General features: G+C 59.8%; 56 protein-coding genes and 1 tRNA gene (2 of these 57 cut by a window edge). 21 read left to right on the top strand and 36 right to left on the bottom strand.

Annotation, left to right across the window (positions count from 1 at the left end; translation table 11 throughout):
* On the bottom strand, window positions 1-278 hold the beginning of the coding sequence (nadA, locus tag HBO11_RS12520) for a quinolinate synthase NadA (protein WP_029300280.1). 781 nt of this gene lie to the left of the window's left edge; 278 of the gene's 1059 nt are visible here — the first part of the coding sequence; it begins with the start codon at window positions 276-278; the stop codon falls past the left edge of the window.
* Between the two features lie 291 nt (window positions 279-569).
* Between nadA and HBO11_RS12515 the strand changes: the two genes are divergently transcribed.
* From HBO11_RS12515 to HBO11_RS12505, 3 genes are all read left to right on the top strand, one after another.
* Complete coding sequence (locus tag HBO11_RS12515; protein WP_169954678.1) at window positions 570-1094, top strand: sigma-70 family RNA polymerase sigma factor; 525 nt, start codon at window positions 570-572, stop codon at window positions 1092-1094.
* A 3-nt stretch (window positions 1095-1097) separates the two neighbouring features.
* Window positions 1098-2066, top strand: a complete 969-nt coding sequence (locus HBO11_RS12510; RefSeq protein ID WP_169954677.1) for a FecR domain-containing protein — start codon at window positions 1098-1100, stop codon at window positions 2064-2066.
* 89 nt (window positions 2067-2155) lie between these two features.
* Entirely contained in the window at window positions 2156-4525 is a 2370-nt protein-coding gene (locus HBO11_RS12505) for a TonB-dependent siderophore receptor (RefSeq protein WP_169954676.1), read from the top strand.
* 11 nt (window positions 4526-4536) lie between these two features.
* Here HBO11_RS12505 and HBO11_RS12500 read toward each other — a convergent pair whose 3' ends face one another.
* On the bottom strand, window positions 4537-5427 hold the full coding sequence (locus HBO11_RS12500) for a LysR family transcriptional regulator (protein WP_169954675.1): 891 nt from the start codon (window positions 5425-5427) through the stop codon (window positions 4537-4539).
* Between the two features lie 108 nt (window positions 5428-5535).
* Here HBO11_RS12500 and lldD point away from each other — a divergent pair, with 108 nt between their 5' ends.
* Window positions 5536-6678, top strand: coding sequence for an FMN-dependent L-lactate dehydrogenase LldD (gene lldD, locus HBO11_RS12495; protein ID WP_169954674.1), 1143 nt, complete (start codon window positions 5536-5538; stop codon window positions 6676-6678).
* A 10-nt stretch (window positions 6679-6688) separates the two neighbouring features.
* Here lldD and HBO11_RS12490 read toward each other — a convergent pair whose 3' ends face one another.
* Both HBO11_RS12490 and HBO11_RS12485 read right to left on the bottom strand, forming a co-directional pair.
* Complete coding sequence (locus HBO11_RS12490; protein ID WP_169954673.1) at window positions 6689-7381, bottom strand: RES family NAD+ phosphorylase; 693 nt, start codon at window positions 7379-7381, stop codon at window positions 6689-6691.
* Entirely contained in the window at window positions 7375-7779 is a 405-nt protein-coding gene (locus HBO11_RS12485; RefSeq protein WP_169954672.1) for an antitoxin Xre-like helix-turn-helix domain-containing protein, read from the bottom strand. Before HBO11_RS12485 ends, HBO11_RS12490 begins: the two co-directional genes overlap by 7 nt.
* Window positions 7780-7980: 201 nt before the next feature.
* Here HBO11_RS12485 and HBO11_RS12480 point away from each other — a divergent pair, with 201 nt between their 5' ends.
* The gene (locus HBO11_RS12480) at window positions 7981-8787 is read left to right on the top strand and encodes a hypothetical protein (RefSeq protein ID WP_169954671.1); all 807 of its coding nucleotides are present in this window, start codon (window positions 7981-7983) and stop codon (window positions 8785-8787) included.
* Between the two features lie 207 nt (window positions 8788-8994).
* Window positions 8995-9318 (top strand): hypothetical protein, encoded by a 324-nt coding sequence (locus HBO11_RS12475; RefSeq protein WP_169954670.1) that lies wholly within the window; start codon window positions 8995-8997, stop codon window positions 9316-9318.
* Window positions 9319-9636: 318 nt separating this feature from the next.
* Here HBO11_RS12475 and HBO11_RS12470 read toward each other — a convergent pair.
* The 18 genes from HBO11_RS12470 to HBO11_RS12385 all read right to left on the bottom strand — a co-directional run bounded on the left by HBO11_RS12470 (window position 9637) and on the right by HBO11_RS12385 (window position 23390).
* A tRNA-Lys gene (locus tag HBO11_RS12470) sits at window positions 9637-9712 on the bottom strand.
* 63 nt (window positions 9713-9775) lie between these two features.
* Window positions 9776-10465 (bottom strand): 7-cyano-7-deazaguanine synthase QueC, encoded by a 690-nt coding sequence (queC, locus tag HBO11_RS12465; RefSeq protein WP_169954669.1) that lies wholly within the window; start codon window positions 10463-10465, stop codon window positions 9776-9778.
* A gap of 1 nt (window position 10466) precedes the next feature.
* A complete protein-coding gene (gene queE, locus HBO11_RS12460; protein WP_169954668.1) occupies window positions 10467-11114 on the bottom strand; it encodes a 7-carboxy-7-deazaguanine synthase QueE in 648 nt (215 codons plus the stop codon).
* 165 nt (window positions 11115-11279) lie between these two features.
* Window positions 11280-12104 carry a tol-pal system protein YbgF gene (ybgF, locus tag HBO11_RS12455; RefSeq protein WP_169954667.1) on the bottom strand — a complete coding sequence of 275 codons (825 nt, stop codon included), beginning with the start codon at window positions 12102-12104 and terminating at the stop codon, window positions 11280-11282.
* A gap of 6 nt (window positions 12105-12110) precedes the next feature.
* Complete coding sequence (gene pal / locus HBO11_RS12450) at window positions 12111-12611, bottom strand: peptidoglycan-associated lipoprotein Pal (protein WP_029300299.1); 501 nt, start codon at window positions 12609-12611, stop codon at window positions 12111-12113.
* 55 nt (window positions 12612-12666) lie between these two features.
* On the bottom strand, window positions 12667-13947 hold the full coding sequence (gene tolB / locus HBO11_RS12445; RefSeq protein ID WP_169851059.1) for a Tol-Pal system beta propeller repeat protein TolB: 1281 nt from the start codon (window positions 13945-13947) through the stop codon (window positions 12667-12669).
* 17 nt (window positions 13948-13964) lie between these two features.
* Window positions 13965-15038, bottom strand: coding sequence for a cell envelope integrity protein TolA (tolA, locus tag HBO11_RS12440; protein WP_029300302.1), 1074 nt, complete (start codon window positions 15036-15038; stop codon window positions 13965-13967).
* Window positions 15038-15490 (bottom strand): protein TolR, encoded by a 453-nt coding sequence (gene tolR, locus HBO11_RS12435; protein WP_162473200.1) that lies wholly within the window; start codon window positions 15488-15490, stop codon window positions 15038-15040. The genes tolA and tolR overlap by 1 nt, the downstream gene beginning before the upstream one ends.
* A 23-nt stretch (window positions 15491-15513) precedes the next feature.
* A complete protein-coding gene (tolQ, locus tag HBO11_RS12430) occupies window positions 15514-16209 on the bottom strand; it encodes a protein TolQ (RefSeq protein ID WP_029300305.1) in 696 nt (231 codons plus the stop codon).
* 1 nt (window position 16210) lies between these two features.
* Window positions 16211-16666: a tol-pal system-associated acyl-CoA thioesterase gene (gene ybgC, locus HBO11_RS12425; RefSeq protein WP_169954666.1), complete on the bottom strand. Its 456-nt coding sequence runs from the start codon at window positions 16664-16666 to the stop codon at window positions 16211-16213.
* Between the two features lie 138 nt (window positions 16667-16804).
* Window positions 16805-17863, bottom strand: coding sequence for a Holliday junction branch migration DNA helicase RuvB (gene ruvB / locus HBO11_RS12420; RefSeq protein WP_169954665.1), 1059 nt, complete (start codon window positions 17861-17863; stop codon window positions 16805-16807).
* Complete coding sequence (ruvA, locus tag HBO11_RS12415; protein WP_003193868.1) at window positions 17864-18475, bottom strand: Holliday junction branch migration protein RuvA; 612 nt, start codon at window positions 18473-18475, stop codon at window positions 17864-17866. It lies immediately after the preceding gene.
* A gap of 63 nt (window positions 18476-18538) precedes the next feature.
* On the bottom strand, window positions 18539-19063 hold the full coding sequence (gene ruvC / locus HBO11_RS12410) for a crossover junction endodeoxyribonuclease RuvC (protein ID WP_005790910.1): 525 nt from the start codon (window positions 19061-19063) through the stop codon (window positions 18539-18541).
* A 158-nt stretch (window positions 19064-19221) separates the two neighbouring features.
* Entirely contained in the window at window positions 19222-19968 is a 747-nt protein-coding gene (locus HBO11_RS12405) for a YebC/PmpR family DNA-binding transcriptional regulator (RefSeq protein ID WP_038442836.1), read from the bottom strand.
* 135 nt (window positions 19969-20103) lie between these two features.
* Entirely contained in the window at window positions 20104-21879 is a 1776-nt protein-coding gene (gene aspS, locus HBO11_RS12400) for an aspartate--tRNA ligase (protein ID WP_029300316.1), read from the bottom strand.
* A gap of 110 nt (window positions 21880-21989) precedes the next feature.
* The gene (locus HBO11_RS12395) at window positions 21990-22211 is read right to left on the bottom strand and encodes a zinc ribbon domain-containing protein (protein WP_057441377.1); all 222 of its coding nucleotides are present in this window, start codon (window positions 22209-22211) and stop codon (window positions 21990-21992) included.
* Window positions 22212-22373: 162 nt separating this feature from the next.
* The gene (locus tag HBO11_RS12390; protein ID WP_169954664.1) at window positions 22374-22724 is read right to left on the bottom strand and encodes a ribbon-helix-helix domain-containing protein; all 351 of its coding nucleotides are present in this window, start codon (window positions 22722-22724) and stop codon (window positions 22374-22376) included.
* 192 nt (window positions 22725-22916) lie between these two features.
* On the bottom strand, window positions 22917-23390 hold the full coding sequence (locus HBO11_RS12385) for a Dps family protein (RefSeq protein ID WP_029300319.1): 474 nt from the start codon (window positions 23388-23390) through the stop codon (window positions 22917-22919).
* Between the two features lie 407 nt (window positions 23391-23797).
* Here HBO11_RS12385 and HBO11_RS28760 point away from each other — a divergent pair, with 407 nt between their 5' ends.
* Window positions 23798-24400 (top strand): cold-shock protein, encoded by a 603-nt coding sequence (locus HBO11_RS28760; protein ID WP_169954663.1) that lies wholly within the window; start codon window positions 23798-23800, stop codon window positions 24398-24400.
* A gap of 82 nt (window positions 24401-24482) precedes the next feature.
* Here HBO11_RS28760 and HBO11_RS12375 read toward each other — a convergent pair whose 3' ends face one another.
* Window positions 24483-24689: a SlyX family protein gene (locus tag HBO11_RS12375; protein ID WP_057441383.1), complete on the bottom strand. Its 207-nt coding sequence runs from the start codon at window positions 24687-24689 to the stop codon at window positions 24483-24485.
* 3 nt (window positions 24690-24692) lie between these two features.
* Window positions 24693-25118 (bottom strand): HIT domain-containing protein, encoded by a 426-nt coding sequence (locus HBO11_RS12370; protein ID WP_169954662.1) that lies wholly within the window; start codon window positions 25116-25118, stop codon window positions 24693-24695.
* 727 nt (window positions 25119-25845) lie between these two features.
* Here HBO11_RS12370 and HBO11_RS12365 point away from each other — a divergent pair.
* A complete protein-coding gene (locus tag HBO11_RS12365; protein WP_169954661.1) occupies window positions 25846-27141 on the top strand; it encodes an OprD family porin in 1296 nt (431 codons plus the stop codon).
* Window positions 27142-27317: 176 nt separating this feature from the next.
* On the opposite strand, the gene HBO11_RS12360 is transcribed toward HBO11_RS12365, so the two are convergent.
* A complete protein-coding gene (locus tag HBO11_RS12360) occupies window positions 27318-28160 on the bottom strand; it encodes a mechanosensitive ion channel domain-containing protein (RefSeq protein ID WP_169954660.1) in 843 nt (280 codons plus the stop codon).
* A 127-nt stretch (window positions 28161-28287) separates the two neighbouring features.
* The gene (locus tag HBO11_RS12355) at window positions 28288-28773 is read right to left on the bottom strand and encodes a YajQ family cyclic di-GMP-binding protein (protein ID WP_007933288.1); all 486 of its coding nucleotides are present in this window, start codon (window positions 28771-28773) and stop codon (window positions 28288-28290) included.
* A 137-nt stretch (window positions 28774-28910) separates the two neighbouring features.
* On the opposite strand from HBO11_RS12355, the gene HBO11_RS12350 reads away from it, so the two are divergent.
* Genes HBO11_RS12350 through HBO11_RS12340 form a run of 3 tightly spaced genes read left to right on the top strand, consistent with a single transcriptional unit; the run spans window position 28911 to window position 32492 of the window.
* Window positions 28911-29828: a putative 2-dehydropantoate 2-reductase gene (locus tag HBO11_RS12350; RefSeq protein WP_169954659.1), complete on the top strand. Its 918-nt coding sequence runs from the start codon at window positions 28911-28913 to the stop codon at window positions 29826-29828.
* 46 nt (window positions 29829-29874) lie between these two features.
* Window positions 29875-31911, top strand: a complete 2037-nt coding sequence (locus HBO11_RS12345) for an ATP-binding protein (protein WP_169954703.1) — start codon at window positions 29875-29877, stop codon at window positions 31909-31911.
* A 2-nt stretch (window positions 31912-31913) separates the two neighbouring features.
* Window positions 31914-32492, top strand: a complete 579-nt coding sequence (locus HBO11_RS12340) for a cob(I)yrinic acid a,c-diamide adenosyltransferase (RefSeq protein WP_169954658.1) — start codon at window positions 31914-31916, stop codon at window positions 32490-32492.
* 127 nt (window positions 32493-32619) lie between these two features.
* On the opposite strand, the gene HBO11_RS12335 is transcribed toward HBO11_RS12340, so the two are convergent.
* The 3 genes from HBO11_RS12335 to secA all read right to left on the bottom strand — a co-directional run bounded on the left by HBO11_RS12335 (window position 32620) and on the right by secA (window position 37696).
* Entirely contained in the window at window positions 32620-33564 is a 945-nt protein-coding gene (locus HBO11_RS12335) for a Nudix family hydrolase (RefSeq protein ID WP_169954657.1), read from the bottom strand.
* A gap of 58 nt (window positions 33565-33622) precedes the next feature.
* Window positions 33623-34840: a bifunctional glutamate N-acetyltransferase/amino-acid acetyltransferase ArgJ gene (gene argJ, locus HBO11_RS12330; RefSeq protein WP_169954656.1), complete on the bottom strand. Its 1218-nt coding sequence runs from the start codon at window positions 34838-34840 to the stop codon at window positions 33623-33625.
* 120 nt (window positions 34841-34960) lie between these two features.
* Window positions 34961-37696 carry a preprotein translocase subunit SecA gene (gene secA, locus HBO11_RS12325; protein ID WP_169954655.1) on the bottom strand — a complete coding sequence of 912 codons (2736 nt, stop codon included), beginning with the start codon at window positions 37694-37696 and terminating at the stop codon, window positions 34961-34963.
* Window positions 37697-38004: 308 nt separating this feature from the next.
* Between secA and HBO11_RS12320 the strand changes: the two genes are divergently transcribed.
* Window positions 38005-38460, top strand: a complete 456-nt coding sequence (locus tag HBO11_RS12320) for a DciA family protein (protein WP_169954654.1) — start codon at window positions 38005-38007, stop codon at window positions 38458-38460.
* Window positions 38461-38588: 128 nt separating this feature from the next.
* Here the strand turns inward: HBO11_RS12320 and HBO11_RS12315 are convergent, their stop codons facing one another.
* Window positions 38589-40067: a helicase HerA-like domain-containing protein gene (locus HBO11_RS12315; RefSeq protein WP_169954702.1), complete on the bottom strand. Its 1479-nt coding sequence runs from the start codon at window positions 40065-40067 to the stop codon at window positions 38589-38591.
* A gap of 197 nt (window positions 40068-40264) precedes the next feature.
* Between HBO11_RS12315 and HBO11_RS12310 the strand changes: the two genes are divergently transcribed.
* Window positions 40265-42154 (top strand): methyl-accepting chemotaxis protein, encoded by a 1890-nt coding sequence (locus tag HBO11_RS12310; protein ID WP_169954653.1) that lies wholly within the window; start codon window positions 40265-40267, stop codon window positions 42152-42154.
* Window positions 42155-42216: 62 nt separating this feature from the next.
* Here the strand turns inward: HBO11_RS12310 and HBO11_RS12305 are convergent, their stop codons facing one another.
* The gene (locus HBO11_RS12305) at window positions 42217-42414 is read right to left on the bottom strand and encodes a hypothetical protein (protein ID WP_169954652.1); all 198 of its coding nucleotides are present in this window, start codon (window positions 42412-42414) and stop codon (window positions 42217-42219) included.
* 71 nt (window positions 42415-42485) lie between these two features.
* Window positions 42486-43334 (bottom strand): formyltetrahydrofolate deformylase, encoded by an 849-nt coding sequence (gene purU, locus HBO11_RS12300; RefSeq protein WP_169954651.1) that lies wholly within the window; start codon window positions 43332-43334, stop codon window positions 42486-42488.
* 349 nt (window positions 43335-43683) lie between these two features.
* Between purU and mvaT the strand changes: the two genes are divergently transcribed.
* Window positions 43684-44058 (top strand): histone-like nucleoid-structuring protein MvaT, encoded by a 375-nt coding sequence (mvaT, locus tag HBO11_RS12295; RefSeq protein WP_029295469.1) that lies wholly within the window; start codon window positions 43684-43686, stop codon window positions 44056-44058.
* A gap of 89 nt (window positions 44059-44147) precedes the next feature.
* Here mvaT and sbcB read toward each other — a convergent pair whose 3' ends face one another.
* A complete protein-coding gene (gene sbcB, locus HBO11_RS12290; RefSeq protein WP_169954650.1) occupies window positions 44148-45575 on the bottom strand; it encodes an exodeoxyribonuclease I in 1428 nt (475 codons plus the stop codon).
* Between the two features lie 211 nt (window positions 45576-45786).
* Between sbcB and HBO11_RS12285 the strand changes: the two genes are divergently transcribed.
* The 6 genes from HBO11_RS12285 to HBO11_RS12260 are packed head-to-tail and all read left to right on the top strand — an operon-like array spanning window position 45787 to window position 52454.
* The gene (locus HBO11_RS12285; protein ID WP_169954649.1) at window positions 45787-46479 is read left to right on the top strand and encodes an RDD family protein; all 693 of its coding nucleotides are present in this window, start codon (window positions 45787-45789) and stop codon (window positions 46477-46479) included.
* Window positions 46476-47456 (top strand): stage II sporulation protein M, encoded by a 981-nt coding sequence (locus HBO11_RS12280; RefSeq protein ID WP_169954648.1) that lies wholly within the window; start codon window positions 46476-46478, stop codon window positions 47454-47456. Before HBO11_RS12285 ends, HBO11_RS12280 begins: the two co-directional genes overlap by 4 nt.
* Window positions 47443-48972, top strand: a complete 1530-nt coding sequence (locus HBO11_RS12275) for a DUF4129 domain-containing protein (protein WP_169954647.1) — start codon at window positions 47443-47445, stop codon at window positions 48970-48972. Before HBO11_RS12280 ends, HBO11_RS12275 begins: the two co-directional genes overlap by 14 nt.
* Window positions 48969-50126 carry a DUF4350 domain-containing protein gene (locus tag HBO11_RS12270; protein ID WP_169954646.1) on the top strand — a complete coding sequence of 386 codons (1158 nt, stop codon included), beginning with the start codon at window positions 48969-48971 and terminating at the stop codon, window positions 50124-50126. The genes HBO11_RS12275 and HBO11_RS12270 overlap by 4 nt, the downstream gene beginning before the upstream one ends.
* The gene (locus HBO11_RS12265) at window positions 50123-51115 is read left to right on the top strand and encodes a MoxR family ATPase (RefSeq protein ID WP_169954645.1); all 993 of its coding nucleotides are present in this window, start codon (window positions 50123-50125) and stop codon (window positions 51113-51115) included. The genes HBO11_RS12270 and HBO11_RS12265 overlap by 4 nt, the downstream gene beginning before the upstream one ends.
* A 7-nt stretch (window positions 51116-51122) precedes the next feature.
* Entirely contained in the window at window positions 51123-52454 is a 1332-nt protein-coding gene (locus tag HBO11_RS12260) for a DUF58 domain-containing protein (protein ID WP_169954644.1), read from the top strand.
* Window positions 52455-52467: 13 nt separating this feature from the next.
* On the opposite strand, the gene HBO11_RS12255 is transcribed toward HBO11_RS12260, so the two are convergent.
* Together HBO11_RS12255 and HBO11_RS12250 are read right to left on the bottom strand one after the other, a co-directional pair.
* Window positions 52468-52827 (bottom strand): PilZ domain-containing protein, encoded by a 360-nt coding sequence (locus HBO11_RS12255; protein ID WP_169954701.1) that lies wholly within the window; start codon window positions 52825-52827, stop codon window positions 52468-52470.
* A 230-nt stretch (window positions 52828-53057) separates the two neighbouring features.
* Window positions 53058-53432 carry a tetratricopeptide repeat protein gene (locus tag HBO11_RS12250; protein ID WP_169954643.1) on the bottom strand — a complete coding sequence of 125 codons (375 nt, stop codon included), beginning with the start codon at window positions 53430-53432 and terminating at the stop codon, window positions 53058-53060.
* 176 nt (window positions 53433-53608) lie between these two features.
* Here HBO11_RS12250 and pyk point away from each other — a divergent pair, with 176 nt between their 5' ends.
* Window positions 53609-55060 carry a pyruvate kinase gene (gene pyk / locus HBO11_RS12245; RefSeq protein WP_029295454.1) on the top strand — a complete coding sequence of 484 codons (1452 nt, stop codon included), beginning with the start codon at window positions 53609-53611 and terminating at the stop codon, window positions 55058-55060.
* A 154-nt stretch (window positions 55061-55214) separates the two neighbouring features.
* Here pyk and HBO11_RS12240 read toward each other — a convergent pair whose 3' ends face one another.
* On the bottom strand, window positions 55215-55584 hold the 3' end of the coding sequence (locus HBO11_RS12240) for an iron-sulfur-binding ferredoxin reductase (RefSeq protein WP_169954642.1). Its footprint extends 563 nt past the window's final position; the window shows 370 of its 933 coding nt (coding positions 564-933); its start codon lies beyond the right edge, outside the window — the gene reads right to left on this strand; the stop codon is at window positions 55215-55217.

Raw genomic sequence — 55584 nt, 5'->3', positions numbered from 1 at the left:
CCCATGAAGCGCACGCCGGCGACCAGCACGGTCTTGGCCGGGTGGGCGGCGCCGAAGCGGGCCATTTCCAGGGAGTCGGAAACACAACCGCCGGTTTCTTCGGCCAGGGCCTGAATCACCGGGTCACAGTAAAAGTGCGCCACCAGCACCGCGTCTTGAGCCTTTAGCTCGGCAGCAATGGCAGAACGTAAGCTTGCCTCTTGCTCGGCACTGAGCACCTTGGGTTGCTTGGCATCGAGGTGGGCTTGGACCAGAAGGCGTTCGGAAATTTGCGTCATGTTCGCAAGACCTGCAGGCGCAGTTGCGCGAAAGTCGAGTGTACCACCGGCTCTGGAGCCCTTCGGGCGCCGCCGGACGAAGTGATTGTGTTCATCAAGCACGGGTTAAAGTGAAGCTGCGCAAGGCTACAGAATATCGATTGGATTCAAAAGCCTAATCTGGGATTGGCGGTGCCATGGAAAAGACCCACTTGCGCCAGTTGTGAAGAAACCTCGACAAAGGGTAGCATTGAGAATAATTACCATTAGCTCATCCAGGCGCTGAACCTGATGACGGAGTGCGCTCGCGGCATGCCTCAATCTCCTGATCCTTCCGATGTCGGCTGGCTCTATCAAGAGCACCACGGCTGGGTGCGCGCCTGGCTGCACAAGAAACTGGGCAATACCAGCGACGCCGCCGAGTTGGCCCACGATGTGTTCGTGCGGCTGCTGGTCAAACCCAGAGCCTTCAATAGCGAGGGGCACGCACGGGCGTACCTGAGTGCGATTTCCCGACATGTGTGCGTAGACTTCTGGCGGCGCCAGCGGGTCGAACGGGCCTGGCTGGAGGTATTGGCCAGCCGCCCCGAACACTGCATGCCGTCGGAAGAACACCGGGCCATGGTGCTGGAGGCCCTGCAGCAGGTGCAGGCAATGCTCGAGCGCCTACCGCGCAACGTCGCCCAGGCCTTTATGCTCGCGCAACTGCAAGGCCTGAGTTACCAGGCCATCGCCGATCAATTGGGCGTCAGCGCCCGCACCGTCACCCATTACATGTCCCAGGCCATGTTCCAGTGCCTGTTGCTGGAAGCGGAACTGGACGGGGCGTTGAGCTGATCGATGCCGGCCCCCACACCTGACCATCAAACCCTGCAGGAAGCCGCCGACTGGTTCGCCCGTCTGAGCAGCGAGCCGCACAACCTGGCGCAGCAGCACGCCTGGCAGCAATGGCTCGACCGCAGTGACAGCCATCGCCAGGCCTGGCGCTATGTGGAACGGGTCAGCCAGCGCTTCGCCCCGTTGCAGGACGACAGGGAGACGGCCAGCCGCACATTGCAGGCCCTGCATCACACCCCCACTTCGCGACGCCAGGTGCTGCGCACCCTGTCGGTCATCAGCGGCGGGCTGTTGCTGGGTGGGCTTGCCTGGCGCCACGCGGCACTGACCGAACAGCTCCTGGCCTGGCAGGCAGGTTATCGCACAAGCACCGGGGAAATCCTCGAACGGACCCTGGCCGACGGCTCGCGTATCTGGCTCAACAGCGCCACCGCGCTGGATGTTGCGCTAAGCACCTCACAACGCAGCCTGCGCTTGTACGAAGGTGAAGTCCTGATCGCGACCGGAAGCGACCCGCGCCCATTTATCGTGCACACCGCCCAAGGCAGCCTGTCACCCCTGGGTACCAGGTTCAGCGTGCGCGAACGGGCTGCGCGCACCCAGCTCAATGTCTATGAGGGGGCGGTGCAGGTTCGTTGCGCCGCAAGCCATCACACCCGCGTGGCCAAGGCCGGCGAAGGGCTGTCATTCGACAGCCACGGCACCACGCCTCCCGAGCCTGTGCAACCCGGGCGCGAGTCATGGAGCAAAGGGATCCTGCTGGCGCAAGACATGCCATTGCCACAGTTTATCGAGGAGCTGGCCGACTACCGTCGCGGGCACCTGGGGCTCGACCCTGGCCTCGCACACCTGCGAGTCATGGGCACGTTCCCGTTGCACGATACCGATCAGGTCCTGGCCATGCTTGAAGGCGTATTGCCGATTCGCATGGAGCAGACGTTTCCTGGCTGGACCACCGTGAAGCCGCGCTAGATATTTTTATACCGGCACTTCCTGATTTTCATTCTCATTCGATTTAGCTAGTGACGATGGCTTGATGCCACCCCCAAAAGGATCCCAAGATGTCACTACGCCCCCATTCCCCGCTGCACGTATTGGCCTATTCGGTGGCTATCACCCTGAGCAGCCTCAGCCCTGCCGCCTGGGCCGAAGACCAGCATTACCAGATTGCCGCCGGGCCACTGGCCAGCCAACTGAACCTGCTCTCGGCCCAGGCCGGGATTTACCTTGCGGGAGATGCCACCCTTACCAACGGCAAAACCAGCCAGGCCATCAACGGTACATTTTCCGTCGACCAGGCATTGCAATTGCTGCTGGCCGACACCGGCCTGATCGCCGTGCCCGTAGGCGAAGGTCGTTATCAGTTACAGGCGGCCCCAACCTCCTCCTCCGCCCTGGAGTTGAGTAGCACCACCATTTCCGGCAAGGCGCCGGGGTCCACCAGTGAAGGTAATGGCTCCTACACCGCCTACTCCTCCAGCAGTTCTACGCGGCTCAACCTGACCCAGAAAGAAACCCCACAGTCGGTCACGGTGATCACCCGCCAACGCCTGGACGATCAGAAACTCAACAACCTCACCGATGTACTTGAAGCCAGCCCCGGGATCGCCGTGACCCGCGCCGGCCTGGGGACCGAGAATGACAGCTACTGGTCCCGTGGTTTCCAGATCCAGAACTTCGAGATCGACGGCGTCCCCACCTCGACCCGCATGGACAACTACACCCAGAGCACGGCCATGTACGACCGCGTGGAAATCGTGCGCGGCGCCACCGGTCTGATCAGCGGCATGGGCAACCCCTCGGCGACCATCAACCTGATTCGCAAACGCCCCACGGCCCAAGCCCAGGCAAGCATCACCGCCGAAGCCGGTAGCTGGGACCGCTATGGCACCGGTGTCGATGTCTCCGGGCCACTGACCGAGACCGGCAACATCCGCGGGCGCCTGGTGCTGGACTACAAGACCGAGCAGGCCTGGGTCGATCGCTTCAAGCAGGATTCACAACTGATCTACGGCATCACCGAGTTCGACCTCAGCGACGCCACCCTGCTGACTGCCGGCTTCAGCTACCAGAAGACCCAGGTGGATGCGCCCCTGCGCGGCGGCTACCAGACGCTGTTCAGCGATGGCCAGAAAACCCACATGAAGCGCTCCCTCAACAGTGCGCCGAACTGGTCGTATAACGACCATGACCAGACCAACTACTTCACTTCCATCGAACACCAGTTCGATAACGGCTGGAGCGGCAAGATCGAATACGGTCACACCGAGAATAAGTTCGACGAGTTCTTTTCGTTCACCATCGGCAGTCTCGACCAGGCCACCGGCTCCGGCGCCTCGTTGTTGCCGGTGCGCTGGTCAGGCACGCCGCGCCAGGACAGCCTCGACGCCTACTTCACCGGGCCGTTTTCCGCGTTCGGTCGCGAACATGAGCTGATCACCGGCATCACTGCCACCGACTACGAGGAACACACCCCCAACTACAACGACTGGCTGTGGGACTACGGCTTCAAGGTGCCGGACTACCGCACCTGGAACGGTGACTCGCCCAAGCCCGCTACGCCAGTGGTGGGTAAAGGCAGCATCCGCGAGAAACAATATGCCGCCTACCTCACGTCGCGCCTACACCTGAGCGACGACTTGAGCCTGATCCTCGGCGGGCGGCTGACCGACTGGAAGCGCGATACCAACACCCTGCTGTATGGCGCCGGAACCAGCTCGGTCAAGGAGCGGGAAACCGGCGTGTTCATTCCGTACACCGGGGTGGTCTACGACCTGGACCACAACTGGTCGCTGTATGCCAGCTACACCAAGATCTTCAACCCGCAAGCCTCCTACGTGCGCGACATCAACCGCGGCGCGCTGCCACCCCTGGAGGGCAAGGGTTATGAAGTCGGGATCAAGGGCAGTTTCTACGATGAGCAACTGAACGCCAGCCTGGCGCTATTTCGGCTTGAGCAAGACAACCTGGCGGTGTGGCAGTCCGACACCCAGGCCTATCGCATCGAACAAAGCGCCAAGACCCAAGGCGTCGAACTGGAAATGAACGGCGAGCTGGGCGAAGGCTGGCAGGCGTCGGCCGGCTATGCCTACAGCGTCACCACCGATGCCGATGACAAGCGCATCGTCACCGCGCTGCCGCGCCATATGCTCAAGACCTTCACCTCCTATCGCCTGCCAGGCATGCTCGACAAAGTCACTGTTGGCGGTGGCGTGAACTGGCAGACCAAGACCGGTGAGGACTTGCACTATTACCACCAGGGCAGCTATGCCATCGCCAACCTGATGGCCCGCTACGATATCTCGAAAAACCTCAGTGCCACGGTCAACCTCAACAACGTCTTTGACCGCGAGTACTACGCCCGGGTGTACTCAGAAGGGGTGTATGGCGCGCCGCGCAACTTCATGACCAGCCTCAAGTACAACTTCTGAAGCAGGCTGTGCTAGCGCGCGGGAACGTTACCCATCTCGGTCGCCAGGTCCAGCCAGGCCCGCGCTGCAGGCGGCAAGTGAGCATTACGCCGCCAGGTCAGGGCGATATGCCAGTCGGTCTGGGGCTCATCCAGGGATATCAGGGCAATGCCGGCATGCAGGTGCTTGTAGGCCAGCATGCGCGGCAGGAAGGCGACCCCCAGGCCCGCGCCGACCAGGTCGACGATAAAGTCGATCTGGGCGCTGCGCACCGAAACCTTCGGCGATACGCCCCGCCGCTCGCAGGCGGAAAGGATGATGCGGTTCAGGGCAAATCCGGCTTCGAACAGTATGAACGGCGAGTCGGACAAGTCGGAAAAATCCACACTGTCGCGCCCGGCCAATGGATGGCTGCTGGGCAGGACCACCATCAATGGCTCGACGCGCACGTCCTGATACTCAAACTCGCCCTCCACCGGCACCAGTAGCGCGGCTACATCCACCTCCCCCGCTTGCAGGCACTCAGCCAGCTTCTTGCTGCCATGCTCGATCAGCTCGATCTCGATCTGCGGATAACGCTGGCGGTACACCGCAAACATCGCCGCAAACAGTTCACCACTGCCCACCGGCGGCAAGCCAATACGCAGCACGCCGCGCTTGAGCCCCAGCAGGTCATTGATCTCGGCCACCAGGTCACTGCGCTCGGCAAGCAACACCAGAGCGCGACGGTAGGCAATTTCACCCGCGGCTGTCAGTTCGTTCTTGTGGCCGATGCGGCTGAACAACGGTGTGCCTAACTCCTCTTCCAGGGTCTTGACCGCTTTGCTGACACTCGATTGCGTGAGCGAAACCATCTCGGCCGCTTGTGAGAAACTGCCTTGGCGCACCACTTCGACAAAGGCTCGCAGCGTTCGCAGATTCATGACTATTCCATTTGCGACTTGAATGAAGTTGGAAAAGTTGTTTTTACCATGAAAAGCCTTTGACTATCCTCCACCCACCGTTTTCTTTATTCCGGGGCCTCACTGTTCATGATCATTTCGTCTGCATCGGATTACCGCGAAGCCGCACGTCGCAAACTGCCGCGTTTCCTGTTCGACTACATTGACGGTGGCGCGTACGCCGAGCACACCCTCAAGGCCAACAGTTCGGACCTGGCAGACATCAGCCTGCGCCAGCGCGTCCTGCGCAACGTCGAGAGCCTGAGCCTGGAAACCACCCTGTTCGACCAACCGCTGGCGATGCCGGTGGTCATGAGCCCGGTGGGCCTGACCGGCATGTTTGCCCGGCGCGGGGAAGTGCAGGTAGCCAATGCGGCGGCCAATAAAGGCATTCCTTTTTGCCTGTCGACCGTGTCGGTGTGCCCTATCGAGGAAGTAGCGTCGCAGACTGCGCAGTCGATCTGGTTTCAACTGTATGTGTTGAAAGACCGTGGCTTCATGAAAAACGCCCTGGAGCGTGCGCAAGCCGCCGGGGTGAAAACCCTGGTGTTCACCGTCGACATGCCCACCCCCGGCGCCCGCTACCGCGATGCCCACTCCGGCATGTCCGGCCCGTACGCCGCCCAGCGACGCATGTTGCAGGCAGTGACCAAACCGGCCTGGGCGTTTGATGTGGGGCTGATGGGGCGCCCGCACGACCTGGGCAACATCTCCAAATACCTCGGCAAGCCGACCCACCTTGAAGACTACATCGGCTGGCTGGCCACCAACTTCGACCCCTCCATCAGTTGGAAAGACCTGGAGTGGATCCGCGAATTCTGGAAAGGCCCGATGATCATCAAGGGCATCCTCGACCCACAGGACGCCAAGGATGCGGTGAGCTTCGGTGCCGACGGCATCGTCGTGTCCAACCACGGTGGCCGCCAGCTCGATGGCGTGCTGTCCACCGCCAAGGCCCTGCCCGAGATCGCCCAGGCGGTCGGCAGCGACCTTACGGTACTGGTGGACTCCGGGGTGCGTTCGGGGCTGGACGTGGTGCGCATGCTCGCCCTCGGCGCCCGTGGCGTATTGCTGGGACGAGCGCCTGCCTACGCTTTGGCCGCGGATGGCCAGCGTGGTGTAGAGAATTTGCTGGAGATCTTTGCCAAGGAAATGCGCGTGGCCATGACCCTGACCGGGGTTACGTCGATTGCGCAGATCGATGAGTCAATCCTGGTGCGCGGGCAGATTTGACCCGCCAGCGTCAGGCTTCGCTGATCTTGCTGACACTGGTGATCTGCCCATTCCAGACCATCTCGTAATGGGCGGCCTGGACAATCGACGACACCGGCCTGGGCGTCAGCAACGCCCAGCAGTGATCGCCTTCTGAGCGCACCGACAGGTAACGCAGGCCGGGACAACCGGCCTTCTTCAGCGCGCCGCCCAAGCGCTGGGCGTGGCTGTAGTCGTCAGGGTCGTAGATCGGATCGCTCATCGGCACCGACACCGCATCCTTCATCGAGTCACCAGCAAAGCTGCACGACAACCCGCGAAAGACAAAGCGCTCATAGTTAAGGCCGTGGACCCCGGACCAATACTGGTTCTGGTGATGACGCACCTCTGCCAGCGCCGTTTCGATGGTGGCCGCCAGGTACAGCACGCCAAAATCCCCAGCGCTGAAACGCGATCCGGCCGGATTGACGTGGGTGAACGGCGCAATCGCGTAGGAGCATCCCACAATCCCGAAGGGGATTTCCCTACGGGGTATCAGCTCGATACGACCCAGCTCATTGCCCAGCCGCGGGTTGGTCAGGGCCTGGATCTGATAAAGCGCCTCAAATTCGTCGGCATCCGCCACATCGTCAAACAACGCAATCGGCGGGAATTTGGAATTGACCAGGCGATAGGCCTGCAACGGCCCGCTGGGCAAATCGCCCAACTGGCTCACCGTCACCATTGCGCACCGCGCAGCACATCGATCCGGCGGAAGGTTTCGTACAGGGAAATCATGTCGCCCTGGGCCATGATCTCCAGGGGTGAGCGCCCGTTGAAGAAGCTGTTGTGGTTGGCCATTGCAGGGAAGCCGTACACATTCTCGGGGTTATCGAACACCATGCGCAGCGTGGCATGGATGTTCAGCACAAAGCTGATGCGCTGCATCTGGTCGGAATCCAGGCTCACGGACCACGCGGCCTCGCGCTGCCGGGCACGGGTGTAAGTGCTGCGCGAAATACGCAGGATGCGGCAGGCCTGGTCGCTGCTGGCCTGCCATTTTTCCAGGATGCTCACGGCCGCCCGGAGTCCGGCGACACATTGCTGGCGGGTAAACGGCTGTGCTTGCAGGGCTAGGCTCATGGTTGCCACCTCAGAATAAATCTACAGACTCAAATATAGACAAATAGAATCTGTAGAGCAAATCCGTGCGACATCAGCCGTTACAACCAAAGGGCACAGTGCCAGAGTCGAATTATTTCGAATCGCACTTTACCGTTTGATGGGTGAGAATAGTTCCCGTCTACCTCTTCCCGTGTCTATTTGTATATGAGCCCCCAAGAAATGGAATTCAACGCGCCTTCTCCCTCCCGCTGGCTACTGGCCTTGTTCGGTGCGAGCCTGCTGTCACTGGCAGGTTGCCAGAGCCAAACGCCAGAGCAGGCGGCGGCCTCGGCGGCGGCACAGGTGCAACAAAAGGACGAAAAATTCATCCATACCTTCACCACGATACTGCGCAGCTACGCCCTGGCCGCCAATGAAGACGAGCTGACGGGGGTGATGAACATGATCATGACCGTCGACGCGCAGAACCACGTCGTGGACTGTTCGGCCAAACGCGGGACCCTGCTGCCCAACGAGGGCCAGAACAACCTGCGCCAGGCCAAGCTGGCCAAACTGGTGACTGAACTGTGCTGGACCACCCTCTTTCCCGAGGTCTCGCCCAAGGTCTTCGCCAACGCCAAGGACACCCAGGTGATTGTCGCGCCCATGGTGTTCACCCCTCTGATGGGGCTTTCGGATGAACAGCAACAACTGCAAAAAACACGAATCGACCTGTATAGGCAGATACGTTTTTTCCGTGAACAGCTGTTTGTCGGGCATGACATCCAGAGTATTGGCGTCGCCAGCTTCCACCTCATCGCCGATGCGCAAGGCAAAGTGAATGAGTGCATGGTCAACCTGAATCAGAGCCCGTACCGCTCACAGGGCTTCAAGGTAGATAGCGCGTTGCAGCAACGCCTTGTCACGCAGTGCAAACTGCTGGACCTGCGAAAGATGCCGGGGTTTGCCAACTACCCCAAGGGTCTGCCCATGGGGTATGTGCAGGTGGACTACAGCCCGTGGATGAATGGGCATAAGCAGCCTTGAGCCTAACGCTGGTGCGGGGCTCTCGGGGTTTCACATCAGCAAGCCCAAACACCTCCCACGAACTTATAACGTCACCCGACATTATTCATAACAATTATAAAAAACATCAAACATCTCATGAAACCTGTCAACTATGACAGTAGACACATCCCAAAAACCCAGAGCATAGTTTCATGTGGGGAAACGCACATCTAGAGGAATCATAAAATGAAAAGTTCAATCATTGGATTTCTTCTAGCATTTGCAGTTCTGCTTCAAATGCAAGCAGCCAATGCTGAAGACAACAACACATGTAAAAATGCCTGGCAGAATAGTCCTGCCTATCAGTCCTGCAGCAAGGGAGACACTGTGCCGGCGGGAAACGCCGGCGTCATTCAAGTAGTGCGACTCAACGCCGAGGGCGCTTGCTGGATTACCGCAAGCTGTCGTATGGCCAACGGTGGAGATTTCATAACCTCCTTCAATGGCCCCGCAGCGGAGGTAAAAACCATAAATAACTGTAATGGAACTTTAAAGGCGTCGTCGTGCTAGTTGTCTAGTGACGCGGTATTAAAATGCGACATCAATTCTGATCTTGCACACCTGCCAAGTAAGTACAGCTGCACAGTTTACTTACTTGGCATAACCTCTGCTGTTCTGAAAAAGTGGACCCGGCTTGGGTTTACCTGGCGATAGCTACAAATAATGGCTTGGGTGTTGCATCCGCAGTCGAAGACGGTGCTGCTGGCCGATGCGAATGTCGTGTCAACCTTCAGGCGAGCCGTCGAGCCCGTGCTTTTGCCCCAGGCAAAAAAAAACCCGGAAATCCTCACTTGCGTGGGCCTTCCGGATTTTCTAAACCGCCAAAAATGGTGGGTCGTGTGGGATTCGAACCTACGACCAATTGGTTAAAAGCCAACTGCTCTACCAACTGAGCTAACGACCCGCTGTGTGGTGGCGCGTATAATACTGATTTCTAAGGATTATTCAACACCTTATTTTAAATAAATCAGAAATAACGCGTTGGGTCAGTAATTCCGGCCGCTTGGAAGCCTTCGGCGCGCAGGCGGCAGCTGTCACATTTCCTACAAGCACGACCGTCATTGTCCGCCTGGTAGCAGGAAACAGTCAGCGAGTAGTCGACACCAAGCCCTACACCCGCCTTGACGATATCCGCCTTGCTCAGGTTTTGCAGTGGCGCCTGGATACGGAAGCCATGCCCTTCTACGCCAGCCTTGGTCGCCAGGTTGGCCATGCGCTCGAACGACTCGACGAACTCTGGGCGACAGTCCGGGTAGCCGGAGTAATCTACCGCGTTGACGCCGATAAAGATGTCGCGGGCGTTAAGCACCTCTGCCCAGCCCAGGGCCAGCGACAGGAACACGGTGTTACGGGCCGGCACGTAGGTGACCGGGATGCCCTCAGTGGGCGCCTCAGGCACGTCAATGGAGCTGTCGGTCAGGGCCGAGCCGCCAATGCCATTGAGGTTCAAGCCGATCACCTTGTGCTCCACCACGCCGAGGTCGTGGGCGACACGGGCGGCGGCGTGCAACTCGGCATGGGAGCGCTGGCCATAGTCGAAGCTCATGGTGTAGCAGCTATAGCCCTCGGCACGCGCCATCGCCACCACGGTCGCGGAGTCGAGGCCGCCAGATAGCAGGATTACGGCACGTTTTTGATCAGTCGTTTGTTCAGTCATTTCAGCGTCCTGGCTCGTCGTTCCAAAGGTATTTATGCAGCTGCAATTGCAGGCGCACCGGCAGATTGTCCGCGACCACCCAATCTGCGAGGTCACGAGCGTTCAAGTCATGGTGGCTTGGAGAGAACAGCACCTCGCCGGCGCGTCGGTCCAGGCCGTACTGGATCAGCTTGGAGTTGGCCCAGTCATAGTCGTCCCGCGAGCAAATGACAAACTTGATCTGGTCGTTGGCGGTCAGCAGCTCGATATTCTCATAACGGTTGCGATGCGCTTCCTTGGAGTCCGGGGTCTTCAAGTCAACCACGCGGCTGACGCGCGGATCGACCGCGGAAATATCCAGGGCGCCACTGGTTTCCAGGGACACCTCGTAACCGGCGTCACACAACTGCTTGAGCAAAGGAATGGCATTGGGCTGGGCCAGCGGCTCGCCGCCTGTTACACAGACGTAGCGCGGCCGGAAGCCTGCAACCTGCTCCAGGATATCGTCGAGGGTACGAATGGTGCCGCCGCTGAAGGCGTAGGCGCTGTCACAGTACTGGCAGCGCAACGGGCAGCCGGTGAGGCGCACAAATACTGTGGGCAGGCCGGCAGTGCGCGTTTCACCCTGTAACGAGTAAAAAACTTCGGTGATGCGTAATGTGTCTTGCATAGTCGCCACGGGCGTAACAGCTAAACAGGCTGTCCGCCTCCGTCAGGCACTTCATGGGATCCCGGCAAAGCGTGAACCCCAGAAAGCGTATTTCATAAAAGGGCGTGGATTCTAACGAAAAAACCCGCGACAGGCGCGGGTTTCTTCCAAGCGGGACAGCAATGCTTACAAGCGCTGCAAATCACGCTGAGCCAACTGGGCGGCAGAGGTACCTGGATATTGGGCCACTACCTGCTGAAGAATGCCTTTGACCTTGTCGGTATGACCCAGGCGGCGCTCTACATCAGCCAGTTTGTACAGCGAATCAGGCACCTTGGCGTGCTTGGGGTAAAGCTGGCTGACCTTGGCAAACGCCTGGCCTGCACCCTGCAAATCACCCTTGGCCAGGTTGACCTCACCCAACCAATACTGGGCATTACCCGCGTACTGGCTGTTTGGATAACGACCCAGGAAAGCGGTGAACGCCTTGCTGGCCTTGTCGAAATCCTTGGCCTTGATCAGGTCGAAGGCTGCGTCGTAATACAGCTTTTCCTTCGCCGGATCAGCCGGTTCGCTGCTGGCGGCAGGGGCCTGAGTGGCGCCTGCGGCTGCACCACCGGCGGCGCTTGCGGCGCCACCGGCAGAAGAATTATCAGGAGTAGCGGCTGGTGTAGCACCGGCTCCTATACGTCGGTCAAGATCCTGGTAACGCTCCAGGCCTTCCTGCTTGAGCTGACGCACTTCATTTTGCAGAACTTCAATGGTGCCTTGTTGCTGCGCCAATTGATCCTGCATGCGTTGCAGTTGGTTGAACAGTTCGCCCTGTGCCGAAGGAGCGGCCGTGGCCGCTCCCCCCGCATAGGCGCCGTTCGTGCCATAACCTGCAGGTGGATAGCTGCTCCCACTATTGTTATAGCCAGAGTTGCTATCTTCCACGGGAACCGCAGCCCACACCGCAAGCGGTGCAAGGCTGAGAGCCAATACGGTTACAACACGACGGCACGTTCGCATGACGAATTACTTACGCAGTTCGACGCGACGGTTTTGAGCCCAGGATTGCTCGTCGTTGCCGGTAGCAACTGGACGCTCTTCACCGTAGGAAACCAGTTCCAGCTGAGCTGGGGAAACACCTTGCAGTACCAGGTAGCGCTGAACGGCTTTCGCACGACGCTCGCCCAGTGCCATGTTGTACTCACGAGTACCACGTTCGTCGGTGTTGCCTTCCAGAACAACGCGAGCGCCGTTACCTTTCAGGTCTTTCGCGTGAACGTCCAGAGCGCGCATGGCTTCTGGCTTCAGGTCCGAACTGTCGTATTCGAAGTAGAAAGTGGTGATCGCGCGCAGAGCAGCTTCTTCGCTCAGGGAGCCGTCAACTGCACCAGTGTTGGCGCCGTAACCAGCGTTTGGATCAACAGCTGCGCCTTCACCGGCATTGTCGCCGCCTTTAGACGAGCAACCAACGGCTACGGACAGAGCCAGAGCCAGAGCAGCAAACTTACCAAACTTCAGCATTTCCATCGTGAAACTCCTAATGAACCCCAGTGTGTTAAGTACTTCTTTTTGTAGCGCCGCGTCAGTTCAGGTAAGGGGACCAGGACGGTTCTCTGACTTCGCCTTGTGCGGTAGGAAGCGGGAGCCTTACGCGTCCATTAATGGACACGAGCATCAAGACTCCCCGGCCCTGCTGGCGGGTGGCGTAGATTACCATGGTGCCGTTGGGCGCAACAGTAGGCGACTCATCAAGAGTGCTATCTGTGAGGATTTTTACGCTTCCGCGCTGCAAATCCTGGGCCGCCACCTTGAAATTAGTGAAGCCATCCTGGCGATGGATCATTACTAGGGTCTTTTCATCCGCCGAAAGCTTCGGATTGGCGTTGTAGTTACCAATAAAGGTCACACGCTCCGCACCACCACCGCCAACGCTGCTCTTGTAGATCTGCGGTTTGCCGCCACGGTCTGACGTGAAGTAGATGGTCGAACCATCCTTGCCCCAGAACGGCTCGGTGTTGATACCAGGGCCGGAAGTGACACGGGTGATCTGGCGCGAACCGAGGTTCATCACGTAAATATCCGGGTTACCGTCCTTGGACAGTACGAATGCCAGGCGATTGCCATCCGGCGACCAGGCTGGGGCACCGTTCAGGCCTTCAAAGTTGGTGATCTGCTCACGGCGACCGGTGTCGATGTGCTGGACGAAGATGCGCGGACGCTTCTGCTCGAACGACACGTAGGCAATACGCTTGCCATCTGGCGCAAAACGCGGCGACAGGATCGGCTCGCGCGATTGCAACAGGGTCACTGCACGGGCACCGTCGTAGTCCGAACGTTGCAGGGTGTAGCGGGTGTTGTTCACCGAGAAACGCTCAGCCGTCACGTACAACATGCGGGTAGAGAACGCACCCTTGATACCCACCAGTTTCTCGAACGACTGGTCGGCAATGTAGTGCGCCATGTCCCGCAGTTGGTCAACGCTGCCCGACACGCTACCGGTCAGCACTTGCTGCTCGGTGGCCACGTTGAACAGAGCGTATTGCACCTGCAAGCGACCGCCTGCTGGAACGATGCTACCTACCATCAGGTACTGGGCGCCCAGGGCTTTCCAGTCACGGTAGATCACTTCGCTGCCTTGGGTCGGCTGGCTGATCATGTTCTGTTTCGGAATTGGCGCGTAGTAACCCGAGTTGCGCAGGTCATTACCAATGATTTCCGCCATATCGTCCGGCAGCACGCTGCCGCCCTGCCAGCCAAACGGTACAACCGCAATCGGGGTGGCCCGATCGCTACCGCTGGTTACCAGGATGTTCTTTTCATCCGCCGCCGCTATCCCTGCCATACAGCAAATAACGACAAGCATTCCTCGAAGAAGGTTTCTCACAAGGCTAGATCCTCAGGTGTGAATGTCATCTTGAATGAACGATAGGGAGCGAAGTCGCTTGGTTTCATTCCCTGCATCTCGGTCAACCGGCCAATATTCTTGACCGCTGCAACCGCTGAACTGTCGAACGAACCGTCGCCACTGGACTTGGCCACGCTGACCGAAGTCACCGTACCGTCTGGCAACATGCCGATCTGCAGCACGACTGTCATGCCTTTGCGTGCCGAAGGTGGACGTGTCCAGCCTTCTGCTGCGCGAGCGCGAATCAGATCGTCGAAACTGCCCGCGACTTCGTCACCACGTTCATCGGCCAAGGCCTGCTGACGTTGCGGCGTGTCGGAAAGCAAATCTGCCAAGGCCTGGGCCTTTTTATCTTCGGCGGATTTACGTGCTGCTTCCTGGGCCTTTTTCTTGGAGGCGTCGGCGGCGGCTTTCTTCTTCGCGTCATCGGCGATTTTCTTCTTCGCCTCGTCTGCTTCAGCTTTTTTCTTGGCGTCTTCGGCGGCTTTCTTCTTCGCGTCTTCGACTATCTTTTTCTTGGCTTCTTCAGCGGCCTTTTTCTTGGCCTCTTCTTCAGCCGCTTTCTTGGCTTCTTCTTCAGATTTCTTCTTGGCTATATCAGCCAGTTGTTTCTCTTCGGCTTTTTTGGCTTCAGCAGCTTTCTCGGCTTTCTTGGCTTCATCAGCCTTTTTCGCCTCGTCGGCCTTCTTCGCTTCGTCAGCCTTTTTCGATTCTTCGGCCTTTTGAGCCGCCTCGTCTTTCTTTTGTTCCGCAGCAGCCTTCACCGCTTCCTGCTCGACCTTCTTCTGTTCCATCTGTTCGACTTCAGTCTGGCGCGCAGCCGACTTCTGGGCCTCACCGGCAATCTTCTGATTGGTCTGGGTGGTGGCCTGACTTTTCGATTTCAGCTGATACAGGGTCGCCTGCACGATCGGCTTGGCTGGCGGCAGCTCCGGGGTCATGGCAAAGCTGACAAACAGCATGCCAAACACCAGAACGTGCAGGGCAATCGCCCAGACGCTAGGCCAGAAGAAGCTTTCCGAGGCGGACGGCTCTCGCTGTTGCTGCATCAGGGCGCCTCGGTAATCAAGCCAACATTACCGACCCCGGCCTTCTGCAGCCCGCCCATGGCGCCCATGACGGAGCCGTAGTCGACCGACTTGTCACCGCGGATGAACACCTGGGTGTGCTTGCCGCCTTCATTGCCGGCGCGGATGATTTTGGTCACGGCGTCGGTCATCTGCGGCAAGGTCATGGCCTTGTCCTGTTGCTTCTGGGTGTCGACTTCGCTGCCAAGGTTCCAGTAATAGGTCTTGTCAGCCTTGATCGAAATGGTCAGGACCTGGGTGTTGTTGTCCTGCGGCAAGGCTTCGCTGGAAACCTTGGGCAGATCAACCTTCACCCCCTGATTGAGCATCGGCGCGGTCACCATGAAGATCACCAGCAGCACCAGCATCACGTCGATGTAAGGCACTACGTTCATCTCGGCGACCGGCTTGCGCTTTTTGCGAGCTCGAGCGATTAAAGCCATTGGGAATTACCTGCTTATTCTTCGCTGGTGTGCACTTTACGGTGCAGGATCGCCTGGAATTCATCGGCGAAGGTGTAGTAACGGCCAATCAGGGTTTCGCTGGTGGCGGCGAAACGGTTGTAGGCAATTACTGCGGGGATTGCAGCGAACAAGCCGATGGCAGTGGCGATCAGCGCTTCGGCGATACCCGGGGCCACGGTGGCAAGGGTCGCTTGCTGGGCTGTTGCCAGGCCACGGAAGGAGTTCATGATGCCCCATACGGTGCCGAACAGGCCGATATACGGGCTGACCGAACCGACGGTGGCCAGGAACGGCAGGCTCTGCTCGAGCTTTTCTTCCTCACGGGAGATCGCTACGCGCATTGCACGGGCCACGCCTTCCATGACCGCTTCCGGGTCGACGCCGGACTGCTGGCGCAGGCGGGAAAATTCCTTGAAGCCGGCACGAAAGATCTGCTCGACGCCCGAGTCCGGGTCCGGGTTGCTGCCTGCCTGGCGATACAGCTTGGACAGGTCGATACCCGACCAGAAGCGCTCTTCGAAGCTCTCCAGGGCGCGTCGACCGGCGCGCAGCAGGTTGCTGCGCTGGAAAATCATGACCCATGAGGTAACCGATGCGGCTACCAGGGTCAGCATGACCAGTTGAACCACGACACTGGCATTGCTGACCAGGCTCCACATGGAGGAATGGTCGACGACGGTAGGTTCCACGCTAAATCTCCTGCTTTGATTGTTGACCCGCGCCGCTCACGTTGGCAAAGGCCGCACGTAGAGTTTCGGGAATGGCCCTGGGTTTCAAACTGTTGGTGCGCACACACGCCACCAGGAACTGCCCCTCACAGAGCAGCGTTGCATCCGTTGCCCGCCTGACCTGCTGTTTAAAGCGCAGGCTGGCACGGTTCAATTCGATTACTTGCGCGCTGACCAGCAATTCATCGTCCAGTCGCGCCGGCGCGTAGTAACGGGCCTCGCTGGAATGCACGACAAATAACAGGTCCTCCCCTGCCAGCTGGGATTGGGCAAAGCCCAGCTCCCGTAGCCGCTCGGTTCGAGCCCGCTCCATGAACTTTAGATAATTGACGTAATACACGATGCCGCCCGCATCGGTGTCCTCGTAATAAACGCGACAGCGATGTGCGAACGACTGATCCCCGTTTTGCGCGCGCATACTCTAGTGCTTACTCCTCAGGTTGCCAATCCGGCCAGGCAACTGTTTTTCATTCTCTGCAGTATTTCTAACGAAAGAATGACGACGCCAGCCACTAGGACAGCACAAACGCCGAATAAATCGACCCGCCATGCCTTTTTAATCGTCCACTGCATCGAGGAATTCGTCTACCACAGGCATCTCCCCCAATCGTGACGGAATGTTTAACCCAAAGTGCAGATACGCGTGGCGCGTGACCACCCGCCCCCTTGGCGTACGCATGATGTAACCCTGTTGAATCAGGTACGGCTCCAGCACATCCTCAATGGTATGGCGCTCCTCACTGATGGCGGCGGCCAGGCTATCCACGCCCACCGGCCCACCATCGAACTTCTCGATCATGGTCAACAGCAGGCGCCGGTCCTGATGGTCGAAGCCATGTTCATCGACGTCCAGCAGGTTCAACGCCAGGTCGGCCACGGCCTTGGTGATATGGCCCTTGGCCCGCACCTCGGCAAAATCGCGCACCCGGCGCAGCAAACGGTTGGCAATCCGCGGTGTGCCACGGGCCCTGCGGGCAATCTCGAAGGCGCCTTCCGGGTCGAGCGGCAAGCTGAGAATCCCCGCCGAACGGCTGACAATCGTCGCAAGGTCAGCAGTGCTATAGAACTCTAGACGTTGAACAATGCCGAAACGGTCTCGCAACGGGTTGGTCAACATGCCGGCACGGGTGGTGGCGCCGACCAGGGTAAACGGCGGCAGGTCGAGCTTGATCGAGCGCGCGGCCGGCCCTTCGCCAATCATGATATCCAGCTGGAAATCTTCCATGGCCGGGTATAGCACTTCTTCGACGATGGGCGACAACCGGTGGATTTCGTCGATGAACAGCACGTCATGGGGTTCAAGGTTGGTCAGCAACGCAGCCAGGTCGCCCGGGCGCTCCAGCACAGGGCCGGAGGTGCTCTTGATCGACACGCCCATTTCCTGGGCGATGATGTTGGCCAGGGTAGTCTTGCCCAGCCCCGGCGGGCCGAAGATCAGCGTGTGGTCCAGGGACTCGGCACGCCCACGTGCCGCCTGGATGAACAGCTCCATCTGCTCGCGCACGGTGGGCTGGCCAATGTAATCGGCAAGGCTCAGGGGGCGGATGGCCCGGTCCTGGACCTCTTCACGGTCGCGAGGGCCGGTGGCTGCAATCAGACGATCAGCTTCAATCACTTAAATCATTCCCTTCAGGGCTCGGCGGATCATGTCTTCAGCGCTCAGGTTCTTGTCCTTGATGGCCGACACTGCCTTGCTGGCCTCCTGTGGCTTGTAGCCAAGGGAGATCAGCGCATTGACGGCGTCACTTTCGGCGCTGGCGACTTGGGCCGCCGGCATATCCGGCTGGTTTGGCACCAGCGCAAACATGCTTGGCACCACTTCCCAGGCTTTGAAGCGATCCTTGAGCTCCACCAGCAGGCGCTCAGCGGTTTTTTTGCCGACACCCGGCACCTTGGTCAGCGCCGAGGTGTCCTGGGCCGAAACAGCACGTACCAACTCGTCCACTTCCAGGCTCGACATCAAGGCCAGGGCCAGTTTCGGGCCAACGCCATTGAGGCGGATCAGCTCGCGGAAGAAGTCGCGGTCGCGCTTGCCGATGAAACCATAGAGTAGTTGCGCGTCTTCGCGCACCACCAGATGGGTGTGCAACGTTATCGGTTCACCGACCGACGGTAGGCGGTACAGGGTGGTCATGGGCACTTCCAGCTCATACCCCAGCCCGTTTACATCCAGAATCAGGTGCGGCGGCTGTTTCTCAGCCAGGGTGCCGCGCAAGCGTCCAATCACGGTTCAGATCCTTAAAGCTTGAGGTCAGATCGAGGCCCGACCATAACGATTGCGCTGATGCTATCAGAGACGCAGGCGCCCGCCACGACTGCGTGCCGTGCCAAGGCCGTGAGGCAGCAGGCTGGAGCGGGTGTGGGCATGGCAAATGGCGATGGCCAGGGCGTCAGAAGCGTCGATCTGTGGCTTGGAGGTGAGTTTGAGCATGTGCATGACCATCATCTGCACCTGCTCTTTATTCGCCGCGCCGGTGCCAACCACCGCCTGCTTGACCTGGGTCGCGGTGTATTCGGCGATTTCCATGCCCTCCTCCGCTCCGGCGACGATGGCGGCGCCGCGGGCCTGGCCCAGCTTGAGGGCCGAGTCGGCATTTTTGGCCATGAATACCTTTTCGATGCCCATGGTCACCGGCCCGTAGGTCTGGATCACTTCACGTACGCCGCGATAGACGATCTGCAAACGCTCGGCCAGCTCCCCGGCGCCGGTACGGATACATCCCGACGCCACGTAGATACAGCCACGCGGGGTCTGCTGCACCACGCCAAAGCCGGTGATGCGCGAACCGGGGTCGATACCTAGGATTAAAGTCATAACGCCTGCAGGTTGGGTAAACACATTTTTTGATACAGCGAAGATCCAATGTGGGAGCGGGCTTGCTCGCGAAAGCGGTGTTTCAGTCAACGCATGTACTGACTGACAAACCGCTTTCGCGAGCAAGCCCACTCCCACATTATGGTCTACACCAGCCTTCAGACTAGCTGTGCGGCCACGTCTTCTGGAATGTCGGCGTTGGAGTAGACGTTCTGCACATCATCCAGGTCTTCAAGCATGTCCAGCATCTTGAGCACCTTCTGCGCGCCGTCCAGGTCCAGTTCGGCGCTGGTGGTCGGCAGCATGACGATTTCCGCGTCGGTGCCTTTGAAACCCGCCGCTTCCAGGGCGTTACGCACCGCGTAGAAGCCGGCAAACGAGGTGAATACGTCGATGGAGCCGTCTTCGTTGGTCACCACGTCGTCGGCATCCGCCTCCATCGCAGCTTCCATCAGCGCGTCTTCATCGGTGCCCGGCGCGAAGGTAATCTGGCCCTTGCGCTCGAACAGATAGGCTACCGAACCATCCGTACCCAGGTTGCCGCCACACTTGCTGAACGCATGGCGTACGGCCGCCGCGGTACGGTTGCGGTTGTCGGTCATGCACTCAACCATCACCGCAACGCCGCCCGGGCCGTAGCCTTCATAGGTCAATTCGACCATATCGTCGGTATCGGCCGCACCGGCCCCGCGGGCCACGGCGCGATCGATGATGTCGCGGCTCATGTTGGCGCCCAGGGCCTTGTCCAGCGCCAGGCGCAGGCGTGGGTTGGAGCCAGGATCACCGCCGCCCTGGCGGGCAGCGACGGTCAGTTCACGAATCCACTTGGTGAAGATCTTGCCTTTCTTGGCATCCTGACGCTCTTTGCGGTGCTTGATGTTCGCCCACTTGGAATGGCCAGCCATAACACAACTCCGAAATTCTCTAGAAACCTTTCAATCCCGCCCAAGGCGAGATTTCCCTCTTTTAAACGCAAAGGCGCATCCGAAGATGCGCCTTTTTGACTGCGTACAACCTTATCGCGCTTTCACGCCGCAGCCTTACTCAGCCTTCGGCGCCTCGCGCAGACGGATGTGCAGCTCGCGCAGTGCCTTGGCATCCACCACACCTGGAGCCTGGGTCATGACGTCCGCAGCACTCTGGGTTTTCGGGAAGGCAATCACTTCACGGATCGACTGGGCACCGGTCATCAGCATCACCAGGCGGTCAAGGCCGAAGGCCAGGCCACCGTGGGGTGGAGCACCGTATTTCAGGGCGTCGAGCAGGAAGCCGAACTTCTCTTCCTGTTCCGCTTCGTTGATGCCCAACAGGCGGAACACCGACTGCTGCATCTCTTTGCGGTGGATACGGATCGAACCGCCACCCAGCTCAGTGCCGTTGAGCACCATGTCGTAGGCACGGGACAGGGCGCCAGCCGGGTTGGCTTCCAGCTCCTGCGGCGTGCACTTGGGTGCGGTGAACGGGTGATGCAGGGCGCTGAAGCTGCCGTCGTCGTTCTCTTCGAACATCGGGAAGTCGACGACCCACATCGGTGCCCACTTGCAGGTCAGCAGGTCGAGGTCGTGGCCCAGCTTGATCCGCAGCGCGCCCAGGGCTTCGCTGACGATCTTGGCCTTGTCGGCGCCGAAGAACACGATATCGCCATCGACTGCGCCAACGCGATCGAGGATCACATTGAGCTTGTCTTCCGGGATGTTCTTGACGATTGGCGACTGCAGGCCTTCAACACCCTTGGCGCGCTCGTTGACCTTGATGTAAGCCAGGCCCTTGGCGCCGTAGATGCCGACGAACTTGGTGTAGTCGTCGATCTGTTTGCGCGGCATGCTCGCCCCGCCTGGCACACGCAGTGCGGCAATGCGGCATTTCGGGTCGTTGGCCGGGCCGCTGAATACCTTGAAGTCGACTTCCTTGAGCTGGTCGGCAACGTCGACCAGCTCCAGCGGGTTGCGCAGGTCTGGCTTGTCGGAACCGTAGCGGCGCATGGCTTCTTCGAAGGTCATGTGCGGGAACTCGCCGAATTCCAGGTCCAGCACTTCCTTGAACAGGTTGCGGATCATTTCTTCGGTCAGGCCCATGATCTCTTTTTCATCGAGGAAGCTGGTCTCGATGTCGATCTGGGTGAATTCCGGCTGGCGGTCGGCGCGCAGGTCTTCGTCGCGAAAGCACTTGGCGATCTGGTAGTAGCGGTCGAAGCCAGCGACCATCAGCAGTTGCTTGAACAGCTGCGGCGACTGCGGCAAGGCGAAGAAGCTACCGGCGTGGGTACGGCTTGGCACCAGGTAGTCACGTGCGCCTTCTGGCGTAGCACGGGTCAGGATCGGCGTCTCGACGTCGAGGAAGCCGTTCTCGTCGAGGAAGCGACGGATGCTGGTGGTCATGCGCGAGCGCAGGCGCAGCTTCTCGGCCATTTCCGGACGACGCAGGTCGAGGAAGCGATAACGCAGGCGGGTTTCTTCGCCAACGTCGGAGAACTCGTTGAGTGGGAACGGCGGGGTTTCCGACTCGTTAAGCACTTCCAGCTCGTAGCCCAGGACTTCGATCATGCCCGACGCCATGTTGGCGTTGGTGGCACCGGCCGGACGCAGGCGTACCTTGCCGGTGATTTTCACGACGTATTCGCTGCGCACGCGGTCAGCGGCGGCGAAGCTCTCGGCGCGATCCGGGTCGAATACCACCTGGGCCAGACCGTCACGATCACGGATATCGAGGAAAATCACCCCGCCATGGTCGCGGCGACGGTGAACCCATCCGCAAAGGGTGATTTCCTGACCTTCCAGGGTCTCGTTCAGTTGGCCGCAATAGTGGCTGCGCATCATGGTAGTGGTTTCACTTCTCGTAATTCGAAATTCGGTGGAGTTCCTGCTCGGACACCGCACCTATTAAGTCAGGCCACGGATAATGCAGGAGCTCGCGCGTAGAGTTCAACTCAGTCTGCTTTGTCGCCGCCCGCCAGATTCTTCTTGGCGCCGGTCTTGAAGTCCGTCTCGTACCAGCCGCTACCGCTCAGGCGAAAGCCCGGCATCGACAACATTTTTTTCAGCTCGGGCGCCTGGCAAGCAGGGCAATCGACCAACGGCGCGTCGCTGATCTTTTGAATGGCTTCCAACTGATGACCACAGGAAGCGCATTGGTAATCGTACATGGGCATGGAATATCTCGGCGATCACGTCACTGCTGCGCCACGCTCCGTACCAGCCGGTATGCGCAGCAAAGGGCGAGATTATATCCGTTAAATCGAGGCTGTGCAGCCGTGGCAACGTGCAGCCCACTTAGACCAACACCTCTGCCCCCCTGATACGGGACAACCGGCCTACATCACGCCAGCCTGATCTGCGGCGCATACCTGCCCTTTCAACGCATGAACCACACAGACCACCCTGACCAGGCCGCTGAAATTCTTGACCCCGCCATAACGCAAGTGCACCTCGCGATCCACATAGGACAGCAGCGCACTGACCGAACAGGTATTGATCCTGGCTATTTCACCAAGAATGTTCCAATAGACTTCTTCAAGCCGCAGGCATGTCGAAAAACCATTCAACCGGACAGAACGTGATAATGGCCGGGCCAACGCCATATCGAACCCTTTGACGAAGGGATCGATCTTTGTCTTGTAGACCCCGGAAGTTTCCAGCACACCTTTACTCATACTACGCGACATACACTTGACACTCCCTTGCCAAACGGCTCTTGAATACACGGCTGTTATTGGCCGTTGAGCCTATAAAACATCAAGCAGGCAAGTGCAGCCAGAAGACGGAGAGTCGCGGCTCGTAGGACAAGCCAACGCATATATCAGGAAGCAATCAGGTGCAGCCAGCGGCGCCTGCCGGGCACCACTGGCCTGCAGGGCTTACTTGCCTTCGAGCAGCGAGCGCAGCATCCAGGCGGTTTTTTCGTGGATCTGCATGCGCTGGGTCAGCAGGTCCGCGGTCGGCTCGTCGCTGACTTTATCCAGCAACGGGAAGATCCCGCGTGCAGTGCGGGTAACCGCTTCCTGCCCATCGACAAGTTGCTTGATCATGTTTTCAGCGCTGGGTACGCCTTCTTCTTCCTTAATCGAAGACAGACGGGCATAGATAGAGTAAGCACCCGGCGCTGGAAAGCCCAGGGCACGAATACGTTCGGCAATGGAGTCAACTGCCAGCGCCAGTTCGTTATATTGCTCTTCAAACATCAAGTGCAATGTGCGAAATTGCGGCCCGGTAACGTTCCAATGGAAGTTATGGGTTTTCAAATACAGTACATAGGTATCTGAAAGCAGCCGTGAAAGTCCGTCAACAATGGATTTACGATCTTCTTCACTGATACCGATATCGATTGCCATGTCTATTCCCTTCAATTGATGAATATTCATTGATCAGGTGCTTACCCACTCTAGCAAGAGTGCTCGCCTTGCGCAGCCCTGCCGCCGCACTCGGCCTGCGGCAAATCGCCCCTTTGCAACGCGCTCGACCACGAACGGCAAGGCCTGGCACGGTGAAAAACACCCGCACCTGTCTAGGACAAGGGTTTGCCGCATAAATGCCATGATCTTCGCAACGCCTTGAAACGCTTGATTTGAGAAGGCACAGGCTTTGCTGTTAAATAGGCAGCGTGTCGCCACCGCTATTTCCTGCGGCAAGCGGCATAGGCTGAATAATCGCGCACGTGTCCAACGCCTCCCATTGTTCAGAAGCGAACCGTGCCAGTCAGCTCTTCCTTCGTGATCCGTCTTAACGTGAGTTAATCAAAATGTTGAAAATCGTCCACCTGCTAACGGGCGCTGCAGCTTTGCTGCTGTCCTTTATCCCGAGCCTGCAACCAGAAAGCCTGCCGTACCTGCAACAACACGACGCGCTGTACCTGGCTCTGTTCGGCCTTCTCAACCTGACGCTGGCGCCAGTGATCCCCTACTGGAACAAAGGCACACGCCATCAACTGCAAAACCTGGTCAGCGCACTGCTGGTGCTGACTGTCGTCGTACAAACCCTCACCCTCCTGGCCCCCATGCCTGAAGTCGGTGGCCATCCAGCCATCCTGCTCAGCCTGGCCATTGCCGTAGTCGCTATCGTTCTTCACCTGGCCATCAGCTTCTACCGTTCGTCTGCCCCGGCCTCCTCGCAAAACTACGATATGACCAACCGGGATACCGGGACCGTCAAGTGGTTCAACACCTCCAAAGGCTTCGGTTTTATTTCCCGGGATTCGGGCGACGATATCTTCGTCCACTTCCGAGCCATTCGCGGCGAAGGCCATCGTGTCCTGGTGGAAGGCCAGCGCGTGGAGTTCTCCGTGATGAACCGTGACAAAGGCCTGCAAGCTGAAGACGTGATCGCCGCCCTGCCGCGTCGCTGATCCCAGAACAGGCCCGAAAAAAAACCGCGATGCAGTTGATACTGCATCGCGGTTTTTTATCGCCGGGAGTTTACCCGCCCCCTTAATAATGAGGCGGCGGCGCTTCTTCCTCGGAGGATTCGAACTGCCCGCCCATTTCTTCCTGACGCTTGAGTAAGGCCGTCATCTGCAATTGCAGGCGTTCTACCGCTCGTTGCTGGGCAACCAGGATGTCATTCAAGGTCTCGATGGTGTCGTCCTGGAAAGCCAGGCGGCTCTCAAGGTCCATCACGCGGTCTTGCAGGTCCATGGCTCAGTCCTGGGCAAAAGTGAATTCGGGCGGCAACAACTCGCGCAGGCGGGTACGAATCAGCGCGACCTGAGCGTCGGTATAAGGCACCGCCGGGTGCCTGCCCCAGACGGGGGCAGGCCAAGCCGCATCGTCGCGTTTGCGCACAATCACGTGCACATGCAGCTGGTTGACCACGTTACCCAGGGCGCCAATGTTCATTTTATCGGCGCCAAACCCGTCATTGAGCAACCGCGCCAACGTCGCGGTTTCTTGCCACAGGCGGGACTGGTCGTCCGCGTCGAGCTGGAACACTTCGCTGATACCGGCAATGCGCGGCACCAGGATAAGCCAGAGGTAGTTAGAGTCATTGGACAGCAGCAGCCGGCACAGGGGGAATTCCCCGATGGGCAAGGTGTCGTTTTGCAGACGTGGATCCAAGGCGAACACCGCAGGCACTCCGTTCGGCTAGTCAGTTTCAGGCGCCCAGCATACCTGCGAATGGCGGCTGCTTCACGGGGCAATCCGCGCGCGCGCCATGGGCAATCTCACGACCGGGCACCGACGCACCAAAATGAGTCTTTTATGCCCCGCATCGGGCAGGGCCTATCCGCCGATTACTCACCGTGCAGGGTGAACCGGTAACATTTCTGACAGAAACACATTTTTATCCGTTCGAAATCCCGCACAGCCGAGGCCCTGAATTCCAAAAAAAACCACGCAAAAGCCCCGTGCCCAGGCGGTTTTCACAGACCCAGCACATTTTTCACGAAAAAATGACATCTGCCCGGCAGTTTGAGCACGCTTGTTGCATTCACTCCCCTATCGTCGACAACGGCACCTGCCAGGAAGGCAGTGCTTCACGATAAAAACAACAGTGAGTCAATACAAAAACAGGAAGTTTTAAACTTTGAACAGGGTACTTTGCACCTCTGTCCAGGGTATTAAAAACAGTATTGAAGTTGTCAGTCTGGTTACAAGCAGACTGTAGATTTGCGACATGGATCTAGCAATTTACGACAGCCTCGTAAAGAAGCTGAAAGGACAGATGTGCAAGTATCGCCAATTATTGCCAGCGTGCTATAAGTTTGCGCTGTCACAAAAAAGAAAGAGCCGCCCAGACAAAAATATAGGTGGGACGGCAGTACTCTTCCTAAAACCAAAGGAGCAAATCACGATGCGCGTGATGAAGTGGAGCATGATCGCCCTCGCTGTTTCAGCAGGCACCTCACAGTTCGCAATGGCGTCCGCCCAAGACGATGCCAAGGGCTTTGTCGAAGACAGTACCTTCAGCATCAATACCCGCACCCTGTACTTCAGCCGAGACAACCGCAACAACAAGTCGGGCACAAGCTACACCCGGGAAACCGGCCTGGGCTTCAACGGTTTGTACCAGTCGGGCTTCACCCAGGGCACCATCGGTGTGGGTGTTGACGTTATCGGCCTGCTCGGCGTGAAACTGGACAGCGGCAGAGGCCGTAATGGCACTGGCTTGTTCCCGGAAGGTTCGGATGGCCGCTCAGAGGATGAATACTCCAAGGGCGGCGGCGCCATCAAGTTCCGCCTCTCCAATACCGTGCTGAAAGTCGGCGACCAGTACACCACCGCACCGGTATTCGCATCCGACGACAGTCGCTTGCTGCCAGAGCTGCCACAAGGTATCTCGATCGTCAGTAACGAGATCAAGGACCTCAAGCTGGAAGCCGGTCACTTCACTTCCAGCGTTGCCCAGGCGCAGACCTTCAAGGACAGTATCCTCGACTTCCCTGAAACCTCCCGAGGCATCAAGCAAGCCAATTTCGTAGGCGGCACCTACGGTTGGACGCCTGAGTTCACCACCAGCCTCTACTACTCGAAAGTCGAAGACTACTGGCGCAAATACTACGCCAACGTCAACTGGACCCACGCCCTGAGCGATGACCAGTCGGTGGCCGTAGACTTCAACATCTATGACACCAAGAGCGACGGTGCCGGCCTGCAACGCGCCTACAAAGACGACGTTACCAAACTCGACAACCGCGCATTCAGCTTGCAGGGTGCCTACACCATCGGTGCACACACCTTCACCCTGGCGGCCCAGAAGGTTACCGGTGACGGCGACTACGGCTACGGCATCGACGGCGGCGGCACAGTGTTCCTGGCCAACTCCATTGCACGTTCCGACTTCAACGCCGAAGGCGAGAAATCCTTCAAGGCCCGTTACGACCTCGACATGGCCACCTTCGGTGTACCTGGCCTGAGCTTCCTGGCTGCGTACGTCACCGGTAGCGGCGCCAACACCGCCCTGACCTCGAACGGCAAAGAATGGGAACGCGATCTTGAAGCCAAGTACGTGATCCAGAGCGGCCCGGCCAAAGACCTGAGCCTGCGTATTCGCCAAGCGACTTATCGTTCGTCTGATGGCGTTTACTACGGTTCTTCGTCCATCGATGAACTGCGTCTGATTGCGCAATACCCGTTGAACATCTTGTAATCAAAGATGCCCGAGGGCTTCGGCCCTTAATGAAAAAGCCGCTCACTTTTAACCAGTGGGCGGCTTTTTTATTACACTTTTATTTCTGCGACCTTGATAACTAGCAAGCTAACTATCAAGTTTATTATCGAGACAAAACCTGACTCTTCAGCCAAGTTAAATCCCTGCACCCGTTCTTATTTGGCAGGCGCTTCTTGCATCACGCGAATAACGCGCTGCGGGAACGGGATATCAATTCCGGCCGCTTTCAAACGGTCCCGCGCCAGTTCATTGAACATGAACATCACGTCCCAATAATCCGCAGTCTTGGTCCATACGCGCAGGGAAACAGTGATCGAACTGTCGCCCAAGGTCGAAATTACTGCGACCGGCTCTGGATCCGCCAGAACCCGTGGATCCTTGGCCAATTCCAGCAGCACTTGACGGGCTTTCTGCAAATCGGCTTCGTAGTCGACACCCACGTCAAACACCACCTTGCGGGTTGGTTGGCGATTGGTGTTGGTGATGATGCCGTTGGACAAGATGCCGTTAGGCACAATGACCGTCTTGTTATCGCCGGTGCGGATCACCGTGTGGAAGATCTGGATGCTATCGACGGTACCCGCCGTGCCCTGGGCTTCGATCCAATCACCGATACGGAACGGGCGGAACAGCAGAATCAGCACGCCACCGGCAAAGTTGGCCAGGCTACCTTGCAACGCCAGGCCAATGGCCAGGGTCGCGGCACCGATCGCGGCGACAAACGAGGTGGTTTCGACTCCGATCATCGAGGCTACGCTGACGATCAGCATCACCTTGAGCACGATGTTCGCAAGGCTGGTCACAAAGCCCTGCAACGCCAGGTCCGCATTGCGCAGGGCCAGCAGGCGTCCTACCTTGTGGGTCAGCTTGTTGATCAGCCACCAGCCAATGGCCAGGGTCAATACCGCCAGCAATACGCGGCTGCCGTATTCCATGATCATCGGGACCCAGGCTTGGGAAGCCTTGATCAATTGATCCACTTCAGCGTTCAAATCCATCTAGATTCTCCTGTCTAGCACTGCAAATAAAGGTCGCCACAGCAATTGAGCCCCGAAGGGCTCAATCGTTTCTGCAGGTTCTGGGGCGTGGGACGTCGAAAAGCCCCGCGGGTTCCCCAAAACCGGATCAGTCGCGGAAGTTATTGAACTGCAGCGGCATATCGAAGGTCTTGGCGCGCAGGGCGGCAATCGCCTCCTGCAAGTCGTCGCGCTTCTTGCCAGTGATACGCACCTGCTCGCCCTGGATTGCGGCCTGGACCTTGAGCTTGGCATCCTTGACGTGAGCGACGATCTTCTTCGCCAGCTCCTTGTCGATACCTTCCTTGAGCACGGCCTCCTGCTTCATCAACTTGCCCGACGCATAGGCATCCTTGACTTCAAGGCATTGCACGTCGATTTTGCGCTTGACCAGGGCCAGCTTGAGGATCTCGATCATCGCTTCGAGCTGGAAATCGGCTTCAGCGGTCAGGTTGACCGTCAGTTCCTTTTCCTTGAACTCGAAGCTGCCCTTGCCTTTCAAGTCATAACGACGGTCCAGCTCCTTGACGGCGTTCTCGACGGCGTTGGTGACTTCGTGCTTGTCCAGTTCAGATACCACGTCGAACGACGGCATGTAGTTTCTCCAATAAAAAAGGGGCGCGGCTCAGTAGAGATGGAGCACGCCTGGCTTGCGGGTAAAATGCCGGGGCATTATAACGACTCTTTACCCTGAGCTGCTTGGCTCACCCAGCGGCTTACGGAGCAAAATTGATGTCCACCACCTGGCATGTCCTCGGCGCAGGCAGTCTCGGCACATTATGGGCCACACGCCTGGCCCGCGCAGGCCTGCCCGTTACGCTGATCCTGCGAGACCAGGCGCGCCTGGCCCGCTACCGGGCAGCGCCGGGGCTGACCCTGGTCGAGCAAGGGCATGCCCAGACTTATCCGGTGACGGCACAAACATCCGACAGCCCCGAGCCGATTGATCGCCTACTGGTCGCGTGTAAAGCCTACGACGCACCTGGTGCCGTCGCTCAGTTGGCCCAACGCCTGACACCCAACGCCGAGGTGATCCTGCTGCAGAACGGCCTGGGCAGCCAGGACGCGGTTGCCGCGCAACTGCCCCAGGCGCGTTGCATCTTCGCTTCCAGCACCGAGGGTGCGTTTCGCCAGAACGATGGCAGCGTAGTGTTCGCCGGCCATGGCTTTACCTGGCTGGGTGACGCCACCCATCCCACGGCGCCGCTGTGGCTGGACGACTTGCAAGCCGCCGGCATTCCCCACCAGTGGAGCACCGATATCCTCACGCGCCTGTGGCGAAAACTGGCACTCAACTGTGCGATCAATCCTCTGACTGTGCTCTATCAATGCCGCAATGGCGGACTACAGGCGCATCAATGCGAAGTATCGACCTTGTGCGCCGAACTCGCCGAGCTGCTGGAGTGCTGCGGCCAGCCGGCGGCAGCCCAGGATTTGCAAACCGAAGTGGAGCGGGTGATCCAGGCGACGGCGGCGAACTTCTCGTCGATGTACCAGGATGTGGCCAACGGGCGGCGCACCGAGATCAGCTATCTGCTCGGCCATGCCTGCCAGGCGGCCTTGCGCCATCGCCTGAGCTTGCCACACCTGCAACAACTGCAGGTGCGCCTGGCCGGTTACCTGGACGCACGCGGATTGCCCCGCGACTGAGGCACGCGCTACCCTGCCGACTTGATCCTTGCCTGCGAACAACCTGATGCCACTGCGCCAGCGTCTCGAAAATCTCCCCGTTGGGCAGAAACTGCTGGCGGCCCTGCTGGTACTGCTGACCACCGTGCTGCTGGTGGCCAACCTGACCTTTATCAGCGCCGCCTACTGGATCTCCCAGGAAAGCATGGCCCCGCAAGCCTTGCAGGCTATTGGCCGGCTGGTCTCCAACCCGGCCCTCGCCGCGCAAGCCCTGGATTCTCCCGCCAAGGCCGACGCCCTGCTCAACGAGCTGACCAGCTATTCGCCACTACGGGCGGCGGCCCTGTATGACGGTGAAGGCAGTCGCCTGGCGCAGCTACAACACGGCGACCGCCTGCAACTGCCGGCACACTACCGCGACATCGAAGCCTGGCGGGTCACCGAATTTCGCAGCAATCAAATCATCACCCTGCCCCGCCCCGGCTTGCCCTCGGGGCATTTGCTGCTGGTGGCCAGTAGCGAACTGCCGGTCGCCTTCTACACCGGCACCCTGACCGCCAGCCTCGGCATCCTGATTTTCAGCATCCTGCTGTGGCTGGTGATCGCCCGACAGATCAAGCGCCTGATTACCCGGCCCATCCATGAGCTGGAAGAATTGTCGCGCCAGGTCACCCGCGAGGAGAACTACGCCCTGCGGGCCGGGCGCGGCAACCATGACGAAATCGGCAGCCTGGCCGAAGCGTTCAATACCATGCTGTCACGCATCGAAGCCCGCGAGCAGCAGCTCAAGCGTGCGCGGGACGACTCCCAGGCCGCCTATGACCAGGCCCAGGGCCTGGCCGAGGAAACACGGCATACCAACCGCAAGCTGGAGCTGGAAGTCCAGGTGCGCAGCAAAATCGAGAAAAAACTCACCGGTTTCCAGAATTATCTGAACAGCATCATCGACTCCATGCCATCTGCCTTGATCGCCCTGGACGAGCAGCTCTACGTCACCCAATGGAACCAGGAAGCCAGTGCCCTGTCCGGCACACGCCTGGGCGAAGCCCTGAACCAGCCGATCTTCCTTGCCTTCGAGCCGCTCAAGCCCTACCTGCCGCAGCTCAAGGCCGCGGTGGAACAGCACACGGTGGAGCGCATCGAGCGTGTCACCTGGATCAAGGACGACGAGCCCAAGCACTATGCCCTGACCTTTTACCCGCTGATGGGCGGCGCCGGGCGCGGGGTGGTGATCCGCATCGATGACATCACCCAGCGTCTGTCCCTGGAAGAGATGATGGTGCAGTCGGAAAAAATGCTGTCGGTCGGCGGGCTGGCAGCGGGCATGGCCCACGAGATCAACAACCCCCTGGGGGCGATCCTGCATAACGTGCAAAACATCCGGCGGCGGCTGTCGGCGGACCTCCCGAAAAACCAGGAGCACGCCGAACAGGTGGGCGTGGAACTGGAGACGGTCAACCGCTACCTGCAAAGCCGCGAAGTACCGCAACTGCTCGACGGCATCCAGCAAGCCGGGGCCCGTGCGGCAAAAATCGTCACCCATATGCTCAGTTTCAGCCGCCGCAGCAATCGCCAGATGGCACCTTGCGACCTGCCAGCGTTGATCGACCAAGCGGTAGAAATTGCCGGTAACGACTTCGACCTGGCCATCGGCTTCGACTTCAAGGGCCAGGCAATCATCCGCCAGTTCGATCCTTTGCTGGGCCCGGTGCCTGGCACCGCCAACGAGCTGGAGCAGGTGCTGCTCAACCTGCTGAAAAACGCCGCCCAGGCCATCCACCTGCGCGAAGACGACAGCGAGCCGGGGCGCATCATCCTGCGCACCCGGCTCAACCCACCATGGGCCGAGATCCAGGTAGAGGACAATGGCATCGGCATGAGTGAGAACGTGCGCAAGCGCACCTTCGAGCCCTTCTTCACCACCAAGGAAATCGGCCAGGGCACGGGGCTCGGCCTGTCGGTCTCGTACTTCATCATCACCAACAATCACAAGGGCCAGATGGAGGTTCACTCCACCCTGGGCCAGGGCACCTGTTTCACCTTGCGCCTGCCGTTGGCCGGCAGCCAGCTTGCCCCCCACGAACTGACTCAACTGGAGCACTGACCATGGGCTTTCGCCTGTCGAAAATTTACACCCGTACCGGCGACAAAGGCGAAACCGGCCTGGGTGACGGCCGCCGCGTGCCCAAGGATCACCCCCGGGTGGAGGCGATCGGAGAGGTGGACAGCCTCAACAGCCAATTGGGCCTGCTGCTGGCCGGGCTTGAGGAGCAAAGCGGCCAGCATCCGGCGTTGAAGGATGTGATCGAGGTACTGACACCCTGCCAGCATCGACTGTTTGACCTGGGTGGCGAATTGGCGATGCCGGTCTATAAGGCACTCAATGCGGGCGAGGTGGACCGGCTGGAAGCGGCGATTGATCGCTGGAATGAAGAAGTGGGGCCGTTGGAAAACTTCATCCTGCCCGGTGGTTCGGCGCTGATTGCCCAGGCCCATGTGTGCCGTAGCCTGGCCCGCAGCGCCGAGCGGCGCTGCCAGCAATTGAATGCACTGGAGCCGTTGGAGGGGGTAGGTTTGGCGTACATCAACCGGCTATCGGATTTGCTGTTTGTGGCAGCAAGGGTGATTGCCAGGCGGCAAGGGGTTGCGGAGGTTTTGTGGCAGGCGGCGGCTAAGCCGCACTGAGGTTATTGCTGGATTTTGTATTGCTTGAGCGGGCCTCATCGCGGGCAAGCCCGCTCCCACATTTTGATTTGTGAATACATTCAAATGTGGGAGCTGGCTTGCCTGCGATGGGGCCGGCACTGACGACTCACACCTCAGGCCAGAACGCCCGAATCCCCGCAACACCCTGCGCCCCGCTCTCCCAGGCCTTCTCCCGCTCGTCAGGCCCAACCCCACCCAACAGGAACACAGGCTTGCTGAAGCCTTTGATCAACTGCGCCGCCTGCTCCCAACCCAACGGCTGTGCATCAGGGTGAGTCTGGGTCGGCTGCACCGGCGACAGGGTGACGAAGTCCACGTCCATCAATTCGGCAAATGCCAGTTCTTCGGCATTGTGGCAAGACGCCGCCAACCAGCGGTCCTTGGGCAACGGCCGGCCTTTGCTGGCGTATTTGCGCAGTTGCGCCGAAGTCATGTGCCATCCCGCCGCAGGGAAGTCGCCGAGCCATTCGAATGGCCCCTTGAGCATCAACTGCGCCTTGCCGGCACACAATCCCACTGCATCCACCGCCAGGTCGCGGTACTTGGGGTCGTAGCCATTGGGCGCGCGCAACTGAATCAGCTTGGTGCCACCGGCAATGGCTTTCTGGATACCGCGCAACAGCACCGGGGTTTCCAGTTCGCCTGGGGTGATCAGGTAGTCGGCGGGCAGGCGGGCAGCAGCGACGATTGGTGCGTTGGCCGCTGGAAACTCGTAGCTCTGCAAGTCCCGTGGCGCCACCCATTCAAGAGGCTGCCCTTCTGCGCCATGGGGCTCGCCGGTAAACGCCGAAACCTCCCAGACATCCAGCAGCACCTGCTTGTCCGGGTAATCATGCTGAACCTGGATCAACGGCCGTGCGGTAGTGACCTGGATACCCAGTTCCTCCAGCAGCTCTCGGCCCAGTGCGGCAAAAACCGATTCATCGGCCTCCACCTTGCCTCCTGGAAACTCCCATAGGCCGCCCTGGTGCTGGGTGTCTGCACGACGCGCGAGCAAAATCCGGCCATCGGTACCGCGAATGACTGCGGCTGCTACATGAACTCGTTTCACGGTATTACGTCCTCTAAGCCGGCGCCTGCCGGGGCATTGCCAATGCCCCGAACAGGTATCAGGTGCGGTATTCGGCGTTGATCTTCACGTACTCGTGGGACAGGTCAGTGGTCCAGATCGTTTCGCTGCACTCACCGCGCCCCAGTTCGATACGGATGGTAATTTCTTCCTGCTGCATCACCGCCGAGCCCTGGGCTTCGGTGTAGGTTTGAGCACGGGCGCCACGGCTGGCGATGCACACATCGCCGAGGAACACGTCGATCTTGCTCACATCCAGGTTCGGCACGCCGGCACGGCCAACTGCAGCGAGGATCCGGCCCCAGTTCGGGTCGGACGCAAACAGCGCGGTCTTGATCAGCGGCGAGTGGGCCACGGTGTAGCCGACATCCAGGCATTCCTGGTGATTGCCGCCGCCGTTGACTTCAACGGTGACGAACTTGGTCGCGCCTTCGCCGTCACGCACGATGGCCTGGGCCACTTCCATGCACACTTCAAATACTGCCTGCTTCAACGCCGCGAACAGCGGGCCGTTGGACGAGGTGATTTGCGGCAGGTTGGCTTTGCCGGTGGCAATCAACATGCAGCAGTCGTTGGTCGAGGTATCGCCGTCGATGGTGATGCGGTTGAATGACTTGTTGGCGCCATCGAGCATCAGGTTTTGCAGCACGTCACGGGAGACGTTGGCGTCGGTGGCGATGTAGCCGAGCATGGTCGCCATGTTCGGGCGGATCATGCCCGCGCCTTTGCTGATGCCGGTCACGGTGACGGTCACGCCTTCATGCACGAACTGGCGGCTGGCGCCCTTGGGCAAGGTGTCGGTGGTCATGATCCCGGTGGCCGCTGCCGCCCAGTTATCCACGGACAGGTCGTCCAGCGCGGCTTGCAATGCGCCTTCGATTTTTTCCACGGGCAACGGCTCGCCGATCACCCCGGTGGAGTACGGCAGCACCTGGCTGGCGTCCACGCCGGTCAACTCCGCGAGTTTGGCGCAGGTGCGCGCAGCCGCGGCCAGGCCAGGCTCGCCGGTGCCGGCGTTGGCATTGCCGGTGTTGGTCAACAGGTAGCGCACCGGGCCTTCGACACGTTGCTTGGCGAGGATCACGGGCGCCGCGCAAAACGCGTTCAGGGTGAACACGCCGGCGATGGTCGAACCTTCGGCACAGCGCATCACTACCACGTCTTTGCGCCCGGGGCGCTTGATACCGGCCGAAGCGATACCGAGTTCAAAACCGGCAACCGGGTGCAACGTGGGCAAAGGACCAAGACCAACAGCCATGAATGCGCTCCTTAACGATGTGATGTCTGCACCGTCGTCGTCGACGGTGATTAAATGGCAAAACGCCGCGACGGCTGATGCCGGTCGCGGCGCGGGGTATTGCAGCTTCAGGCAAAAATCTTAATTGATTTCGCCGTGGCAGTGTTTGAACTTCTTGCCCGAACCGCACCAGCACGGCTCGTTGCGGCCCAGCTTCTGCTCATTGCGTACCGGCGCCTGGGCCAGGGCCACATCGACCTCTTCGCCCAACACTTGCGGCGACTCAAGGCCTGGTGCTTCGTCATGCTGGAACTGCATGCGCGCGGCAAGGGCTTCGGCTTCCTGGCGCAGACGGGCTTCTTCCTCGATCGGGTCTTCGCGACGCACCTGAACATGGGACAGCACACGAATCGAATCGCGCTTGATCGAATCCAGCAACTCGGAGAACAGCGTGAACGACTCGCGCTTGTACTCCTGCTTCGGGTTCTTCTGGGCGTAGCCACGCAGGTGGATGCCGTGACGCAGGTGGTCCATGGTCGACAAGTGGTCTTTCCACAGGTCGTCCAGCACGCGCAGAACGATTTGCTTCTCGAAGGTGCGCAGCGCTTCGGCGCTGGCTTGCTCTTCTTTCTCGTTGTACGCGGCCAGCAGTTCGGCCATCAGTTTTTCGCGCAGGGTTTCTTCGTACAGGTGGTCGTCTTCGTCGAGCCATTGCTGGACCGGCAGATCGACACCGAAGTCGCTCTTCAACGCCGCTTCCAGGCCGGCAACATCCCACTGCTCAGGCAGGGACTGTGGCGGGATATGGGCGCTGACGGTAGCGTTGAGCACGTCCTGACGGAAGTCGGCGATGGTTTCGCCAATGTTGTCAGCGGCCAGCAACGTGTTACGCATGTGATAAATCACTTTACGCTGTTCGTTGTTGACGTCATCGAACTCCAGCAATTGCTTACGAATGTCGAAGTTACGGCCTTCGACCTTGCGCTGGGCCTTTTCGATGGCGTTGGTCACCATGCGGTGCTCGATCGCTTCGCCGGACTGCATGCCCAGGGCCTTCATGAAGTTCTTCACCCGATCCGAGGCAAAGATACGCATCAGGCTGTCTTCCAGGGACAGGTAGAAGCGGCTGGAACCGGCGTCGCCCTGGCGACCGGCACGGCCACGCAGCTGGTTGTCGATACGGCGCGATTCGTGACGCTCGGACGCGATCACCTGCAAACCACCGGATTCCAGCACCGCCTGGTGGCGTTTCTGCCAGTCGGCCTTGATCTGGGCGATCTGCTCAGGGGTCGGGTTGTCCAGGGAAGCCACTTCCACTTCCCAGTTGCCGCCCAACAGAATGTCGGTACCACGACCGGCCATGTTGGTGGCGATGGTCAGCGCGCCAGGGCGACCGGCCTGGGCAATGATCTCGGCTTCTTTTTCGTGGAACTTGGCGTTGAGGACCTTGTGCTCGATACCTTCCTTGTTGAGCAGGTTCGACATGTGCTCGGAGGTTTCGATGGTCGCAGTACCCACCAGGACCGGACGGCCTTGGGTCATGCACTCCTTGATGTCGGCGACGATGGCCGCGTATTTCTCGTCAGCGGTCAGGAACACCAGGTCGTTGTAGTCTTTACGCGCCAGCGGTTTGTTCGGTGGGATGACCATCACCGACAGACCGTAAATCTGGTGGAATTCGAACGCTTCGGTATCAGCGGTACCGGTCATGCCGGACAGCTTGTTGTACAGGCGGAAGTAGTTCTGGAAGGTGGTCGAGGCCAATGTCTGGCTCTCGGCCTGGATATTGAGCACTTCCTTGGCTTCGATGGCCTGGTGCAGGCCTTCGGACAAACGACGACCGGGCATGGTACGGCCGGTGTGTTCGTCGACCAGTACCACCTGGCCGTCCTGGACGATGTATTCAACGTTGCGGTGGAACAGCTTGTGGGCGCGCAGGCCGGCATACACGTGGGTCAGCAGGCCCAGGTTGTGTGCCGAGTACAGGCTTTCGCCTTCCGCCAGCAGGCCGATCTGGGTCAGCATCTCTTCGACGAACTGGTGACCGGCTTCGTTGAGCTCGACCTGGCGGGTCTTCTCGTCGATGGAGTAATGACCTTCTTTGGTCACCACGCCTTCCACTTCCTCGATATGTTGCTCAAGGCGCGGGATCAGCTTGTTGATCTCGGTGTACAGGCGCGAGCTGTCCTCGGCCTGGCCGGAGATGATCAGCGGGGTACGGGCTTCGTCGATGAGGATGGAGTCGACTTCGTCGATCACGGCAAAGTTGAGTTCGCGCTGGAATTTTTCTTCCATGCTGAACGCCATGTTGTCGCGCAGGTAGTCGAAACCGAATTCGTTGTTGGTGCCGTAGGTGATGTCGGCGGCGTAGGCGGCGCGCTTCTCTTCCGGCGGCTGGAACGGCGTTACCACGCCGACGGTCAGGCCGAGGAATTCATACAGCGGGCGCATCCAGTTGGCGTCCCGGCGGGCCAGGTAGTCGTTCACCGTCACAACGTGCACGCCCTTGCCGGACAGTGCGTTGAGGTAAACACCCAGGGTTGCTACCAGGGTCTTGCCTTCACCGGTACGCATTTCGGCGATCATGCCTTCATGCAGGGTCATGCCGCCGATCAACTGGACGTCGAAGTGGCGCATGCCCATCACCCGCTTACCGGCTTCGCGGGCGACCGCAAAGGCTTCGGGCAGCAGTTTGTCGAGGGTTTCACCTTTGGCTATGCGGGCCTTGAACTCTTCGGTCTTGGCGCGCAATTGCTCGTCCGACAAAGCAACCATCTGCTCTTCGAAGGCATTGACCAGCTGCACCGTCTTGAGCATGCGTTTGACTTCGCGCTCATTCTTGCTTCCAAAAAGTTTCTTTAACAAAGGCGCAAACATATCGGCAGGTTCTTCCACACATTAGGGATGAAGGGGCGCCCCGTAAGTCGCCCGAGCAGCCCTCACGGCCGCATGCGAACGAGCATTCTACCCGGAAACGAGGGTGAGGAAAGTGGCGTTGTTCCACGATGCAGACACAGCGTTACGGGAGGGCTTGTTTAAAATAAGGGCTTTTTGCTGAACTTCAACCCATTCGAGCGAGAAGTTACTTATTGATTTAATGGATAAACTGCTGACAAAGCAATGACCAAGGTGCCGCACACGCTTTCTGCTACCATGGCCGCTCTGTTACCTAAGGTGTCTAGATCATGGCATTTCGCCCTCTTACGGCCCGTGCTCCCGCCGTGTTGCTGCGCGAAGCCAAGCCATTAAAAGCCATCTTTGGCCATGCGCAACGCCTGGGCCACCTGCAACGCCTTCTGGAAACCCAACTACAACCTGCGGCCCGCGAGCACTGTCATGTGGCGTCATGGCGTGAAGGCACGCTACTGCTGATCGTCACCGATGGGCATTGGGCGACCCGCCTGCGCTACCAGCAAAAACGCTTGCAGCGCCAGTTACAGGCGTTTGATGTGTTTGCCAGCCTGCTGCGCATTCAGTTCAAGGTCCAGCCACCGACCGTACAGCAAGGTGCGGTGGGGCATACCATGGATTTGTCGGTGAATGCCGCCGAAACCATCCAGGCGACGGCGGACGGGATTAGCGATCCAAAGCTGCGTGCGGCGCTGGAGCGGCTGGCCAGTCATGGCAAGCCCAAGGCCTGAAACTGCACAACCCCAAGTAGGAGCGAGCTTGCTCGCGATTGCGGCGTGCCAGCCGGCACATGTATCGACTGAGACACCGCAATCGCGGGCAAGCCCGCTCCCACAATGGGTTGTATAGACCTTGATGGCTACTTACGCTTGCTACCGCCAAGCAAGGACCCCAGCAGCCCGCGCACCAACTGGCGGCCCATCTGGTTGGCCGCCTGCTGCATCGCAGACTTGAGGGCCTTGCCCGCGGTGGTTCCCAGGAACGCGCCGGCCTTGTCGGTGAAGCTCGGTTCTTCAGCGGCAGGCGCAGCACTTGCCGCAGGTCCCAGTTCCTTGCGTGCCATCAGCACTTCATAGGCCGACTCACGATCAACCGGCTTGTCGTAGCGCCCCAAAAGCGACGAACTGGCGATCAAGGCCGTACGCTCGGCGGCGGTCAATGGCCCGATCCGTGATTGCGGCGGTGCCACCAGCACCCGTTGGACTACCTCAGGCGTGCCTTTTTCCTGCAGCGTGCCCACCAGCGCCTCACCCGTGCCCAGTTCGGTCAACACCGCCAGCGCATCAAACGCCGGGTTCGGCCGAAAACCATCGGCCACCGCCCGCAGGGATTTTTGTTCCTTGGTGGTGAATGCGCGCAGGCCATGCTGGATCCGCAAGCCCAACTGGGCCAGCACGTTGTCCGGCAAGTCGCCCGGCGATTGGGTGACAAAATATATCCCCACGCCTTTGGAGCGAATCAGCCGCACCACTTGTTCCAGGCGGTCCTGCAAGGCCTTGGGCGTATCGGCAAACAGCAAATGCGCCTCGTCGAAAAACAGCGCCAGCAGCGGCTTGTCGGCATCCCCGCGCTCCGGCAACTGCTCGAACAGCTCCGCCAGCAGCCACAGCAAAAAGGTCGCATAGACCTTGGGCGACTCGTGCACCAGGCGGCTGGCATCCAACAGATGAATGCGCCCTCGCCCATCGCTGGCCGGTTGCAGAATATCTTCCAGTTGCAGCGCCGGCTCGCCGAACAGGGCTTCGGCGCCCTGCTGCTCCAGCACGGCCAGGCGCCGCAGCAAAGCCTGGCTGGAGCCAGTGGTCATCAGGGCAGCATCATCGCCCAGCAGCTCGGGGTGGAACTTGAGGTGGTTGAGCAGGGCCTTGAGGTCTTTGAGATCCAGCAGCAGCAAGCCCTCGCGGTCTGCCACTTTGAACGCTGCATAGAGGGTCGACTGCTGGCTGTCGGTCAACTCCAGCAGGCTGCCCAGCAACAGTGGGCCCATTTCGCTCAAGGTTGTACGAAGTGGATGACCGGACTGACCGTGGATATCCCACAGAGTTACCGGATATGCCTTAGGTGCGTAATTCAGGAAAGGCATGCCGGCAATCCGCTCGGCCACCTTGCCCTGGGGGTTGCCCGCGGCGCCGAGGCCACACAGGTCACCCTTGATATCGGCGGCGAACACCGCGACGCCAGCATCACTGAACGCCTCCGCCAGCCGCTGCAACGTCACGGTCTTGCCGGTGCCGGTGGCGCCGGCAATCAGGCCATGGCGATTAGCCAGGCGCATGGCCTGGGCAATGGGCTGGCCTTCAAGGTCTGCGCCAATAAGAAGTTGCGAGGAGTCAGGCATTTTGTCACCCATGGTTAATCTTTAGCGCTGCACGGTCGATACAGACAAAGCGAGAGACCCAAAAAGTCTAAAAAAGTTAGACCGGATAATTCCTGCAGGAGCAGATGGAAATATCACACTTTATTTAACGCTGCCATTTGTGCGTTTCCATAAAAGACGCGCCTCGGACATTAAGACCTTAGCGGACACGACGAGCCATGAATAAAAATCTGCGCTTCAGCCACAAAATCCTGCTTGCAGCCGCCCTTATCGTCATTGCCGCATTTGCGTTGTTCACGTTGTACAACGACTACCTGCAACGAAACGCGATTCGCGACGACCTCGACAGCTACCTGCATGAAATGGGCGGCGTCACCGCCAGCAATACCCAGAGCTGGCTGGCCGGGCGTATTGTCCTGGTGGAAAACGCCGCCCAGAACATCGCCATCAATCCCGAGCCGAGTGTGGTCGCCAACCTGCTCGAGCAGAAAGCCCTGACGTCATCGTTCATGGCAACCTACCTGGGTGACAGCAAAGGCGGCTTCACCATCCGCCCCGACGCGAAGATGCCCGACGGCTTCGACCCGCGTGCACGTCCCTGGTACAAAGGCGCCCAGGCCAGCAATGGCTCGACCCTGACCGAACCCTATATCGACGCGGCCACCGGCCAGTTGATCATTTCCATCGCCACTCCCAGCAGCCAGGCCGGGCGAAGCGTCGGCGTGGTGGGCGGTGACCTGAGCCTGCAAACCCTGGTGGACAACATCGGCGCCCTGAGCTTCGGCGGCATGGGCTATGCGTTCCTGGTCAGTGCCGACGGCAAGATTCTGGTGCACCCGGATAAAAGCCTGGTGATGAAGACCCTGGGCGAGGCGTACCCGAACCAGACCATCAAGATCAGTGCTGACTTCAGCGAAATAGAGGTCGATGGCAAAACCCGCATCGTCACCTTTGCCCCGATCAAGGGCTTGCCGTCGGTGAACTGGTATATCGGTCTGTCAGTAGATAAAGACAAATCCTTCGCCATGCTCAGCGAATTCCGCACTTCGGCCATCATTGCCACCGTGATTGCCGTGGCGATCATCATTGCGTTGCTGGGCATGCTGATCCGCGTGCTGATGCAACCGCTGCATGTAATGACCCGGGCCATGGAAGACATCGCCGATGGCGAAGGCGACCTCACGCGCCGCCTGACGATCCAGAACCATGACGAATTCGGCATCCTCGGCAAAGCCTTCAACCGCTTTGTGGAACGGATTCACACCTCGATTCGCGAAGTGTCCTCCGCCACCGGCCAGGTCAATGAAGTGGCGTTGCGCGTGGTCAGCGCCTCCAACTCGTCGATGGTCAACTCCGACGAACAGGCCAACCGCACCAACAGTGTCGCGGCAGCGATCAACCAGTTGGGCGCCGCCGCCCAGGAAATTGCCCGTAATGCCGCGCAGGCCTCGCACCAGGCCAGCGATGCCCGCCACCTGGCCGAAGATGGCCAGCAAGTGGTGGAGCGCAACATCAAGGCCATGACGCAACTGTCCGAAATGATCAGCGCCTCCAGCAGCAATATCGAGGCGCTCAACAGCAAGACCGTGAATATCGGGCAGATCCTCGAAGTGATCACCAGTATTTCCCAGCAAACCAACCTCCTGGCGCTCAATGCGGCCATCGAGGCGGCGCGCGCCGGGGAAGCCGGACGCGGGTTTGCGGTGGTGGCCGACGAGGTGCGCAACCTGGCCCATCGCACCCAGGAGTCGGCGCAACAGGTGCAAAAGATGATCGAGGAGCTGCAAGTCGGCGCCCGAGACTCAGTCAGCACCATGAGCGAAAGCCAGCGCCACAGCCTCGACAGCGTAGAAATCGCCAACCTGGCAGGCGAACGCCTGAGCAGCGTGACCCAGCGTATCGGGGAAATCGACGGCATGAACCAATCGGTGGCCACCGCCACCGAGGAGCAGACCTCGGTGGTGGAGTCGATCAACATCGATATCACCGAGATCAATACGCTCAACCAGGAAGGCGTGGAAAACCTGCAATCCACCTTGCGCGCCTGCTCTGACCTGGAGCAGCAAGCGGCACGCTTGAAACAACTGGTGGGGAGCTTCCGTATCTAAACCCGAGGACATCGCAAATCAACTGTAGGAGCCGCCTCGCTCAGGCTCGACAGCTCCTACATTCAATCTGCGTTGTGTTTGCCAGGGCCGGGCTTGTCGTGCGGCTCTGACTCTTCCTGCAATTGCTCCCACAACCGGGCGGCGTCGGGGAAATCCGTGCCGTCCTCGGCATCCAGGGCATCCGGATCGTAGCGGCTCAAGCAACCCTCGCCCAAGGTGGCGGGTGCCTTGGACGTGGCTTTATCCAGGGGATCACTCATCGTTCGACCCTCATAGCTGACACAAATAAAAAGGGCCTGGGTGATTTAACGCCCAGGCCCTTTTTGCTTTATCAGAACACTACAGTCTTGTTGCCGTGTACCAGCACGCGGTCCTCCAGGTGATAGCGCAGGCCACGGGCCAGGACCATCTTCTCGACATCGCGGCCGAAGCGCACCATGTCTTCAATGCTGTCGCTATGGCTGACGCGTACCACGTCCTGCTCGATGATGGGACCTGCGTCCAGCTCTTCGGTGACGTAGTGGCAGGTTGCGCCAATCAGCTTCACACCGCGCAGGGACGCCTGGTGGTACGGCTTGGCCCCGACAAACGACGGCAGGAAGCTGTGGTGGATGTTAATCACCTTGCCTGCATATTCGCGGCACAGTTCCGGCGGCAGGATTTGCATGTAGCGCGCCAGCACCACGACGTCCGCTTCATGCTGCTCGACCAGGCGCGAGACTTCGGTGAAGGCTGGCTGTTTGTTCTGCGCGTCGACCGGCACGTGGTAGTACGGAATGCCGTGCCACTCGACCATGCTGCGCAGGTCATCGTGGTTGGAAATCACGCAAGCGATCTCACAGTCCAGTTCATCGCTGTGCCAGCGGTGCAGCAAGTCCGCCAGGCAATGGGACTCGCGGCTGGCCATCAGGACCACACGCTTTTTCTGCTCGGTGTCGGTGATGCGCCATGTCATCGAGAACTCTTCGGCGATCGGTGCAAATGCCTCGCGAAATGCCTCCAGGCCAAAGGGCAGCGTGTCGGCACGGATTTCGTGGCGCATGAAAAACCAACCGCTGAGATTGTCCGAGTGATGACTCGCTTCGGTGATCCAGCCGTTGTGAGAGGCCAGAAAGTTACTGACTTTAGCGACGATACCAACCCGATCCGGGCAGGCAATCACCAGACGAAAAGTGCGCATTAGGGGCAAACTCCAGAACTTCGCAAAGGCCGCCATTCTAGCGATACCGTAGAAAAACTGCAGTATTCCTCAACGCTTATTCGCGCAATTCCTTGTGGTGTCCCTAAACAGAGTACGGTTTTTACCTGGGCGTTATGTGTGTACAAGCATCTGTTACCACAATTACCCAAGATCTAAGGAGAATATCTTTAGCCGCTCGAGCGCACTAAATAATGCACTCCGAGCCTCTGGCTACAAACATTCAAAGTAAATTACATAAAACCGAGCTTAAATGTTTACTTGGGGAAACTGTCTGACTATTATTAGGCCACTATCCCTGTCCCTCAGCGCCCCGCATAAGGTAGTCCACATGTCCCTGATCAACGAATACCGTGCCACCGAAGAAGCTATCAAAGAGCTGCAAGCCCGTTTGAAAAATCTGTCCCAAGACGACAAACTGCAAACCGAGCTGGAATTCGAAGGCAAATTGCGCACCCTGATGGGTGAATACTCCAAGTCCCTGCGTGACATCATTGCGCTGCTGGATCCGGAATCGAAAGTTAAAGCACCACGCGGCGCGGTAAAAGTTACCGGCACCAAGCGCGCGCGTAAGGTCAAGCAGTACAAAAACCCGCACAACGGCGAAGTGATTGAAACCAAAGGTGGCAACCACAAGACTCTGAAAGAGTGGAAAGCCAAGTGGGGCGGTGACGTGGTTGAAGGCTGGGCTACCCTGCTGGGCTAAGGCTCGCCAGGTCGCCACCTGATTCGCGACACAATAAAAAACGCCAGTTCGCTGGCGTTTTTTATTGCCCACTGTTTATCAAAGGTCGATTACAGGCTCAGCCGCCGGCGTAAAGCATCAACATATTCTTGCCATTCATGCAGTACCTGGCGCTGAAACGATGTAGCACTAACGTCCAATTCAAGCCTGGCCTTATTGAAACTCTCGAGGGTATTGGGGGCACCGTAATCCGCGTCTGACAAGCGTTGCTGACAGAACAATTTCCAGCGTTGTTGCTCTTCATCGTCCAAGGTGTACGCAAAGTTACGGGCACGATAGCGAAACAATAATTCCGGCAAACGATGATCATCAAAAGGCCACTGCTGGCGCGCTAGTTGCGCGGGTTCGGCAGTGCGGACTTGTTCACATAACCGCCGATCCCGATCACCAATAAAACCATCGTAGAGCTGTTGCTCCGGGTCAGCGCTGGCGACGAAATCTTCTTCGGCATAAATCGCCGGCAATTTATCCCGCCAAAGTTCCTGTGCGTCAGTTAGCCGCAGCGCCCGGGCCTGATACTCAGGCATGTCCAGGTTCAAACGCTGCTGGTCTTGCGCGCGCAATACACTCAGCGGCGCGACCACCGGGCAACGATTGATATGCACTAATTTGAGCGGCACCGGCAATTCGCCGTCGGCCAACTCATCGCGCCGGGTGTACAGGCGCCGGCGCAGGGTTTCGGCATCCAGGTCCAGCAGACCCTGTGGGTCGAGCCCCAGGTCACAGACAATCAACGCGTTGCGATTGCGCGGATGCCAAGCCAACGGCAGGACCACTCCCAGGTAATGACGCTCGGCAGAAAAACGCCCGGAAATATGCACCATGGGCTGCAACAGGCGGATCTGATCCATGACCCGCTGTTTGCTGCGCAGTTGAAACAGCCAGTCGTACAACTTGGGTTGTTTTTCCCGGACCAATCGCGCCAGGGCAATGGTGGCGCGCACGTCGGCCAAGGCCTCGTGGGCCTGGCCATGGTCGATCCCGTTGGCCTGGGTCAAGCGCTCCAGCTTGAGGGTCACGCGCCCGTCCTGCTCGGGCCAGACGATTCCGTCTGGGCGCAGGGCATAGGCCGTGCGCAGCACATCGATCAAGTCCCAGCGACTGTTGCCGCCCTGCCATTCCCGAGCATAGGGGTCGAAAAAATTGCGGTACAAGCTGTAGCGGGTCATTTCGTCGTCGAAACGCAGGGTGTTGTAACCCGCGCCGCAAGTGCCGGGGGCCGCCAGCTCAGCATGCACCCGCGTCATGAAGTCGGCTTCGGCCAGGCCTTTTTCCGCCAGTTGGCCAGGGGTAATGCCGGTGATCATGCAAGCCGCCGGGTGCGGCAGGATATCGTCGCTGGGCTGGCAATAGAGGTTGACCGGCGGCCCTACCTCGTTGAGGTCATGATCGGTGCGAATTCCCGCAACCTGCAGCGGGCGGTCGCTGCGCGGGTTGATGCCGGTGGTTTCATAGTCGTACCAGAAGATCGAGGTCACGGGCTATTCCTGTGCTGAAGACCGACAAAGTCTAGGCGCTGGACGCCGCCCGGGGCCAGCGCCATATGCACTGGATAAACATTCAGTGAAACCTTGGCGCATTTTCAGGTGTTACTTGCAGCGATGACACTGCTAGCATCGACCTCTCATTTTCGCCGGCCGCCCGATGAGGTTGCCCATGCCCAGCCACGCCGCACTGCCAGGGAACGCAATGCCCACCGCCCCATTGGACACTCGCTACCAGATCGAGACCCCGGAAGGCATCGACCTGCCCTTGCGCCCCGCCGGGCTGATGCCCCGGGCGCTGGCATTCGGCTTCGACCTGGGCCTGCGCGGCCTGATCCTCGGCATCCTGTTCATCGCCCTGGCGTTTCTCGGCGACCTGGGCATCGGCCTGGGCTCGATCCTGCTGTTCCTCGTCAGTTGGTGGTACATGGTGCTGTTCGAAGTGCTCAACCAGGGCTGTTCACCGGGCAAGCAGATCATGGGCCTGCGCGTGGTACGGGATGACGGCACGCCCATTGGCTGGTCCGCCTCCTTGATCCGCAACCTGCTGCGTTTTGTCGATATGTTGCCGTTCGGCTATTTCCTCGGCGCCATCAGTTGCCTGCAACATCCCCACTTCAAACGCCTGGGCGACATCGCAGCCGGGACCCTGGTGGTTTACCGCGAACAGCCCGTGGCCCGCCCTCTCTTGCCCCAGGCCCCGGCATTGCGCCTGCCCTTTGCCCTGGCGTTGAACGAGCAGCGCGCGATCCTCGGTTTTGCCGAGCGCCAGGGTGAACTGTCCGCCGAGCGCACCCAAGAGCTGGCGGCGATTCTGGCCACGCCCTTGCAGGTTTCCCCGGCACGCGCCGTGGACCAGCTCAATGGCGTGGCCCGCGGCCTGCTGGGGCCGACATGAAACAGAGCCTGTTCGAAAGCCGTCACCAGCCGCACTGGCAAGCCTTTGCCGCGCAACTGGCATTGCTTGAGCAAGGCAAGGCCAAGGCCCAGGAGCTGACGCACTTCCCCCATGATTACCGACGCCTGTGCCAGCACCTGGCGTTGGCGCAGGAGCGTGGCTACAGCAGCTACCTGGTAGACCCGTTGCAACAGTTGGCCCTGCGCGGCCATCAACAGCTGTATCGCCATCGCAGCCAGCTCGGCGCCAAGGTCCTGGGCTTCCTGCTGGCCGACTTTCCCCGCACGGTCCGCGAACAATGGCGCTTCGTGCTGGTGGCCAGCCTGCTGTTCTTTGGCAGCCTGGTTGGCATCGCCCTGCTGGTCTATCTGTCCCCCGACTTGATCTACACCATCGTCAGTACCCAGCAAGTAACCGAGATGCAAACCATGTACGACCCCGACGCCAGTCGCCTGGGGCGCGCGGCCGAGCGGGCCTCGAGTGAGGACTGGATGATGTTCGGCTACTACGTGATGCACAACATCGGCATCGCGTTCCAGACCTTTGCCGGCGGCCTGCTGTTTGGCCTGGGCAGCGTGTTCTTCCTGTTTTTCAATGGCCTGATGATCGGGGCCATCGCCGGGCACCTGACCGAAATCGGCTACGGGCAAACCTTCTGGTCCTTTGTCATCGGCCACGGCGCGTTTGAACTGACGGCCATCGCCCTGGCCGGTGCGGCCGGCCTGCAACTGGGCTGGGCGTTGATCGCACCGGGAGCATTGCCCCGGGGGGAAGCACTGCGCCTGGCAGCCGGTAAGAGCGTGCAAATGATCTGCGGGGTGATTCTGTTCCTGCTGATCGCGGCCTTTATAGAAGCCTATTGGTCCTCCACCACGGCCGTGGAGCCCTGGGGCAAATACCTGGTGGGCGCGGCGCTCTGGGCGATGGTGATCGCCTATCTGCTGTTCGCCGGCAGGAGTCGTCATGCGCCTGAGTGACGCCAGCGTGGTGATTCGCCCCCGCTCCTCGTGGGAAGCCATGGACCTCGGGGTGTTGCTCGCCCGTGAGCACCGCGTGCTCTTGATGAGCAGTTGGGCCTTGGTCAGCCTGCCGATTTTTATCCTGATCAGCGTCGTGCTGTGGGACTACCCCTCCGTTGCCGTGCTGTTGTTCTGGTGGTTGAAACCGGCCTTTGAGCGCCTGCCGCTGTATATCCTGTCCAAAGCGCTGTTTGGCGAGACGCCGACTCTCAAACAGGCGCTGCGCCAATGGCCACGGCTGCTCAAGGAGCAACTGCTGGCCAGCCTGACCTGGCGGCGCTTTAGCCTCAGTCGCAGCTTTGCCATGCCCGTGATGCAACTTGAGGGCCTCGGCGGCCTGGCCCGCCAACAACGGCTGGGTGTGCTCCTGCAACGCAATGCCGGCGCGGCGCGCTGGCTGACGCTGATCGGCATGCACTTGGAAACGGCGCTGTGGATCGGCTTGATGGCGCTGTTCTACCTGTTCCTGCCGCAACAGGTAGAGCTGGACTGGGACTGGCAGCAACTGGCATTGGCCAGCAGCCAGGACTGGCTCTGGCTGGAGCACCTGAGCAATGCCTTCTACGCCCTGATCCTGGTGTTCTGGGAGCCGATCTACGTGGCATGTGGATTCAGCCTCTACCTGAACCGGCGTACCGTGCTTGAAGCCTGGGACCTGGAATTGGTGTTCCGCCGCCTGCGCCAGCGCCTGGGGTCGGCAGTGGCCGCCCTGTTGCTGGCTGTCGGCCTGCTAGTGATCGCGCCAACGCCCCAGGCCATGGCCAACCCGCCGGTCGACTCAAAACCGTTGAGCACGCCGCAAGCCAGTCAATCGATCAAGCGCCTGCTGGAACAACCCCCGTTCAAGAATCCGCAAACCGTTACCCGCTACCGTTTCGGCGAGGACAAGAGCAGCAGCAACGCCAAGTCCCCGGGAGGTGCCCATCTGCCGGCCTGGCTCAAATCCTTGCTGGACAATCTCAACAGCGACACCTTCAAGCCCCTGGCCCTGGTGATGGAGGTGCTGCTCTGGGGCCTGCTGATCGCCGGCATTGCCCTGGTTGCCTGGCGTTATCGTGATTGGCTGCACGCCTTTGTCAGTCGCCGCCGCGTCCAACACCCCAAGGCCGTGCAGCCCGTGCCGTCGCAACTGTTCGGCCTGGACATGGGCGTGCAGAGCTTGCCCGAGGATATTGCCGGTGCCGCCGAACAACTGTGGGCCACACAGCCCCGCGAGGCCCTTGGCCTACTGTATCGCGGCCTGCTGAGCCGGCTGCTGCATGACTTCCACCTGCCACTGAAAAACGCCGATACCGAAGGCCAGGTCCTGGAACGGGTGCGCCACTTGCAACAGCCGCAATTGCTGGCCTTTAGCGACGACCTGACCCGGCACTGGCAAAACCTCGCCTACGGCCATCGCATACCGCCTGCCCTGGCCCAGCAACAGCTCTGCGCCGGTTGGCGCAGCTTGTTCGACAGCGAGGCCGCGCGATGAACCGGCCACTGATCTGGATTGGACTGATCCTGGCTTGCCTGCTGACGGCCGGGAGCTTCTATGCCTGGCACAAGGCGATTCCCTACGAAGAAGTGGTTGACCGCGGGCCCTCACCTGAAGCCCAGGCCAACCCCTACCTGGCGGCGGAACACTTCCTACGCCAGCAAGGCTTGGCCGTCGAGCATGCCCGCAGCCTGGAACGCCTGGCCACCCTGCCCGCCAAGGGCGGCAGCCTGCTGTTGCTCAGCGAACGCAGCAACATGACCCCGCGCCAGGTTGACCAGTTGTTGGAGTGGACCAAGGCTGGGGGCCATCTGCTGCTGGTGGCCGAAGCCATATGGGATGAAGAAACCCAGGACAGCGGCGACCTGCTGCTCGATCGCCTGCAGTTGCGCCAGGCCTTCAGCGATGACTTTGACCAGCCGCCCCCCGCCCGCAAGAACAAGAAACCGGACCTGACACGGCTGTATGTCGATAACGAAACCGCGCCGGCGTTTTTCAGTTTCGACACTGACTTCACCCTGATCGACCCCAGGCACCTGGCACAGTTTTCGGCCAACAGCGCCAAGTCCAGCCACCTGATGCAACTCGATCTCGGGCTGGGTCGTGTAACGGTGATCACCGACAGCGAGCTGTGGAAGACCCCGGCCATCGGCTTGCACGACAACGCCTGGCTGCTGTGGTACCTGACCCAGGGCAGCGATGTCACCCTGCTATCGAACACGGACGTCGAAAACCTGTTCAGTCTGGTGCTGCGGTATTTCCCCCAGGCCCTGGTAGCACTGGCCGCCTTGATTCTGCTGGGGTTGTGGCGCGCCGGCGTGCGCCAGGGGCCCATCCAGGCGCCAGCCCCGAAAGCCCGCCGTCAATTGCAGGAGCACCTGAATGCCAGTGCCGACTTCCTGCTGCGCCGCAGCGGGCAAAACAGCCTGTTGCAAGCCTTGCAGCGCGACATCCTGCGTACCGCACGTCGCCGCCACCCCGGATTCGAACAGTTGGATACCGCAGGACAATGGCAGGCCCTTGAGCGCCTGACCCGCCAACCCGCTTCAATTATCAGCCAGGCCCTGGGCCCACTCCCGGCAAAACGGCTTTCCAGCGCCGATTTCAGCCGCCAGGTGGCCTGCCTGCAAACCCTCAGGAATGCCCTATGAGCGATTCTCCAGTGGATTTACCCAATACCCTCGACACCGGGCGCGCCACCCAACTCGCCCAGGCGCTGCGCACCGAGTTGCGCAAGGCAGTGATTGGCCAGGACGCGGTGATCGATGACGTACTGACCGCGTTGATCGCCGGCGGCCATGTGCTGCTCGAAGGCGTACCCGGCCTGGGCAAGACCTTGCTGGTACGGGCCCTGGCGCGCTGCTTTGACGGCGACTTCGCACGCATCCAGTTCACCCCGGACCTGATGCCCAGCGATGTCACAGGCCATGCGGTGTACGACCTGCACACCGAGCAATTCAAGCTGCGCAAAGGGCCGTTGTTCACCCATTTGCTCCTGGCGGACGAGATCAACCGGGCCCCGGCGAAAACCCAGGCCGCCCTGCTCGAAGCCATGCAGGAACGACAGGTCACTCTCGAGGGTGAAGCCTTGCCCATCGGCCAGCCGTTCATGGTGCTGGCCACCCAGAACCCCATCGAACAGGAAGGCACTTACCCACTACCGGAGGCCGAACTCGACCGGTTCATGCTCAAGGTACGCATGGACTACCCAGAGGCGCAGCAAGAGCTGGATATGGTGCGCGAAGTGACTCGTTCCTCCCGCGCCGACATGCTCGACGTACAGCCATTGCGCACCGTACTGCAGGCCGATGATGTACTGCTGTTGCAACAGGTCGCCAGTGAGCTGCCGTTGGATGACCAGGTACTCGACTACGCCGTGCGCCTGGCCCGGACCACCCGCACCTGGCCCGGCCTGGCCCTTGGCGCCGGGCCTCGCGCCTCCATCGCCCTGGTACGTGGTGCCCGCGCCCGGGCTCTGCTGCGCGGTGGCGAGTTCGTGACCCCGGACGACATCAAGAGTTGCGCGCTGGCAGTGTTGCGCCATCGCGTACGCATCGCCCCGGAGCTGGATATCGAAGGCCTCGAGGTGGATCAGGTACTGGCCCAACTGCTCGACCAAGTGCCGGCGCCACGCCAGTGACATGCCCATGAGACCTACTCGCCTGTTGCTGGCCTGGCTCGCGGTGCTGCTGGGCCTGAACATCGCCCTCGGAACGGCCACGGCCCTGCAACTCAAGGTGCCGGCCGCCCTGCACTCCGTGGCCTGGGGCCTGCTCCTGGCGCTGCTTTTGCTGGCATTGCTCGATGCTGCCCGTCTGAAACGCCGTCCCTCGCCACGCCTGCGGCGGCACATGCCAGGCAGCCTGGCGCTAGGACGCTGGAGCGAGGTGCGGATCACCCTGGAGCATGACTACACACAGCCATTGACGCTGAAGGTGTTTGATCACGTACCGGATGGTTTGAGCGTGCAGAACCTGCCGCAGTTCATCGCCCTGCGCCCCGGTGAACACAGTGACCTGGGCTACCGCCTGCGCCCCTTGAGCCGTGGGCATTTCAGCTTTGAGCGCTGTGAGGTGCATCTGCCCAGCCCCCTGGGATTGTGGACCGCAAAACGCCAGGTATCGGTCAAGGATGCAACCCGGGTTTACCCGGACTTTGCCCGCCTGTACGGTGCGCAGTTACTGGCGGTAGACAACTGGCTCAGCCAACTGGGTGTACGCCAGCGCCAGCGTCGCGGCCTGGGCCTGGAGTTTCATCAGCTGCGCGAATTTCGCGAGGGCGACAGCCTGCGCCAGATCGACTGGAAGGCCACGGCACGGCAACGCACGCCGATTGCCCGGGAATACCAGGATGAGCGCGACCAGCAGATTATGTTCATGCTCGATTGCGGCCGACGGATGCGCAGCAAGGACGGCGAACTGTCACATTTCGACCACGCCCTCAACGCCTGCCTGCTGCTCAGCTATGTGGCCTTGCGCCAGGGCGATGCCGTGGGCCTGTGTACCTTCGCCTGCGACCAGCCGCGCTACCTGGCACCAGTCAAGGGCAGCGGTCAGTTGAACCAGTTGCTCAACGCGGTATACGACCTGGACAGCACCCGGCGCACGGCCGATTACCAGGCTGCCGCCAATCAGCTGCTGGCCCGCCAGAAACGGCGGGCGCTGGTGATCGTAGTGACCAACCTGCGCGATGAGGACGATGAGGAACTACTGACGGCCGTCAAGCGCATCAGCCGCCAGCACCGGGTATTGGTGGCGAGCCTGCGCGAAGGAGTGCTGGATCAATTGCGCCAGGCTCCCGTGCAGACCTTGGCGCAGGCGCTGGCCTACTGTGGCAGCGTCGATTACCTCAATGCACGGGAAGAACTTCATGACCGCCTCAAGGCGCAGGGCCTGATGGTAATGGATGCCCATCCCTCTGAGCTGGGCGCCGACCTGGTAACCCGATACCTGGGCTGGAAAAAAGCCGGCGCTCTATGAATGGTGTGTGACGCTAGGCCGAAGCCTGCAAGGGGTCAAAGCTGAAGTACTGCAACAGCGCAACAATCAGCTGACCGTACTCCGCGGGCGCCTCCAACAGGCAAAACCCCGAGTCGTAATGCCTGGGGTTGATATCTTCACGACTCCACAGGCAGGTCGCAGTGAAATCAATGGTGTGCATATCACCCTCAGGACCTGGAATCTTCAAGCGCAGATCAAAATCCACGTTGACCATCATGGGTAATTGGCTGACTAGCATCAGCCCTTCACTGGAAATATTACCCAAGTAACCGATGGGCTTACCTGTGAAGCGATTGAACACCTCTAAAAAATAGGGCAACTGGTGCCGCTCAATCCGTCGGTCAGTCAACATGATCAGATCGCCGTCCAATGGCCAAGACTGTGGCCGTTGCTGTGATTCGGGCCGGGAAGCTACATGCCCCCCCGCTCTCCTGGATCCCGGTGCAACAGCGGCCCCTGCCCTGTCACTCTACAACCACCGAATCCTGTTTTTGTGTCTGTTTGAATTGAAAGTTATACAAACGCACTTCAAAAGAATAGCCCAACTCTGGCAAGAGGCCAGCAATTAAATGGCGTATATCATTACAAGGCTGCAGCTCGCGCGCGCGCTGCACTTGCGCCAGGGTAATGCCCCAGTTGTTGCAGCGTATCCAGGCGTGCACGGGCCCGGAACGCGTACTCACTCGATGGGTACTGGCTAATGATGAACTGATAAGTCTGCACCGCATCCACAAACAGCTTCTGCCGTTCCAGGCACTGCCCACGCAGCATCGAGACTTCCGGCTGCACGTAGCGACGGGACCGGCTTTCACGGTCGACCTGGGACAATTCCAGGGTGACCCGCTCACAATCGCCCACGTTGTAGGCACGGTAGGCATTGTTCAAATGATGGTCCATCGACCAACGGGTACAGCCGACAACACTGACGGCCAGGGCAGCAATGATCAAAACTCGCATGGGGTGTTCTCCTGTCTTGAGCAGTGTATCGACCCTTGGGCGAAAATCTTCAAGGTTGTTCGTCTGGCGTCATAGAGTGAAAACAAGCGAATCGACAATAAGTAGTGCAAACGAACAATGACTACAGCCAAAGAGCATAGTAGCCTTCCCCAGCGCTAGAACTCAGGAGTCCGTGCATGTCCGTCCGTCGTACCAAAATCGTCGCCACCCTTGGCCCGGCCAGTAACTCGCCGGAAGTCCTCGAACAGCTGATTCTGGCTGGCCTGGACGTTGCCCGTCTGAACTTCTCCCACGGCACCCCGGACGAGCACAAGGCTCGCGCCAAGCTGGTACGTGACCTCGCCGCCAAGCATGGCCGCTTCGTCGCGCTGCTGGGTGACCTGCAAGGTCCGAAGATCCGTATCGCCAAATTCGCCAACAAGCGCATCGAGCTGAAGATCGGTGACAAATTCACCTTCTCCACCAGCCATCCGCTGACCGAAGGCAACCAGCAAGTCGTGGGTATCGACTACCCGGACCTGGTGAAAGACTGCGGCGTCGGCGACGAACTGCTGCTGGACGACGGCCGTGTGGTCATGCGTGTCGACACCGCCACCGTCACCGAGCTCAACTGCACCGTGATCATCGGCGGCCCGCTGTCCGACCACAAAGGCATCAACCGTCGCGGTGGTGGCCTGACTGCACCGGCCCTGACCGAAAAAGACAAGGCTGACATCAAGCTCGCCGCCGAAATGGAAGTGGACTACCTCGCCGTGTCCTTCCCACGCGACGCAGCCGACATGGAGTACGCCCGCCAACTGCGCGACGAAGCCGGCGGTACTGCCTGGCTGGTGGCGAAGATCGAGCGCGCCGAAGCGGTGGCCGACGACGAAACCCTCGACGGCCTGATCAAGGCGTCCGATGCAGTGATGGTTGCCCGTGGCGACCTCGGTGTGGAAATCGGTGACGCGGAGCTGATCGGCATCCAGAAGAAAATCATCCTGCACGCACGCCGCCACAATAAAGCGGTGATCGTTGCGACCCAGATGATGGAGTCAATGATCCAGAACCCGATGCCGACCCGTGCCGAAGTGTCCGACGTGGCCAACGCCGTGCTCGACTACACCGACGCCGTGATGCTCTCGGCAGAAAGTGCTGCCGGCCCGTACCCGCTGGAAGCGGTCCAGGCCATGGCACGTATCTGCGTCGGCGCTGAAAAGCACCCGACCAGCAAGACCTCCAGCCACCGCATCGGCAAAGTGTTCGAAAGCTGCGACCAGAGCATCGCCCTGGCCGCCATGTACACCGCCAACCACTTCCCGGGCGTAAAGGCGATCATCGCCCTGACCGAAAGTGGCTACACGCCGTTGATCATGTCGCGCATCCGCTCCTCGATCCCGATCTACGCGTTCTCCCCGCACCGCGAAACCCAGGCCCGCGCGGCCATGTTCCGTGGCGTCTACACCGTACCGTTCGACCCGGCGTCGCTGCCGCCTGAGCAAGTCAGCCAGGCTGCCATCGACGAACTGCTCAAGCGTGGCGTAGTCGAGAAAGGCGATTGGGTGATCCTGACCAAGGGCGACAGCTACCACACCATCGGTGGCACCAACGGCATGAAGATCCTGCACGTTGGCGACCCAATGGTCTGAGTGACTGACCTGCTCAAAGCAAAGGCCCTGGCATGTGAATGCCAGGGCCTTTTGCATTCCAAGGGAGAGTGATTGATTGACTGCAAAGGCCCGCTCCCACATTGCAATGCATTTCAAATGCACACGGTGAGTTCTCGCAGATAGCCATCAGCGCTCAACCACGGGGCAGGAACACATCGGCCAGCAGTTGATTACGCGGCAAGCCCGCCAGGAACAGGCGCTTGGAAAACGCCTCGACACTGCTGGGGTGCCCGCAGAGCAAGGCCAGGGTTTGCCGGGATACAAGCCGCAGTTGCGCCAAGGCACCGGCCAACTGCGCCGCCGTCCACAGTTCGATGGTGAGGTTGCCGTGGCTGGCGGCAAGTTGGGCCAGGGGCTCGGCCAGATAATGCCCGTCCGTATCATGGGCCAGGTGAATCACGCGGATAGCGCCCTGGTGATCCTGGCGCAGGGCTTCGCGCAACACGCCCCACAGCGGCCCCAGCCCCGTGCCGGATGCCAGCAGCCACAGCGGCCGCGCTTGC

Source organism: Pseudomonas sp. WS 5010, assembly GCF_012985565.1.
GTDB lineage: Bacteria > Pseudomonadota > Gammaproteobacteria > Pseudomonadales > Pseudomonadaceae > Aquipseudomonas.
The sequence above is the reverse complement of the archived record's forward strand: the minus strand, read 5'-3'. Positions and strand labels throughout refer to the sequence as shown.

What these genes read in the sequence shown, in the direction of transcription:
- HBO11_RS12515 (WP_169954678.1), top strand. Translation starts at nt 570, where the DNA reads ATGCCTCAATCTCCTGATCCTTCCGATGTCGGCTGGCTCTATCAAGAG.
- HBO11_RS12510 (WP_169954677.1), top strand. Translation starts at nt 1,098, where the DNA reads ATGCCGGCCCCCACACCTGACCATCAAACCCTGCAGGAAGCCGCCGAC.
- HBO11_RS12505 (WP_169954676.1), top strand. Translation starts at nt 2,156, where the DNA reads ATGTCACTACGCCCCCATTCCCCGCTGCACGTATTGGCCTATTCGGTG.
- HBO11_RS12500 (WP_169954675.1), bottom strand. Translation starts at nt 5,427, where the DNA reads ATGAATCTGCGAACGCTGCGAGCCTTTGTCGAAGTGGTGCGCCAAGGC.
- lldD (WP_169954674.1), top strand. Translation starts at nt 5,536, where the DNA reads ATGATCATTTCGTCTGCATCGGATTACCGCGAAGCCGCACGTCGCAAA.
- HBO11_RS12490 (WP_169954673.1), bottom strand. Translation starts at nt 7,381, where the DNA reads ATGGTGACGGTGAGCCAGTTGGGCGATTTGCCCAGCGGGCCGTTGCAG.
- HBO11_RS12485 (WP_169954672.1), bottom strand. Translation starts at nt 7,779, where the DNA reads ATGAGCCTAGCCCTGCAAGCACAGCCGTTTACCCGCCAGCAATGTGTC.
- HBO11_RS12480 (WP_169954671.1), top strand. Translation starts at nt 7,981, where the DNA reads ATGGAATTCAACGCGCCTTCTCCCTCCCGCTGGCTACTGGCCTTGTTC.
- HBO11_RS12475 (WP_169954670.1), top strand. Translation starts at nt 8,995, where the DNA reads ATGAAAAGTTCAATCATTGGATTTCTTCTAGCATTTGCAGTTCTGCTT.
- queC (WP_169954669.1), bottom strand. Translation starts at nt 10,465, where the DNA reads ATGACTGAACAAACGACTGATCAAAAACGTGCCGTAATCCTGCTATCT.
- queE (WP_169954668.1), bottom strand. Translation starts at nt 11,114, where the DNA reads ATGCAAGACACATTACGCATCACCGAAGTTTTTTACTCGTTACAGGGT.
- ybgF (WP_169954667.1), bottom strand. Translation starts at nt 12,104, where the DNA reads ATGCGAACGTGCCGTCGTGTTGTAACCGTATTGGCTCTCAGCCTTGCA.
- pal (WP_029300299.1), bottom strand. Translation starts at nt 12,611, where the DNA reads ATGGAAATGCTGAAGTTTGGTAAGTTTGCTGCTCTGGCTCTGGCTCTG.
- tolB (WP_169851059.1), bottom strand. Translation starts at nt 13,947, where the DNA reads ATGCTTGTCGTTATTTGCTGTATGGCAGGGATAGCGGCGGCGGATGAA.
- tolA (WP_029300302.1), bottom strand. Translation starts at nt 15,038, where the DNA reads ATGCAGCAACAGCGAGAGCCGTCCGCCTCGGAAAGCTTCTTCTGGCCT.
- ybgC (WP_169954666.1), bottom strand. Translation starts at nt 16,666, where the DNA reads ATGCGCGCGCAAAACGGGGATCAGTCGTTCGCACATCGCTGTCGCGTT.
- ruvC (WP_005790910.1), bottom strand. Translation starts at nt 19,063, where the DNA reads ATGACTTTAATCCTAGGTATCGACCCCGGTTCGCGCATCACCGGCTTT.
- HBO11_RS12405 (WP_038442836.1), bottom strand. Translation starts at nt 19,968, where the DNA reads ATGGCTGGCCATTCCAAGTGGGCGAACATCAAGCACCGCAAAGAGCGT.
- aspS (WP_029300316.1), bottom strand. Translation starts at nt 21,879, where the DNA reads ATGATGCGCAGCCACTATTGCGGCCAACTGAACGAGACCCTGGAAGGT.
- HBO11_RS12395 (WP_057441377.1), bottom strand. Translation starts at nt 22,211, where the DNA reads ATGCCCATGTACGATTACCAATGCGCTTCCTGTGGTCATCAGTTGGAA.
- HBO11_RS12390 (WP_169954664.1), bottom strand. Translation starts at nt 22,724, where the DNA reads ATGTCGCGTAGTATGAGTAAAGGTGTGCTGGAAACTTCCGGGGTCTAC.
- HBO11_RS12385 (WP_029300319.1), bottom strand. Translation starts at nt 23,390, where the DNA reads ATGGCAATCGATATCGGTATCAGTGAAGAAGATCGTAAATCCATTGTT.
- HBO11_RS28760 (WP_169954663.1), top strand. Translation starts at nt 23,798, where the DNA reads ATGTTGAAAATCGTCCACCTGCTAACGGGCGCTGCAGCTTTGCTGCTG.
- HBO11_RS12375 (WP_057441383.1), bottom strand. Translation starts at nt 24,689, where the DNA reads ATGGACCTGCAAGACCGCGTGATGGACCTTGAGAGCCGCCTGGCTTTC.
- HBO11_RS12365 (WP_169954661.1), top strand. Translation starts at nt 25,846, where the DNA reads ATGCGCGTGATGAAGTGGAGCATGATCGCCCTCGCTGTTTCAGCAGGC.
- HBO11_RS12360 (WP_169954660.1), bottom strand. Translation starts at nt 28,160, where the DNA reads ATGGATTTGAACGCTGAAGTGGATCAATTGATCAAGGCTTCCCAAGCC.
- HBO11_RS12355 (WP_007933288.1), bottom strand. Translation starts at nt 28,773, where the DNA reads ATGCCGTCGTTCGACGTGGTATCTGAACTGGACAAGCACGAAGTCACC.
- HBO11_RS12350 (WP_169954659.1), top strand. Translation starts at nt 28,911, where the DNA reads ATGTCCACCACCTGGCATGTCCTCGGCGCAGGCAGTCTCGGCACATTA.
- HBO11_RS12345 (WP_169954703.1), top strand. Translation starts at nt 29,875, where the DNA reads ATGCCACTGCGCCAGCGTCTCGAAAATCTCCCCGTTGGGCAGAAACTG.
- HBO11_RS12340 (WP_169954658.1), top strand. Translation starts at nt 31,914, where the DNA reads ATGGGCTTTCGCCTGTCGAAAATTTACACCCGTACCGGCGACAAAGGC.
- argJ (WP_169954656.1), bottom strand. Translation starts at nt 34,840, where the DNA reads ATGGCTGTTGGTCTTGGTCCTTTGCCCACGTTGCACCCGGTTGCCGGT.
- secA (WP_169954655.1), bottom strand. Translation starts at nt 37,696, where the DNA reads ATGTTTGCGCCTTTGTTAAAGAAACTTTTTGGAAGCAAGAATGAGCGC.
- HBO11_RS12320 (WP_169954654.1), top strand. Translation starts at nt 38,005, where the DNA reads ATGGCATTTCGCCCTCTTACGGCCCGTGCTCCCGCCGTGTTGCTGCGC.
- HBO11_RS12315 (WP_169954702.1), bottom strand. Translation starts at nt 40,067, where the DNA reads ATGCCTGACTCCTCGCAACTTCTTATTGGCGCAGACCTTGAAGGCCAG.
- HBO11_RS12310 (WP_169954653.1), top strand. Translation starts at nt 40,265, where the DNA reads ATGAATAAAAATCTGCGCTTCAGCCACAAAATCCTGCTTGCAGCCGCC.
- HBO11_RS12305 (WP_169954652.1), bottom strand. Translation starts at nt 42,414, where the DNA reads ATGAGTGATCCCCTGGATAAAGCCACGTCCAAGGCACCCGCCACCTTG.
- purU (WP_169954651.1), bottom strand. Translation starts at nt 43,334, where the DNA reads ATGCGCACTTTTCGTCTGGTGATTGCCTGCCCGGATCGGGTTGGTATC.
- mvaT (WP_029295469.1), top strand. Translation starts at nt 43,684, where the DNA reads ATGTCCCTGATCAACGAATACCGTGCCACCGAAGAAGCTATCAAAGAG.
- HBO11_RS12285 (WP_169954649.1), top strand. Translation starts at nt 45,787, where the DNA reads ATGCCCACCGCCCCATTGGACACTCGCTACCAGATCGAGACCCCGGAA.
- HBO11_RS12280 (WP_169954648.1), top strand. Translation starts at nt 46,476, where the DNA reads ATGAAACAGAGCCTGTTCGAAAGCCGTCACCAGCCGCACTGGCAAGCC.
- HBO11_RS12275 (WP_169954647.1), top strand. Translation starts at nt 47,443, where the DNA reads ATGCGCCTGAGTGACGCCAGCGTGGTGATTCGCCCCCGCTCCTCGTGG.
- HBO11_RS12270 (WP_169954646.1), top strand. Translation starts at nt 48,969, where the DNA reads ATGAACCGGCCACTGATCTGGATTGGACTGATCCTGGCTTGCCTGCTG.
- HBO11_RS12265 (WP_169954645.1), top strand. Translation starts at nt 50,123, where the DNA reads ATGAGCGATTCTCCAGTGGATTTACCCAATACCCTCGACACCGGGCGC.
- HBO11_RS12260 (WP_169954644.1), top strand. Translation starts at nt 51,123, where the DNA reads ATGAGACCTACTCGCCTGTTGCTGGCCTGGCTCGCGGTGCTGCTGGGC.
- HBO11_RS12255 (WP_169954701.1), bottom strand. Translation starts at nt 52,827, where the DNA reads ATGTTGACTGACCGACGGATTGAGCGGCACCAGTTGCCCTATTTTTTA.
- HBO11_RS12250 (WP_169954643.1), bottom strand. Translation starts at nt 53,432, where the DNA reads ATGCGAGTTTTGATCATTGCTGCCCTGGCCGTCAGTGTTGTCGGCTGT.
- pyk (WP_029295454.1), top strand. Translation starts at nt 53,609, where the DNA reads ATGTCCGTCCGTCGTACCAAAATCGTCGCCACCCTTGGCCCGGCCAGT.